Below are 57,671 nucleotides of genomic sequence, written 5' to 3'. Positions count from 1 at the left end.
GACCGGTTCCGCGCTGCGGTCCGCCGATGGGCGGAGATCGTCACCGAGGCACCGATTCCGGATGACGAGCCGTTCGAGGTGACCCGCCGCAAGGCGGGCATTTGACGGGTGTACCGGGTCCAGCTGGTCGATGAGGTCGTCGCCGCCCTCGAGGCGATGCCACCGCCGCTGCTCACGGCGTTCGCGGAACTGCGTGTCGCCCTCGAGCTCTCACCCTCGGACCTCGGGAGGCCGTACTCGCCGACAACGCTCACCGGGCTCCGCGTCGCCGTGATCGGGGACGAGAGCACGGCCTTCGTCGTCTTCGGTGTCATCGAACGCGACCGCGTCGTGACCGTCGTCGAGGTGACCTACCTCTGACTCGGTCCGCCCGTCGCGAAGGTGACATCAGGCATGCCCGAGCGGTGCCGAACCTGCGTGTTGCCACTCTCGCGGACGGACTCGCGCGCCGGCCGACCGACGATGTGACGTTCCTGGCGCCCGGTGACAGCAGTGACACTTTCCTGCCAGGGGCACCAGGTGCTCACGCCGCCGAGGCCGCCACCCCCGGGTGCTCGACCCGGTCCGCCATCCACGGCAGGACCAGCTGGAACGCCGTCGTCGCGAACTGCCACGAGTGCCGGCCCGGCTGGGTCGCCACCGTGCACGCGATCGCCCGCGTCTGCGCCTGGGCGCACAGCTGCCGCGCCGCGGGCAGTTCCTGGCCGGTCGCTCCCCCGCCGCCGCGACCGCCGATCCCGGAGGTTCCCGACGGCGGGTGGTAGGACCCGGGCGGGCGGGCGCCGGGCGGGCGTTGCCCGGTCCCGCCGCGGTAGCCGCCGTACCCGCCGCCGCCGCTGTCGGAGCTGTCGTCGAACCACCCGGCGGTGTCGGCGTAGGGCGCGTGCGCGGCGAGGACGGTCGCCGGGTCGTACGCGGCCCAGGCTGCGGCGTTCCCACCGTAGAGCCGGTCGATCGTCTGCTGCTTCGTGCCGACCTCGGGCCCGGCGTCGCCGGCGATGTCGTCGAAGGAGTCGAACAGCTCGGGGTGCATCACCGCGAGGTCGACCGCGCAGGTCCCGCCCATCGACCAGCCGACCACGCCCCAGGCGCGGGGGTCGGACGAGACGCCGAAGCTCTGCTCGACGTAGGGCACCACGTCCTTCGTGAGGTGGGAGGCCGCGTTGCCGCGCGGCCCGTCGACGCACTCGGTGTCGTTGTTGAACGTCCCGCCGGCGTCGGCGAACACGAGGACGGGCGCGAGGCCGCCGTGGGCGGCGGCGTAGGCGTCGGCGCTCTGCACGGCGTTCCCGACCCGGATCCAGTCGGCCGGGGTGTTGAACTCCCCGCCGATCATCATGATCGCGCCGAGCGCCGGGCGGGGTCCGGCCGCGAAGTACGCGGGCGGCAGCCACACGTCCTCGTCGCGGTGGGCGAAGCCGCTCGCGGTCGACGGGATCGACACCGTGACGACGGCACCCGTCGGCCGCGGGTGTCCGATCATCCCGGGCAGCGCGTCGGCGTCCACCTGGTCGGGCAACGGCCCGGCGTCGAGCTCGGACCACCCCTCCTGCACGGTGGTCACGTAGCCGACCCACTGGTTGCCGACGACCGCCACGCACACCAGCGACAGCGGGACCACGAGCACCGACAGGCCGCGCCGCCACCACGGCGCGCGACCCCAGGTGACGATGACGGCCACCACGGCCGCGACCGCCAGCCCGACCCACACCCACAGCAGCGCCGGCGCCGGGTCGGACGCGAGGCCGCTCCCGGCGAACGCCCACAGCACGGCGAACGCCCCGACGACCCCGAGCACCACCACCGCGAGCAGCCGCACCCAGCGGCCCCGGACCTGTCGTCGGGCCAGGACCAACGGCGCGAGGACGGCGAGCAGCGCGACGAGCACCACCGCCTGGACGGTCCACGGCAGCCAGCCGTCGAGCAGGGACAGGCCACGCTGATATCCCACGCTGCCAGGGTGCGGTCCGAGCGCATGATCACGACCAGCGCCGGCTGTGCGTGGGCTGTGAGTCAGCCCGGATCGAGCTCGTCGACCTCCTCCTCGACCTGGCTGAGCACCACGGTCCCCACGACGATCGCGGCGACGCCGCCGACCACGCCGATCAGGCGCAGGTCGAACGGCACCCGCTCGCCGAAGACCGTGAGCCCCCACAGCACCGCGACGAGCGGGTTGGCGAGCGTGATCCCGGGCTGGGCCCAGATGAGGTCGTGGGCCTGCAGCGCCTGCTGGAGGAGGACGAACGACACGGTCCCGCCGACGAGGACGCCGTAGAACTGCCAGGACGCGAGGACCCCGCGGACGCCCTCGGCATAGGCCGGGCCGAGCCCCGCGAGGAGCGCGGCGTTGAACCCGTACGTCACGCCGGTCGCGGTCCCGAACCACAGCGCCCGCTCACGGCCCCGGCCCGCCCGGCCGAGCACCACCAGCACGGCGAGCACGATCACGACGACGGTGGTCCCCACCAGCCAGCCCGTCGTCGTGGCGGCCTGCGGTCCGCCGCCGCGCGGGTCGAGGCTCGCGAGGAACGACCCGACGCCGAGGGCCATCGCCCCGACGGCCAGCCACGCCCGCCGGCCGAGCGGCGCCCCGATCAGCCGGGCGGCCAGCACCAGGGTGAAGGGCAGCTCGGCGACGAGCACCGGCTGGACGACGGTGATCAGGGTCAGCGACAGCGCGACCGCCTGGAGGGCGAACCCGAGCACGTGCGCGGCGATCCCCGCCGTCCACGCGGGCCGACGGAGCAGCCCGACGACGGTCCCGCGCCATCCCGACGACGGGTCGTGGTGGCGCGAGGCCGACCGCTGCAGCACCGAGCCGACCGCGTTGCTCGCGGCCGCCGCCACGGCCACCAGCACCCCGGCGAGCAGCATTCCCGCAGTGTGCCCAGGGCGGGTGCGCACTAAAGGCCGTGGGGACGACCTTTTCTGCTCACCGGCGTGCCGCGCACTCCGCGCCCCACACGCCGCGCCGCGCCTGCTCCGCGCGGTCCTGCGCGGCGCGGACGGCCGGCATCCGTTCCGGTGGCGCGTCGGCGGCGTAGGCCTTCACCGTGCCGGCCTCCGCCGCGAGCACGGCGTAGTCGTCCTGCGGCAGCGAGACCCAGGCCAGGGCGCGGGAGAAGCGGTCCGAGCGCCCGTCGCCGACGAGGGTCACCGCCTGCCCGGCCAGCGTCTTCCGGGCGAACTGCTGCGCCTGCTCGGCGTAGCAGCGCTCCGGCGGCTGGACGCCGAGCGCCCGCACCCGCAGGGTCCGCCCGTCCTCGAGGCGGACGTCGACCGTCACCGGGTCGGCCACCGCCAGCACCGTGGCGCGCGCCCCGGTGGGAGCGGCCGCGAGCAGTTCGGGTGCCGCGGCCGGCGAGACGGTCGGCGGCGCGGGGGCCGCGGCCGGCAGGGGCGGGACCGGGACCGCCCCGGAGAGCACCGCGACCCCGCCGAGCAGCGCGGCCAGACACGCCATCGCGAGGAGCACGCGCGGTGCGGTCCCGGTCGTCACGCGCGACAGTGTGACGCACCGTGAAAATCTGCCCGCAACCGGTCACCTTCAGTAGCTTCGGACACCTTTCACCGGCAGCTGCCGCACCCCGAGCACCCCTCGCGGGTAGGGCTGGAGTGCCTCCGTCGAGACCGTCGCCGGCGACAGCGCGTGGTATCGGGCGGTCAGCTCCTCCAGGGCGACCCGCCCCTCCACCCGGGCCAACGGCGCCCCCAGACAGAAGTGCACGCCGTGACCGAAGGCGGTCTGCGCACCACCTCCGATCCCCCGGTCCAGGACGAACGCCTCCGGCTCGGCGAAGGCCTCCTCGTCGTGGTTGGCCGACAGCAGCCAGGGCATCACGAACCGGTCGGCCGGGATCGTGACCCCGGCGATCCCGACCGGCTCCGTGGTGACCCGCGCCGTCATGACGAACGGGCTGCGCAGCCGCAGGACCTCCTCGAGCGCCGCCGGGATCGTGGTCGGGTCCGCGCGCAGGCCCTCCCACACCCCGGGGTGCTCGGCGAAGGTGCGCACGGCATTGCCCAGCAGGACCGTGGTCGTGATGTGTCCGGCGAGCAGGAGCAGCAGCGAGAAGTTGGCCGCCTCCTCGTCGTCGAGCCCGGCCGCGACCAGCGCCGAGACCAGGTCGTCGGTCGGGGTCGTCCGCCGCTCCTGCACGCGCGCGGTGAGGTAGGCACGAATGTCGGCCATGGCCTCGGCGACGCGGCTGCCCAACGTGGGGTCGGTGGGGTCGTCGACCTGCATGGAGAACAACCGGTCCGCCCACGTTCGGAAGAGCGGGTGGTCGGCCTCGGGCAGGCCCAGCATCTCCGCGATCACGGTGACGGGCAGCGGGAACGCGAGGGCGTCGACCAGGTCGAACGACCCGGCGTCGGGAAGGGAGTCGAGCAGGCCCCGCGTGATCTCGCGGATGCGCGGCTCGAGGTCGGCGACGCGGCGCGGCGTGAAGGCCGTGGAGACGATGGAGCGCAGCCGGCGGTGCTCGGGCGGGTCGATCTGGGTGAGCATGCCGCGCGACACGGCGGCGGTGGCGGGCGCGAGCCGGCTGCGGTCCGACGAGAAGCGGGCGGGGTCGCGCAGGACGGCGAGGACGTCGGCGTGGCGGAACAGGTGGTACATCCCGTAGCGGTCGCGCCAGACGGGATGCTCGGCACGCATGCGGGCGAGCCAGGCCAGGAGGGCCGGTTCGTCGGTGGTGTCGGGGGCGACGGTGTCCGCAGGGGCCGGTTCGATGGTGGTCATGGCTGCCTCCTGCCGACCACGCTAGGACCGCCTCCCCCGCCCGGGAAGAGGGTGCGGGAGCCCGCCACGCCGGGCACGATCACCGGTCATGACGAGGGCGGTGCGGTTCTCCGAGCTGGGCGACCCGTCGGTGCTGCGGATCGAGGAGGTGCCCGATCCCGAGCCCGCGTCCGGCGAGCTCGTCGTCGACGTCGCGGCGATCGGCCTCAACCGCGCCGAGTCGATGTTCCGGCGCGGCACCTACATCGAGCAGGCGCGGTTGCCCGCGGGGCTGGGCTACGAGGCCAGCGGCACGGTGTCGGCGGTCGGCACGCCCGGGCGGTTCGCCGTCGGGGACCGCGTCAGCGTGGTGCCGGGCTTCTCCATGAACGACTACTCGGTGTACGCCGAGCAGGCCCTGGTCCCGGCGCGGGCGGTCGTCCCGCTGCCGGAGGGCACCTCCTGGATCGACGGCGCCGCCGTCTGGATGCCGTTCCTCGTGGGCTACGGCGGGCTCGTCGAGACCGGCGGGCTGAAGGCCGGCGACCACGTCCTGATCACGGCCGCCACCTCGAGCGTGGGGCTCGCGGCGATGGCGGTGGCCCGCCGGGTCGGGGCGATCCCGATCGCGACGTCGCGGTCCTCGTCGAAGGCGCAGCAGCTCCTCGACGCCGGCGCGGCGCACGTCGTCGCGACGGGAGAGGAGGACCTGGTGGACCGGGTCCTCGCCATCACCGACGGCCGCGGGGTGGAGCACGTCTTCGACGCCGTCGCGGGGCCCGGGGTGGCCGACCTGTGCCGTGCGACCGCGGCCGGCGGCATCGTCATGATCCACGGCCTGCTCTCGGGGCAGCCGACGATCTTCCCCGCCGAGACGTTGCCGGATCTGTGGATGCGCAGCTATACGCTCTTCGCGATGACGCACGACGAGGAGCGGCTGCGCCGCGCGGGCGAGTTCGTGGGCGCCGGGCTGCGCTCCGGGGACTTCGCGCCGCAGGTCGACCGGGTGTTCACCGGGCTGGACTCGATCGTGGAGGCGCACGAGTACCTGGAGTCGAACGCCCAGGTCGGGAAGATCGTGGTGACCCTTGAGCCGTAGCGGAGACAGCGGAGTTCCCGACGAGGCCGTGGCCTGGTTCCTCGACCACGTCCCGGACGTGTCCGGCGAGCCCGTGTTCCGGCGCATCACGGGCGGGCGCTCCAACCTGACCTACCGGGTGTCGGACGACGCCGGGCGCACCTGGGCGCTGCGGCGTCCGCCGCTCGGGGGCGTGCTGGAGACCGCGCACGACATGGGCCGCGAGTGGCGCTTCCTCTCCGCCCTGGCCCCCACCGACGTGCCGGTGCCCCCACCCGTGGCGTTCTGCGACGACCGCGACGTCGCCGGGGTCGACTTCTACGTCATGGACTTCGCGCCCGGCCGCGTGCTCAACAGTGTCGAGGACGCGGACTGGGTGACCTCCACCGACGTCAAGCGCCGCATCGGCGAGTCGACGATGGACGTGCTCGCCGCCCTGCACGCCGTCGAGCCCGCGGAGGTCGGGCTCGACGACCTCGCGCGCCCCGGCAACTTCGTCGAGCGCCAGCTCAAGCGCTGGCACCGGCAGGCGCACCAGTCCGCCGTCGAGGACCTCACCGCGATCGACCGCGCCCACCAGGCACTCGCCGAGCGCGTCCCCGAGCCGCCCGCCAACCGGATCGCCCACGGCGACTTCCGCACGGGGAACATCTCCTATCTCGACGACGGGTCCGCGGCGGCGGTCTTCGACTGGGAGCTCGCCACCATCGGCGACCCCTACTGCGACCTCGGGCACATCCTCGTCTCGTGGTCGCAGCCCGGGGACGAGGTCCCGGCCGCGTTGCCGAACCCGACGCAGCTCGGCGGCTTCCCCACCCGCGAGGACCTCATCGCCCGCTACGAGCAGGCGACGGGCGCGAAGCTGCCCGACATCGACTTCTACATCGCGTTCGCCCGCTGGCGCGCCGCCTGCATCCACGCCGGGGTGTGGACCCGCTACCAGGCGGGCGACATGGGCGAGGCCGCGGACGCCGACGAGGTCACCGGGCCCGACGCGATCGTGGCGCAGGCCGAGTCCGCCCTGGCGCAGCTGGGGCTCTGAGCGGCGGGCGTCCGCGGTCCACCCCCGAGTCGGAGGCACCCCATGAGGATCGTCGTCGACGATCTCCGCGGACCGCGGATCGCCCGCTTCCTGCAGGACCACCTCGACCACATGCGCGAGATCACGCCCGAGGGCAGCGTGCACGCGCTCGACCTTGACGCCCTGCGGGCCCCGGGGGTGACCTTCTGGACGGTGCTCGACGGCGACGAGGTGGTCGGGTGCGGCGCGCTGAAGCGCCTCGACGACACCGAGGGCGAGATCAAGTCGATGCGCAGCCACCCCGACCGGCGGCGCACGGGCATCGGGGCCCTGGTGCTCGAGCACATCCTCGCGGAGGCGCGGAACGCGGGCCTGTCCCGGCTCAGCCTCGAGACCGGCGCGACCGAGTTCTTCGTCGCCGCGCGGTCCCTGTACGCCAGATACGGGTTCGAGCCGTGCGGTCCGTTCGGCGACTACGGCGACGACCCGCACAGCGCCTACCTGACCCGGGCGCTCTGACCGACCGTCGAGCGGGTGCCGGCCCGGTCAGAACCGGCGCGCCCGCCGGAGCCGGGCCGGGCGCTCGACGAGGCTCAGCAGCCAGTCGCCGACGCTGTAGTCGATCCCGGCGGCCAGGGCGGGCAGGCGCAGCCAGGGCCCCCTCCCCCGGCTCGCGCGGGCGAGCTGGACGCGGTGCCACCCGGCGCCGACCGCCGCACCGAGCAGGGCCCGCACCGGCGCCGGTCCGCCGAGGCGCGGGGCCGGCCGGTCGAGGGTGTCGACCTCCCCGCGCACGAACCGACCGGCGAGCTCGGGTCGGACGGCGAGCGGCCGGCCCACCCCGACCGCGGCGCAGACGCCGGTCCGCAGCGCCTCGTCGACCTCCGTCCGCGACCGGAACCCGCCCGTCAGGACCACCGGCACGTCCACCTCGGCCGACAGCGCGGCCGCGGAGTTCCAGAACGGCGACTCGTGCTCCCCGGCCAGGTCCGCGCCCGACGCGTCCAGCCCCACCATCGCGGGCTTCTCGTAGTTGCCGCCCGAGACCTCCAGGAGGTCGACGCCCTCGTCGTCGAGCCACCCGCCCAGCTCCACGAGCTCGTCGTCGTCCCGCGCGTCGAGCTTCACCGCGACGACGGCCGTCGCCGGCAGCGCCCGCCGCACCCCCGCGACGACGCCGAGCAGGAACCGGGCGCGGTTCTCGAGGGAGCCGCCGTACGGGTCGGTGCGCCGGTTCGTCGTCGGGTCGAGGAAGCTCGAGAGCAGGTAGCCGTGCGCGGCGTGCACCTCGACGCCAGCGAACCCGGCGTCGACCACCCGGCGGGCGACCTCGACGAACCGCTCCTGCAGGTCGGCGATCTCCACGACCGACAGCGCCCGCGGCCGCGCGTACGCCCCGCCGAGCGCCACCGCCGGTCCCGACGACGGCCCCACCGGGTGCGGGTTGACGAAACGGGTCGTCTGCCGACCCGGGTGCGAGAGCTGCACGATCGTCGGCACCCCCGACGCGGCTTCCGCCCACCGTCGCAGCGCGGCATCGTCGGTCCAGGAGTCGACGACGACGTTGCGGGCCCGCTCCAGGTGCGCCCGGTCCACCATGACGTTGCCCGTGATCACCAGTCCGGGCCCGCCGGCCGCGGCGTCGCGGTACAGCCGCACGTGGCGCGGCGACGCGTCGCCGTGGCGGCCGGCGATGCTCTCGGTCATCGCCGCGCGCACGAGGCGGTTCGGCAGCACCGCACCGCACGGCAGCACGAGGGGCTCGGAGAGGCTCACACCACGCCTAACCGCCCACCGACGGAAAACGGTGCGCCCTCCTGCCGCGCCGGCGCGACCGGCTCGCGGCCGACGTCGCAACCGTGGGGCCGCTCACGCCGTGCGTGCCGTCACGATCCGGCAGCGAGCGGGGCCGTCGCGGGCACCATCCCGTGTCAGCCGGGTTCGACGAGGAAGCCCGGGACGCCCCGCAGTCGTCGTCCACCACCGACGGCCCGATTGCCGGAGGTGGCCGATGTTCGGCACCTGCTCGTTCTGTTCCGCCACCCGCCCCGGGCGGCTCGCCCCCGTCCCGCACGAGGCGCACTGCCCCACGGGTTCGCGCCCGCCCCGACGGCTCGACCGCGACGACGCGGTGTTCTGGCGGCACCCCGACCTGGTCGACCTCGACCTGGCGTGCGCCTTCTGGTGGCCGTCCACGTCCTGATGCGCCGCGCCGGCTGATCCCTGTGCGTGGCGCACACAGTCCGCGGCACACCCGCCGTATCGCGGCGGCATCTAACGCGTGACGCGCACAATCCGGCGGGGAGCACGTCCGGTTGGGGCGACCCCTGTGCGTGGCGCGCACAGTTCCGCGGCTGGGCCGCCTTGGTAGGGCGACACCTGCGCACGACGTACACACTTCGGCGGAGGAACGCAGTGGCTGCGGCGATCCCGCACGAGCCCACTTTGGTGGGGGAACGCATCGGCCGCGGGAACACCGGCGTAGGGCGCACCGTTCGGTCGAGGGTTCGCCCCAATTCCGAGCGTGATCACGACTTCGGGTACGACACGCGCAAGCGTCGATGCGACTCGCCTCCGAAGTTCGCATATTTGATCACGCGGGCCGGACCTCCACCCGAGGTCCGTGCGTGACGCGCATAGGTCCTCGCGGTCGATCACGGGTGCGGCCGAGATGTGCGCGTGGCGCGCAGGGGTCACCAGGGTCGACCGCGGATGCGGCCGAAGTGTGTGCGCCCCGCGCAGGGGTCGCCAGGGTCGATCGCGGCCCGCACCTCTCCCACGAACGGCACCGGACACACCGTGGCCATCGGACACGGCGGCGACGCAAGAACGTCCGGGCACCCGCAGGTCCCCGGACCTCGGGCCCCGTTCAGGCCTGCGCGCCGACGACCTCCGACAGTCGTGCCGCCGCGAGTTCGCGCACGAGGAACCGCTGCACCTTGCCCGTCGCGGTGCGCGGCACGGCGTCGATCTCCAGGACGTGCCGCGGCTTCTTGAACGACGCCAGGCCCTCCCGGCACCACGCGATGAGTGCCTCCGGGTCCACGACGGCGCCCTCCGCGGCGACGACGCAGGCCACCGTGCGGTCGAGCCCGTCGTCGTCGGGAACACCCACGACGACCACCTCGGCGACCGACGGGTGCAGCACCAGCCGCTCCTCGACCTCCATCGGCGTCACCCAGATGCCGCCGACCTTGAGGACGTCGTCGGTGCGCCCGAGGCACTGGTAGGTGCCGTCGGGGTTGCGGACGTAGGTGTCGCCGGTGCGCATCCACTCGCCCTCGAACACCCGGCGGTTGACGTCGGTGCGGCACCAGTAGCCGGTGCACAGCGAGTCGGCGCGCAGGTAGAGCGTGCCCTTCTCGCCGTCGGCGACCACCGACCCGTCCTCGGCCCGGATCTCCACCTCGTAGCCCGGGACCGGTACGCCCGACGTGCCCGGGGCGACCTCGCCGGGGCGGTTCGACAGGTAGATGTGCAGCGCCTCGGTGGAGCCGATGCCGTCGAGCACCTCCACGCCGAAGCGGTCGCGCATCCCGAGGACCATGCGGGCGGGCAGTGCCTCCCCCGCGCTGACGCCCTGCCGGACCCGGCGGAACGTGTCGTCGGGCAGGTCCGACGCGAGCAGCGGGCCGTACACGCTGGGGCTGCCGTAGAACAGGGTGACGGGGTGCTCGGTGACCACCGCCGCGATCGCGGCCGGCGACGGCCGCCCCGGGGAGAGCACCGAGGAGGCGCCGACCGACAGCGGGAAGAACATCGAGTTCCCGATGCCGTAGGCGAAGAACAGCTTGGCCACCGAGAAGCACACGTCGTCGGCCCGGATGCCGAGCACCTGAGCGCCGTAGGTCTCGCACACCGTGCGGAGGTCGGCGTGCCGGTGCATCGCGGCCTTCGGCGTGCCCGTCGTCCCCGACGTGTAGAGCCACAGCGCGGGCGACTCGTCCCAGGTGGCGTAGAGCCCGTCGTCGAACCCGTAGCCGGTCGCCGCGAGGTCGGTCCAGTCCCGGGTGCGGACCGGGTAGCCGTCCATCGGAGCCGCGTCGTCGCAGGGCACGCCGGCCGGGGTGACGACCACGTCGGCGAGGTCGGGCGCACCGTTCTCGACGGCGAGCTGCACGGCCGCCCGCGTGACCTCACCGAACTCCGGCGAGCAGAGCAGGACCGGCGCGCGGGAGTCGATCACCAGCTTCGCGAGCTCCGGGCCCCGCAGCATCGTCGAGACCGGGACCGCGACCGCCCCGATGCGCATCGCGGCGAGGATCGCGGTGAACAGCTCGACGCCGTCCGAGCAACACATCAGCACCCGCTGCTCGGGCCGCACGCCGAGCCCCCGCAGCCCGGCCGCGACCGTGCGGACCTCGGCCGCGACCTCGGCGTACGTCAGCTCCCGCACACCGTCGGGCGTCAGCGCCCGGACGGCGACCCGCGACCCGCCGTCGGGAAGGTGTCGATCGAGCAGGTAGTGCGACGCGTTGAACCGCTGGTGGTGGGACAGCACGGGGAGCTCCCTCCGGTCGCCTGTGAGCACTATCCCGTGCCCGGACACGGAAAAGTACTCACAGGGCGAAGCCACCTAGTGGAAGTGCACGTACTCGAAGTCGACGGGCTTGTCGTTGATCCCGGTGGACGGCGGAGCGATCCAGCTCGCGATCTTCCCGGGCTCCAGCACGGGGTGCATGAGGCTCCGGACGTGGGTCTTGTCGAGCTCGGTGGGCAGCCACGAGTCCTTGCGGGCGTTCCAGTCGGACTCGCTGACGACCTTGCCGTCGGGCGTGATGTGGGCGCCCGCGAAGGCGCCGACCTGCCGGTTGAACCCGACGTGGGGCAGATAGAGCTCGGCGTCGATCCCGGCCTTCTGCAGGATGCGGTTCCAGCGCTTGAGCCCGGTCCTGCAGTCGTTGATGTACTCGTGGCGCAGGTCCTGGTTCAGCGCGAGCAGCGCCGGGACCTCGTTGCGGCTGATCTGCCCGTCGCGGAAGGCATCGACGTGGCCGGCGTCGTCGGTCAGCCGGTGGTCGTCCTCGCGGCGCTCCTCCTGCCAGCGGCCCTTGATGCCGGCGGTGAAGTAGTTCGCGGCGTTGGTCGAGGACTCGTTGCCGAAGAGGTCCAGCGACACCGTGTAGTGGAAGTTGATGTACTTCTGGATCATCGTCAGCGGGATGCCGCCGGCGCCGGCGACCTCCTCGGTGTCGTGGGTCTGCATGAGCTCCGCGGTGCGGCGGACCACGCGGTCGATGCCGGTGGTGCCCACGAACATGTGGTGGGCCTCCTCCTTGAGCATGAACTCGCAGGTGCGCGACAGCGGGTCGAAGCCCGACTCCTTCAGCGTGCCGAGCTGGTACTTGCCGTCCCGGTCGGTGAAGTAGGTGAACATGTAGAACGACAGCCAGTCCGGGGTCTCCTCGTTGAAGGCCCCGAGGATGCGCGGCGAGTCGTCCGAGCCGGAGTTGCGCGCCAGCAACTGGTCGGCCTCCTCGCGCCCGGCCCGCCCGAAGTAGGCGTGCAGCAGGTAGACCATCGCCCAGAGGTGACGGCCCTCCTCGACGTTGACCTGGAACAGGTTCCGCATGTCGTAGAGCGACGGCGCGGTCGCGCCCAGGAAGCGCTGCTGCTCGACGGACGCGGGCTCGGTGTCACCCTGGATGACGATGAGGCGCTGCAGGTCGGCCCGGTACTCGCCGGGCACCTCCTGCCAGACCGGCTCGCCCTTGTGCTCGCCGAAGGCGATGGTGCGGTCCGGGTCGTGCTCGGAGAGGAAGACGCCCCAGCGGTACTCGTTCATCGGGACGTGGTCGAAGTGCGCCCAGCCGTCGCGGCCGACGTCGACCGCGGTGCGCAGATAGACGTCCTTGGTGTCGACGGCGGGGCCCATGTCGCCCCACCAGTCGAGGAAGTTCGGCTGCCACCGCTCGAGGGCGCGCTGCAGCTTGCGGTCGCCGGCGAGGTCGACGTTGTTCGGGATCTTGGCGTCGAAGTCGATCTTCGGTCGCGCACTGGTCATCGCTGCTACACCCGCTTCTGGTCGAAGTCGGCCTTGCGGCCGGTGCCGTACTTGCGCAGCGCGCCCTCGGGGCCGCTCGCGTTGGGCCGGACGAAGATCCAGTTCTGCCACGCCGTGAGGCGGCCGAAGATCCGGGTCTCCATGGTCTCGGGGCCGACGAACCGGTAGTTCGCCTCCATGCCGGTCAGGGCGTCGGGGGACAGCGAGGCCCGCTCCTCGAGCAGGATGCGGATCTCGTCGGTCCAGTCGATGTCGTCGGGGGCGTCGGTGACCAGGCCCGCGTCGTCGGCGTCGGCGCCCGTCAGCGGCGTGTCGAGCGGGATCGCGTCCAGCGACTCGCCGTAGAACCGGGACTCCAGCCGGGACAGCCCGTTGCCCATCGGGAACGTCCCGAACTGCGCCGTTGTGACGACGAGCGTGGCCGGCTCGGTCGCCTCGGCGCCGCTGGGCAGCGTGGCGTCCTCGGCCTCCTCGAAGGTGCCCTCGAGCATGTACTGGCGGTCGCACGCGAGGGCCAGCTCCAGGAACGGCCCCGCGAAGCAGCTGCCCGGCTCGATGAGCGCGATGAGGCTGCGGCTCGTGACGTCGAGGCGCTTGAAGGTCCGCTTGAGGTACCGCGTGGTCTCGGCGACGAGCCAGTCGTCCTGGTGCCCGGCGATGAGCCGGTCGGCCGCGAGGGCGTTCCCGACGGCGCCCTCCGTGAGGATCAGCCAGGTGCCGATCTCGAGCTCGTTGGTGCGCAGCCGCAGGATGGCGTCGTCGAGCTCGCGGACGATCGCGAGGAGCGGGTGCTGCACGCCCTGCTCGTGGAGCTGGGCCGGGTCGTCGCTCATCTCTGGCACCGCGACCACGAGCGTGGCGGTCCGGGCGTCGCGGTCGATCGTGACGCGGACGTGGTCGTAGGTGATCGCGTCGTCGGTGACGGTGCGCTGCAGCGGGGTGAGGGTGACGCCCTGCGCGTCGGCCGGCCGGTCGCCCTTGAGCTCCTCGCGGCGCTCGGCGACGACGCGGTCCCACTCCCGGCGCGCGACCGCCTCGTCGACGAGCTTCCACTCCACGGCCTTGCGCCCGCCGAAGCCCTCGGACTTCGTCGCGAACACGTCGGCGCGGTCCTTGCGCACCTTGCGCTTGTCGATCACGCGGGTCAGGCCGCCGGTGCCGGGGAGCACGCCGAGCAGCGGGACCTCGGGGAGGCTGACGGCGCTCGACCGGTCGTCCACCAGCAGGATGCGCTCGCACGCCAGGGCCATCTCGTAGCCGCCGCCCGCCGCGGTGCCGTTGAGCGCGGCGATCCACGTCTGCCCGGCCGCGGACATGTCCTCGATGCCGTTGCGCGTCTCGTTGGTGAACTTGCAGAAGTTCACCTTCCACGGGTGGCTCGACGCGGCCAGCATGCGGATGTTCGCGCCGGCGCAGAAGTTCGAGTCCTTGCCGCTGGTCAACACGATGCTGCGGACCTGCGGGTACTCGAAGCGCAGCCGCTGCGTGAGGTCGTAGAGCTCGATGTCGACCCCGAGGTCGTACGAGTTCAGCTTCAGTTCGTAGCCCGGGACCAGGCCGCCGGCCTCGTCGACGTCGAGGTACACCGTCGCGGTGTCGCCCTCGACCGTGAACCGCCAGTGCCGGTAGCGGTCCGGGCTCGTGTCGAAGTCGACCTGCGGGACCCGCTCGGGGGCCACCGTCTCGTTGACCGGCTCGTCCAACACCGTCACCGTGGGACCTCCCCTTGTCGTCCGGCCCACATTCTACGACGCTGTGACGCAGTGGGGAAGACCCGTAGACATTCATGGAGGTGGTCGAGGGTGACCGACTGGACGTGGACCGCGGAGCCGACGCCGGTGTGGGACGCCGCGAAGGCCGACGCCTTCTCCCCCGCCGGCCCGGGCCTGCACGGGCTCGGATCGCCGGCGGACGGCGACGCCCTGGGCGACGCGTGGTGGCGGGTCTCGACGGCTGACGGCGAGACCACCGCGTTCGGCCGGCTCGACGACACGTGGGGCGACGCCGAGGTGCTCGTCGCCGTGGTCCCGGCGTTCCGCGGGCACGGCGTGGGGTCCTGGGCGATGAACCGGCTCGCCGACGAGGCGGCCGCCCGCTCGCTGAACTACGTCTACAACGTCGTGCCCGAGAACCACCCCGACCGCGAGGGCGTGCAGGCCTGGCTCGCCGCGCAGGGCTTCGACTCCCGCGAGACCGGGGAGCTCCGCCGTCGGGTGCGGGTGACCGACCGGGCTGTCACCCCGTCGTCCTGATCCTGACGAACGAGTCGTTCGTGGCACCTGTGTGCACGAACGACCCGTTCGTCAGGTTCACATCGTCCGCGCCCCGTCGATCGCCTCGCGCAGGAAGTCGGCGTGCCCGGCGTGCTGCGCGGTCTCGGCGACGACGTGCATCGCCACCCGGCGCACCGACCGCGTGGCGCCCGGCGTGAACCACGGCGCCTCCGGGAGCGGCCACGAGACGTCGAGGTCGGCCGTCGCGACGTAGGCGTCGGTCTCGTCCGCGACCTTCGCGTAGTACGCCAGCATCCCGTCGAGCGTCTCGTCGCCGAGCAGGTTGAACTCGTCGTGGCGCATGTCGCCGGACGCGATCCGCTCCTGGATCACCGGGTCGGTCATGTCGACGTCCGGCCACTCCATCGGCATCGCCGACGGGCCGCGCTTCGCGAACTCCAGCCAGCCCGCCTCGGTCTGCGCGACGTGCTTCACCAGCCCGGCGAGGTTGAGCAGCGAGAACGTCGTCCGGGTCCTCGCCTGCTCCTCGGTGAGCCCCTCCAGCGTCCGCAGGAAGAGCGCACGGTGCATCTGCAGGGTCTCGACGAGGTCGCGCCGCTCGCCGGTCAGGGTGCTCGGGTCGGTGCTCATGGCCGGTTCCTCCCGGATCGTTGCTGGGTGGGAGAACCGTAGCGAGGGAGGCGGTCAGCTCCGGTCCTCGTCAGGAGAACGTCCGACGACGGATCACGGGGCCAGCCGGACCGCCGACACGCCCCGCGAGGTCGGCAGGAACAGCGCGTTGCCGCTCACGGCCGGCGTCGCGAACCGGGTCGCGTCCCCGACCGACAGCGTCGCGCGCTGCGTCCCCGTCGCCGCGTCGAGCCCGATCAGCGCGCCGTCCTGCTGGAGCGACCACACCGTGCTGCCGACGATCACCGGGGAGCCGGTCACCTGGGCGGGCGCCCGCCACCCGGCGGCCATCGCCCCGTCGGGACCGACCCGCACCTGCAGCAGGCCCGAGCTGCACGGCAGGTAGGCGACCGCTCCCCCGCCCTGCACGGGCGCGGCGGCCCCGCCGCCGTAGGACTCGCAGCCCTGCAGCGCGGCCTTCTGCCCACCGACGCCGCCGAGCCCCGACAGGTCGACAAGGAACACCCCGCCGCCCTTCCCGGCGGTGACCGCGAGGTGGGTGCCGGGCAGGAGCACCGGGCCGGTCGAGCCGAGGTCGGCGTCGACCGAGTTCTCCTGCGCCCAGTCGACGGGCGCGAACCCGTCGACGAGCGCCAGGGACGACGAGAGCCGCAGCAGCGAGTCGCTGTGGTCCCAGTCCCCGGACGTCGCCTCCCCGTTGCCCGTCGTCACGACGACGTCGCCGTTGGGCAGGCCCGCCGGACCGGAGGCCGACCAGATGCCGGCCTCGCGCCCGGTCGGGACGACAAAGGTCGTGGCCGCTCCGCCGCCCGCCGTCGGGAGCCCGACGACGCTCCCGCGGTACTGCCCGCAGTCGCCGTAGTTGCCGCCGTACGGGACGTAGACGGTGCCGCGCGACACGAGGAGGGCGCCGCGCTGGAGGTGGGTGGCCGGGTCGACGCCGGGCACGTCGGCGTCCCGGCGGCTCCGGACGGCGCCGTTCGCGGGGTCGACGGCGTAGAGCTCGTGGCGCACGCCGGCCTCGGTGGTCGCGACGAAGACCTGGGCGGTGGCCGGGTCGAACACGGGCGAGCCGGTGATGCCGATCGGGTCGATGTCCCCGCAGGGCAGCGCGGACTGGGGCAGCGGATCGGCCAGGTGGGTCCGCCACCGCACCGCCCCGCTCACCGCGTCGAGGCCGTAGACCGAGCCGCCCTCGGTCGCGGCGACGACCTCGCCACCCACGACGACCGGGCTCCCGTAGACCTTCCCGTCCAGCGGGGTCTGCCAGGCCAGGGCCGGCGACGACGGGTCGGGACCGGCCGCGACGTAGCCGTCGCGCGCGGCGTCCCCGTGGTAGGTCGTCCAGTCCGCTCCCGGGCGCACCCCGCCGGACGGCGCCGCGGTGGCGGGCGCCGCGCCGGCGACGGGCGGCAGGACCAGTCCGGCCCCGGAGGCCGGCACCTCCGGCGCGGGGTAGGGCGCCACGGTCGCGGGCGCCGAGGCCGGCGCGGGCGGCGAGCCGGTCGAGCACCCCGCCACCACCGACACCGCTGCGAGGGCGACACCCAACCGCCGTCCGAGGCTCGTCACGAACCGAGATCGTGCTCCGGTCGCACGCGATCCGCCGTCCGGGGCCCGCTCATCTCGGCTGACAGGGTGCTCGAGTGCGGCGAAGTGCGTCGCCGGTGACGCATTCCGCCGCACTCCGCCCCGAGCTGGAGATCCCATGGATCCGCGGGCGCCCGGGCACCGTCAGAACCCGTGTGAGCCTCGACGAGAAGCGTCTCCACCGGACCGTGCGCGACCAGGACGGCGCCATCAGGCTGGACCAGGCCCTCGCGTGCGGCTACAGCCACACGACCGTGCGCCGCAAGGTGGCCGCCGGCGAGTGGACCCGGCTCGCGCACCGGGTCTACCTGGTCGGATCGCACCGGCGGACGCCGACGGTCCTCGTCCGGGCCGCCCTGCTCTCCCTGGGCGGGGACGCCGTCCTCGTCGGTCCGGCCGCCGCCTGGTGGCACGGACTGACCGACCGGTGCCCGGACGTCGTCGACGTCGCGGTCCCGCCCCGTCGTCAGCACCGGACGCGACCCGGCATCCGCATCGTGCGGCGCGTGGTGCCGCGGGCGGCGAGCGACACGAAGCGCGGTGTCCGGGTGACCACGCTCCCGCACACCGTGCTCGACACGGCCGCCGCGCTGGGTCTGGTCGAGGGCGCGCGCGTCATGGACACGGCGCTGCAGCGCGGGGCGGTCGCGCTCCCGATCCTCGAGCGACTGCACGAGGGCCGCGCTCGACGACGAGGGAACCCGGTGGTCACGCGACTCCTGACCCTCGCCGCGGGGGGAGCGGTCTCGGAGGCCGAACGGCGCGCGCACCGCTGCATGACGGCCGACGGCATCACGGGCTAGACCGCGAACCTCGACCTGGACCTCCCCGGGTTCGGGCGGGTGGTGGCCGACGTGGTGTTCCGGCGCGAGAAGGTCATCGTCGAGATCGACGGCTGGGCCTACCACCGCGACCTGCGCGCCTTCCTCCGCGACGCCCGGCGGCAGAACGCCCTCATGGCCGCCGGGTGGATCGTCGTCCGCACCAACTGGCACGAATTGACCGGCTCGCCCGAGGTGTTCGTCGACGGCCTACGCCGGGTCCTCGCCGCGCGCGTCTGATCGGCGAGTGCGGCGCAGTGCGTCAGTGGTGACGCAGATTGCCGCACTCCGTCGTCAACCCGAGAGCACCGCGAGCTGGACCGCTGCGACCTGCTGCCCCAGGGCCCGCGGAGTCAGCGGACCGTCGGCGTGGAACCACTTGTAGGCCCAGTTCGCGGCGCCGAGGCAGGTGTTGACGTAGACCTTGGGCGACATCGCGAGCTCGGCGCCGCTCGCCGCCAGGTGCGCCTCGACGGCCTCGAGCACCACGGCCTCGAAGGCGCGGCGCCGCTCGAGGATCGGGCGCGCGAGCTCGGGCGGGAGCTCCGACTCCTCCTCGAAACAGATCTTCAGCAGGTCCCGGTGCTCGCAGGTGTAGGCGACCCGCTCCACGATGAGGGCGCGCACCGCGTCGAGGGGGGTCGGCGCCGACGCGACGATCGCGCGCGCCGACGCGAGGCTCTCGTCGAGGACCTGCTCGTAGATCTGCACGAGCAGGTCCTGCTTGGTGGCGACGTAGTGGTAGAGCGTCGGCTTGGACAGCCCGACCCCGGCGGCCACGTCGTTCATCGAGGTCGCCCGGTAGCCGCGACGGCTGAACACGCCGACGGCCGCCGCGAGGATGCGCTGCCGCTGCTCCTCCGCGCGGCTGCCGTTCGCTCGCGGTGTCACGTCCGACGACCCTAGACGGTTGACCTCCGGCTGTGACCCGGCCTACTTTCGCCCGACCGGTCGGTCGAGACCGATCGGGCAACGGGAGGAGCAGCGTGGCGTTCGAGCTCGACGAGGTGCACGAGGACTTCCGGGCGACGGTCCGTCGCTTCACCGACGAGCGGGTGCGCCCCGTCGTCGCGGAGTCCGAGCGCGAGGGCCACCCGCCGGAGCGGCTGTGGAAGGAGATGGGCGCGGCCGGTCTCCTCGGCCTGCTGACCCCGGCCGAGTTCGGCGGGTCGGCGGGCGACGGCGGCGAGAACACCGCCGTGACCGTCCTCGCCGAGGAGCTCTCCCGCGCCTGCGGCGGCATCGCCGTCGGCGCGCTCGTCAGCGCCTACATGGCGGGCCCCCACCTGGTCCGCTACGGCACCCCGGCCCAGCAGCAGGACTGGGTGGAGCGGATCGCCGCCGGGACCGCGATCGCGTCGATCGCCGTCACCGAGCCCGGCGCCGGCTCCGACGTCGCGGGCATCACGACGAAGGCCACCCGCACCGAGACGGGCTGGCGGCTCGACGGCCGCAAGATGTACATCACGAACGCCGGCATCGCGGACGTCCTGGTGATCGGCGCCCGCACCGACGCCACCGGCCACCGCGGCATCACCACGTTCGTCGTGCCCGCCGACACCCCGGGCCTGTCGGTGGGGCAGCCGCTGCGCAAGCTCGGCTGGCACTCCTCGGACACCCGCGAGGTGGTCCTCGACGGCGTCGAGCTCCCGGCGGACGCCGTCCTCGGCACCGAGAACCGCGGCTTCTACCAGATCATGGCGGCCTTCCAGCTCGAGCGCGTCGTGCTCGCGGCGATGGGGCTGGGCCACGCGAGCGAGGCGCTCACCATGGTCATCGAGTACGTGAAGGGCCGGGAGGTCGCGGGCGCCCCGCTCACCAACCTCCAGACCGTCCGGCACCGGATCGCCGCCGCGGAGATCGAGCTCGAGGCCGCCCGGGCGCTGACCTACCAGGCCGCTGACCGCCTCGACCGCGACCACCCCGAGGCCGGCCGCTCGGTCGCGGCGGCCAAGTACTTCGCCGCGAAGGTCGCCGACCACGTCGTCGACGAGGCGCTGCAGCTCTTCGGCGGCGCCGGCTACCTCGAGGAGACGCCGATCGTGCGCCACGAGCGCGACGTCCGGATCCTGCGCATCGGCGGCGGCACCGACGAGATCCAGCTGGAGATCCTCTCGAAGCGGCTCATCCCGTGACGGGGACGGCGAACGGACTCCGTCCGGGGAGGGAGGTGTCGGCGCCCGTCCCCCCTGGGGCGCCGGCACCTCCCTCGGCGGACGACATCCTCGCGGCCGCCGAGCGGGCACGCCGGGGTGGCGACACCAGCCGCTACCCGGGCACCCTCACCGCCCGGGAACGCCTCGCGGTGCTGCTCGACGAGGACTCCTTCGTCGAGGACGGCCTGCTCGCGGGCCCGCTGCCCGCCGACGGCGTGGTGACCGGCGTCGGCACGGTGGACGGCCGGCCGGTCGCGGTGATCGCCCACGACTTCGGGGTGAAGGCCGGCTCGTGGGGGCAGCAGACCTGCGAGAAGCAGATCCGCATCCTCGAGCGGGCCGACCGGGACCTGCTGCCGGTCTTCTACCTCGTCGACTCCGCGGGCGGCCGGCTCACCGAGCAGATGGGGTTCTTCCCCGGACGCCGGGGTGCGAGCGCCATCTTCCGGCTGCAGGTCGCGCTCTCGGGGCGGGTCCCCCAGATCTGCTGCCTGCACGGGCCGTCGGCGGCGGGCGGCGCCTACATGCCGGCGTTCACCGACTGGGTCGGGATGGTCGAGGGCCGCGCGTCGATGTTCCTCGCGAGCCCCCGGGTGGCCGAGAAGGTGACCGGGGAGCGCACCACCGAGGAGGAGATGGGCGGCGCGCGCATGCACGCCGAGGTCTCCGGGTGCGGCGACTCGGTGTTCGACGAGGACTGGCAGGCCGTCGCGGCGGCCCGGCTGCTGTTCTCCTACCTCCCGTCGGACTGGACCGCGCGACCCGCCGTCGTCGAGGCCCGGGCCCCGGAGAAGGACGACTGGGAGGGCGTCATCCCCGCCGACCCGGTGACCGGGTACGACGTGATCGAGGTGATCGACCGCGTCGTCGACGCCGGCTCGTTCTTCGAGATCAAGCCGGACTGGGCGCCCGAGATCGTGGTGGGGCTCGCGCGGCTCGAGGGCCGCGTCGTGGGGTTGATCGCCAACCAGCCGAGCGTGCGTTCGGGTGCGATCCACGTCGACTCCGCCGACAAGGCCGCCCGCTTCATCTCCTGGTGCGACGCCTTCAACGTCCCGCTGGTGTTCCTGCAGGACGTCCCCGGCTTCATGGTGGGCGTGGCGGTCGAGCGGCAGGGCATCATCCGGCACGGCGCGAAGCTGATCGCCGCGATGAGCTCCGCCGAGGTGCCGAAGTTCTCGGTGATCCTGCGCAAGGCCTACGCGGCGGGGTTCTACGCGATGTGCGCGCCCGGCTTCGAACCGCGCGCCACGATCGCCCTTCCCAGCGCGTTCATCGGCGCGATGGGCCCGGAGGCGTCGGTCAACGCCGTCTACGCCCGCAAGATCGCCGACATCACCGACGAGACCGAGCGCGAGGCGTTCGTCGCGGCCCGGGTCGAGGAGCACCGCGCCGAGATCAACCTCCTGCGCATGGGCTCCGACCTCGTCGTCGACTCGGTGGTGCCCGGCGAGGGACTCCGCACCGAGCTCGCCGTCCGGATGCGCCACGCCGACGGCTGGACCCGTTCGGCCCCGCGCCGCCACCACCTCGTCAGCCCCGTCTGATCCCGCCCCTGAGGAGGAGCCGATCATGGACGATTCGCTCGGTGCCCTGATCTCCGCCCCGCTGCTCCCGCTGCGCCCCGAGCAGCGCTCGGAGCGGTACACGGCGGAGATCGCGCACGCCCGCGCGCTGCACGACGCCGACCCCGACGACTACTGGGCCTGGGTGGCCGAGCAGCACCGCTGGCTGCAGCCCTACGACACGGTGCGCACGGGCGAGCTCGGCGACTTCACCTACTTCGACGGCGGCCGGATCAACGTCGCCGACAACTGCGTCGACCGGTGGGCCGAGTCCACCCCGGACCGGCCCGCCGTGGTGTGGGAGGGCGAGCCCGGGGACTCCCGCACGCTGACCTACGCCCAGCTGGCCGACGAGGTGTCGCGGCTCGGCGCCGGGCTCACCGCCCTCGGGGTGGGCCGCGGCGACGTCGTCGCGATCTACATGCCGAACCTCGTCGAGGCGTTCACCGCCATCCACGCCTGCAACCGCATCGGCGCGATCTACACCGTGCTGTTCTCCGGCTTCGGGCGCGACGCGGTGGCGTCCCGGCTGGCCTCGGCCCGCGCCAAGGTGGTCGTCGTCGCGGACGCGATCTACCGCCGCGGCAAGCCGGTACCCCTGCTCGACACGCTCCGCGCGGCCCGCCCGGACGCCCCGACGCTCGAGCACGTCGTGGTGGTCGACCGCACCGGCAACGGCGTCCCGCTGCAGGACGGCGAGACCGGGTACGCGGCGCTGGTCGAGGCGCACCCCGAGGGCAGCGAGCTGGTCCCCCTCGACCCGAACGAGCCGGCGTTCCTCATCTTCACCTCGGGCACCGAGTCGAAGCCCAAGGGCGTGGTGCACTCGGTCGGCGGGTTCCTCCTGGGCACCTGGGCGAACGCGCACTGGCAGACCGCGATCACCGACGACGACGTGTACTGGGTGGCCGCGGACGTCGGCTGGCTGACGTTCCCGATCCAGGCGGTGATCGGCGGCCTCGCCAACGGCGCCACGATCGCCTGCTACGAGGGCGCGCTGGACACCCCGACGACGGCGCGCTTCTACGAGGTCTGCGAGAAGCACGGGGTGACCAAGGTGCTGTGCGCCCCGACGGTGCTGCGGATGCTGCGCAAGTTCGGCGACACGCTCGCCCACGACCACCCGCTCCCCCGGCTCTCCCTCATCACGGTGCAGGGCGAACCCCTCGACGGCGAGACCTTCACCTGGACCACCGAGACCCTCGGCGTCCCCGTGGTCAACGCCTACGGCCAGACCGAGACCGGGTCGACCTGGACCTACCCCGTGGCCGGCGTGGACGACCTGAAGGCGGGCTCCACGGGCACCACGCTGCCCGGCCACGCCTGCGAGGTCGTCGACGACGACGGGCGTCCGGTCCCGGCGGGCACCAAGGGCAACCTCGTCATGACGAGGCCCTTCCCGACGCTGGCCCGCACGGTCTGGGACGACCACGACCGCTACCTCTCGACCTACTTCGCGCGCTTCCCCGGCCGCTACGCCACGAACGACGAGGCCGTGGTCGACCACGACGGGCACCTCTGGGTGCTCGGGCGCGCCGACGACGTCATCAACGTCGCCGCGCACCGCCTCTCGACGATGGAGATCGAGGCCGTGGTGGGGTCGCACCCGCGGGTCGTCGAGGCCGCCGTCGTCGGGGTCCCGGACGACACCAAGGGCACGGTGCCGGTCGCCTTCGTGACGACGACGGGCGGGGCCGACGACATCGCCCGCGAGGTCACCCAGCTCGTCGGCGACACCATCGGCGGGCTGGCCCGACCCGACCGGGTCGTCGTCACCGGCGCGATGCCCAAGACGCGCACCGGGAAGATCATGCGGCGGCTCATGCGCGAGGTGCTGCTGTACGGCGAGGCGCGCAGCGACACGTCCGCGCTGGAGGACCCGTCGTCGCTCGACGTGCTGCGGGAGGCTGTGCGGTCATGAACGCGACACGTGGCGAAGCGGAGCTGGCGCCGGCATGAGTGGACTCTGGTTCGAGGACCTGAAGCCCGGGCTCGTCGTCGAGCACGCGACCCGGCGCACGATCACCGAGACCGACAACGTCCTGTTCACGACGATGACGATGAACCCGGCGCCGCTGCACCTCGACCACGACTACGCGTCGCGGACGGAGTTCGGCCGCCCGCTGGTCAACAGCATGTTCACGCTGGCGCTGGTCGTCGGGCTGAGCGTGCCGGAGCTGACCCTGGGCACGATCGTCGCGCAGCTCGGGCTCACCGACGCGGTGTTCCCGAAGCCGGTGTTCCCCGGCGACACCGTCCGGGTGTCGACGGAGGTGGTGGAGGCGCGCGAGTCGCGGTCGCGGTCCGACGCGGGCATCGTGATCTTCGCCCACCGCGCCGAGAACCAGCGCGACGAGACCGTCTGCACCGTGCGACGGACGGGCCTGATGCACCGGAGGCCCTCGTCGTGACCGTGCCGCGATCGCTGCTCTTCGTCCCCGGCGGTCGCGCCGACATGATCGCGAAGGCGCCGCGGTCCTCCCCCGACGCCATCGCGGTCGACCTCGAGGACGCCGTCGCCGCCGACGACAAGGTCGCGGCCCGTCGCACCGCCACGGAGAATCTTCCTGACGCCGGGTCGCTCGTCCTGGTCCGCGTCAACCCGCCCGCGACGCCGTGGCACGACGACGACGTCGAGGCGGTCGCCGCGACGGCGGCCGGGGTCGTGCTCCCGAAGTACGAGGACCCGGCGCAGCTGCGGGACCTGCGCGCTCGCATCGGCGACCGCCCCGTCGTCGTCGGGATCGAGACCGCGCGCGGCGTCGCGCGTGCGCGGGACCTGCTCGACGGCGCGGACGTGACCGCGGCGTACTTCGGCGCCGAGGACTACATCGCCTCGATCGGCGGGCGCCGGACGCCGTCGAGCCACGAGGTGCTGTTCGCCCGCTCCGAGGTCCTGCTCGCGGCCCGGCTGGCGGGCGTGGGCGCGCTGGACCAGGCGGTGGTGAACGTCCGCGACACCGACTTCTTCCGCCGCGACGCCGGCGAGGGCCGCGACCTCGGGTACGACGGCAAGATCTGCATCCACCCGACGCAGGTGACGCTCGCGCACGAGGTGTTCACGCCCTCCGAGGAGGAGGTGGCGCACGCGCGCGACGTGGTCGAGGCGGGCCGGGCCGGGGTGGGCGTGGTGAACGGCGAGATGGTCGACGACGTGCATCTCCGAATGGCCGCGGCGACCCTCCAGCGGGCAGGAGACGCAGCGGAGCGGAGCTCGACCCGGGTGGACGGCGCGGAGGCGTGAAACTCGGGCTCATGCTGGCGACCGACACCGAGGACGTCCCCGCCGCCGCACGGTGGGCCGAGGACGTCGGGTTCGACCTCGTCGCGAGCGGCGAGCACATCCTGTTCGGCAGCCCCACGTCGAACGCGTTCGTCTCCCTCGCCGCCGCCGCCGCGGTGACCTCGCGGGTGCGGCTGCTCTCGGCGGTGACCCTGCTGCCGCTCTACCCGGCGGCCCTCGCGGCGAAGCTCGCGGTGTCGGTCGACCGGGTCTCGGGCGGGCGGTTCGAGCTCGGCGTCGGGGTCGGCGGGGAGTTCCCGGCGGAGTTCGAGGCGGTCGGGGTCCCGGTGAGCTCGCGGGGCCGGCGGACCGACGAGGCGCTGCCGACGGTGCGGGCCTACCTGCGCGGCGATGCCGTGGCGGGTCACGCGATGGACCCGCCGCCGGTGCGCCCGGTGCCGATCTGGATCGGCGGCCGTTCCGAGGCGTCGATGCGCCGCGCCGGGCGCGCGGGCGACGTGTGGATGCCCTACCTGTGCTCGCCGGACCGGGTCGCCCGCGGCCTGCGCGTGGTCCACGACGTCGCCGCCGAGCAAGGCCGGGGACCGGTCGCGGGCGGCGTGCTCGCGTGGTCGGCGGTGGCGGGCTCGCGCGCGGCGGCGCGCGAGCTCGCCGTCCGACGGCTCCGCGAGATCTACGGGCAGGACATGGACCGCATCGTCGACGCGTGCGTGCCCTACGGGACGCCGGACGACGTCGCCGCGCGGCTCCGGGAGTACGCCGACGCCGGCGCGGAGCACGTGCTCTACGGGCCGTTGAACCCGGACCGGGAGCTGGGCGCGGAGCTGAGCGCGGCGGTGGCCGCGCTTCGATAGGTCACCGCGCCCGGCGAGACGTCACCCACGGGGCTCCGGAACAGCGGCCGGGCCGCATGAGTGACGTCTCGACGCCCGCCGATCGCTACCAGCGGTCCCCGCCGCGGTCGTCGTCGCCCTGCTGGTCGTAGCCGCGCTGGTCGTAGCCGCCCTGCTGGTCGTCGTCGCTCGCGCCGTAGCCCTGCTGCTCGCCGTACCCGCGCTGCTCGCCGTAGCCCTGCTCGTCACCGAAGCCACGCTGCTCGCCGAAGCCGCCGCGCCCGCCGTAGCCCTGCTGCTCGCCGAACCGGTCCTGCTGGTCGTAGCCACCCTGCTGCTGGCCGTACCCGCGCTGCTCGCCGTAGCCGCCGCGCTCGCCGTAGCCCTGCTGCTCGCCGAACCGGTCCTGCTGGTCGTAGCCCCGCTGCTCGCCGTAGCCGCCGCACTCGCCGTAGCCCTGCTGCTCGTAGCCACCCTGCTGGCGCCCGAACTGGTCCTGCTGCTGGCCGAAGCCCTGCTGCTGGCCGTCACCACGCTGCTCGTAGCCGCCGCGCTCGCCGTAGCCCTGCTGGTCGTCACCAGTCTGCTGGCGCCCGAACTGGTCCTGCTGCTGGCCGAAGCCCTGCTGCTGGCCGTAACCCTGCTGCTGGCCGTAGCCCTGCTGCTGGCCGAACTGGTCCTGCTGGCCGTAGCCACCCTGCTGCTCGGGCCCGCGCCCGCCGTCGGGCTGCCGGTCGAGGTGGTCCTGGTAGCCGCCGTTGTCGAGGTGGTTCGGGTCGATGCCGAGGCTCTGCAGCAGTCCGCCGTGCTGCTCGGTGTCGACGTGGCCGCCCTGACCGAGCAGCCCGCCGAGCATCTCGCCCGCACGTCCCTGGTCCCCGCCGAGCTGTCCGACGAGGTTCATGATCCGCTGCGGATCGAACAATCCCATGACCGACTCCGTGTCCTTTCGTTCAGGCGTGTTCGAGGGCGTCGCCGAAGGCCGCGAGGCTGCGCCACCGGTGGACGTGGGAGAGGACCCGTCCGACCCCGAGTACCGCCACCAGCGGCCACTCGAGCGCACCGACCACCCCGAGGGCCACGAGCCCGCCGACGAAGGCCAGCTCGTCGGCCGACGGCAGCGGCACCTCCCCGATCCCCGGCACCTCGACGCGCAGCGTGTGCACCTCCTGGGCGGCCCGCACCGCCGCCGACACGGCGGTCGGCGCCGAGCCGGACGACGCGGTGGTGGTGGGGCCGGGGGTCGCTGCGGAGGTCACGGGCCGGACCGTAGCGCCGTCGGGCGCGGGGCGGCAGGGTCGGAGTGCGGTCACAGGGAGGTCACAGGAACCGGGTGTGACCGGACGCACCCGCGTACCAGATAGTAGGACTTCCGAGTAACCACGGGGCCGGGTGACCGTGGAGAGGACGACCTCCCCCGACCGTCTCGCGAGGCATCCTCTTGGGCTCGATCAGCACCGGTCACCACGCCGCTCTCCTCGGGCTGGGCGCCTACCGCCCCCGCCGCGTGGTCACCAACGACGAGGTGTGCGAGCACCTCGAGGTCGACGCCGCCTGGGTCCACGCCCGCTCCGGCATCTCGACCCGGCGCATGGCCGAGCCCGACGAGACCGTCGTGACGATGGCCGCCGCCGCGGCCCGGGATGCGCTCGCCGCCGCGGGGATCGCCCCGGGTGACGTCGCGGTGACGCTCGTGGCGACGATGTCGGCGGACACCGGGTGCCCGCAGGTCGGCACGCGGGTCGCCGCCGAGATCGGGGCGGTGAACGGCGCGGCGATGGACGTCGGCGCGGCGTGCGCGGGGTTCTGCTACGCCCTCGAGGTGGCGGCCTCCCTGGTCGACGCGGGTCACGGGGCGGTCCTGGTGATCGGCGTCGAGCGGATGACCGACATCGTCGAACCGACCGACCGCTCGACGGCCTTCCTCTTCGGGGACGGGGCGGGAGCGGCGGTGGTGGGGGCGTCGGTCGAGCCCGGGATCGGGCCGGCCGCATGGGGCGCGGACGGCAGCCAGGCCGATCTCATCGCGCAGTCGGTCCCCTGGGCGGAGGCGTACGCGAGCGGCGAGCGGCCCGCACTGCGGATGCAGGGGCCGGCGGTGTTCCGCTGGGCCACGTCGCGGATGGTCCCGCTCGTGTTCGAGGCCCTCGACAAGGCCGGCTGCAAGCCCGAGCAGCTCGAGGCCTTCGTCCCCCATCAGGCCAACGCCCGGATCACCGACGGACTGGTCAAGGCCCTCGCCCTGCCCGACCACGTCGCCGTGGCGCGCGACGTCGCGGTCTCCGGCAACACCTCGGCGGCCTCGGTGCCGCTCGCGATGCACGAGGTCCTGACGACGGGTCGGGCCCGCCCCGGCGACCTCGCCCTGCTGTGCGGGTTCGGGGCGGGCCTGACGTTCGCCGCGCAGGTGTGTGCGCTGCCGCGCACGTGAGCACTTTCCGTGCCTATGACCACGGAAAGTGCTCACGAGGCGGAGCCACCTACCGGTGTCCGGCGATCCCGCGCGGCTCGTAGGTCTCCGACAGCTCGGTGAGCTCGTGCTCGTCGAGCTGCAGGTCCACCGCGGCGATGCCCTCCTCGAGGTGCTTCAGCTTCGTCGCCCCGATGATGGGTGCGTCGACGACCGGCTGGGCCAGCACCCACGCCAGCGCCACCTGCGCCCGGCTGACGCCACGCTTGTCGGCGATCTCGGCGACCTTCTCGACGATGTGCCGGTCGGAGTCGCGGTAGAGCGTCTTGCCGAACTCGTCGGTGTCGCCGCGGGTGGTGGTCTCGTCCCAGTCGCGGGTCAGCTTGCCGCGCGCGAGCGGGCTCCACGGGATGGTGCCGACGCCCTCGTCGAGGCAGAGCGGGTTCATCTCCCGCTCCTCCTCGCGGTAGAGCAGGTTGTAGTGGTTCTGCATCGTCACGAACCGCGCCCAGCCGTTGGCGTCCTGCAGGTGCAGGGCCTTCGCGAACTGCCACGCGAACATCGACGAGGCGCCGATGTAGCGGGCCTTGCCCGACTTCACGACGTCGTGGAGCGCCTCGAGGGTCTCCTCCAGCGGCGTCTCGGGGTCGAACCGGTGGATCTGGTAGAGGTCGACGTAGTCCATGTTCAGCCGACGCAGCGAGTGGTCGATCCCGGTCATGATCGCCTTGCGCGAGAGGCCGGCCCCGTTGGGCCCGGACCGCATCCGGTTGAACACCTTGGTCGCGACGACGATCTCGTCGCGGTCGGCCATCTCGTTCAGCCAGCGACCGGTGATCTCCTCCGACGTCCCCTGCGAGTAGACGTCGGCGGTGTCGAAGAAGTTGATGCCGGCCTCGAGCGCGGCGGAGAAGAACGGCTTGGCCTCGTCCTGCGGCAGGGCCCACGGCCAGCGGTCGTTCGGCTCGCCGTAGCTCATGGTGCCCAGGCAGATGCGCGAGACGTCCAGGCCGGTCGACCCGAGCTTCGTGTACTCCATGCCTCTCGTCTACCCGCGCTCCCGAGCCGCCGCACCCGTCGTCTCCGAAAGCGCCGGATAACGCACGAACGGCACTTTCGCGCACGGAGATGCCGCGAAAGTGCCGTTCGTGCCGTATCGAACTACTCCTTGTGGTGCGACGGCGCCAGCCTGTAGACGGGCGTGTCGATCCCCTCCTGGCGGGCCTTGAGCTGCAGCGCCAGGTAGAGCGAGTAGTGCCGCGACTGGTGGAGGTTCCCGCCGTGGAACCACAGGTTCCGCTGCTGGGTGGGCTTCCACATGTTGCGCTGCTCGCCCTCCCACGGGCCCGGGTCCTTCGTGGTGTCGGAGCCGAGGCCCCACACCTTCCCGACCCGCTCGGCCATCTCCTCGCCGATGATGTCGGCGACCGAGGTGATCATCGAGCGGTACCCGGTGGCGAGGACGACGAGGTCGGCCTCGAGCTCGGTGCCGTCGGCCAGCTTCACGCCGGTCGCGGTGAACTCCTGGACCTGCCCGTTGACCAGCTTGACCTTGCCGTCGGCCACGAGCTGGGCGGCGCCCACGTCGATGTAGTAGCCCGACCCGCGGCGCAGGTACTTCATGAACAACCCGGAGTCGTCGTCGCCGAAGTCGAGGTCGAAGCCGGCGGCGCGGAGCTGGTCGTAGAACTCCTTGTCGCGGACCTTCGCCTCGTCATAGGCGGGCCGCTGGAAGTCGGCCATGATCCGGTAGGGCAGCGAGGCGAACGTGAGGTCGGCGGTCCGGGTCGTGACGCCGTTGCGCACCGCCTCCTCGGAGTACAGCCCGCCCAGGGCGAGCTCCATCAGCGTGTCCGACTTGATGATGTGCGTGGAGCTGCGCTGCACCATCGTGATGTCGGCACCGGCCTCCCAGGCCGCCCCGCAGATGTCGAACGCGGAGTTGTTCGACCCGATGACGACGATCTTCTTGTCCTCGTAGCCCTGCGGCCCGGGGTGCTCCGAGGAGTGCTGGATGACGCCGCGGAAGCGCTCCATGCCGGGGAACTCGGGCTTGTTCGGCTTGCCGGAGACGCCCATCGCGAACACGAGCTGGGCCGGCCGGAGCACGACCTCCTCGGGCCCGTTCCCGCGGTCGCGGTTCACCGTCACCGTCCAGCGACCCTCGGCCTCGTCGAACGTGGCGGACTCCGCCGTCGTCGAGCCCCAGTAGTTGACCTCCATGACCCGCGTGTACATCTCGAGCCAGTCGCCGATCTTGTCCTTCGGCGCGAAGACCGGCCAGTTGTCCGGGAACGGGATGTAGGGCAGGTGGTCGTACCAGACCGGGTCGTGCAGGGCGAGGCTCTTGTAGCGCTTGCGCCAGGAGTCGCCGGGACGCTCGTTCCGCTCGACGACGATCGTCGGCACGCCGAGCTGGCGCAGCCGCGCCGCGAGGGCGATGCCACCCTGCCCGCCGCCGATGATCACGACCTCGGGCTGCCGGGTGTAGCCGAGCTCCTCGGCCTCGGCCTCCCGCGACTCCTTCCACGTCACGCGGTCGGGGTTCGCGCCGTGCTCGGTGCCGAAGGGACGGCGGTCGCCCTGGCCCTCCTCGTGGCCCTTGAGCTCGTCGAGGGAGGTCAGCAGCGTCCAGGCCTTGCCGTCGCGGAGCCGGACGTGCCCGGTCCCGCGGCCGACCGCGGTCTCGAAGGTCAGCCACGCCTCGTCGACGCCGTCGGTCGAGGTCGGTTCGCCGTCGACGGCGAAGTTCGTGGGGTCGATCCGGTCGAGGACGCTGGTCAGCAGGTCGGCGACCTCGTCGGTCCCCTCGACCGTCGTGATGTTCCAGGTGAAGGACACCAGGTCGCGCCAGTAGCACTCGTCGGCGAACAGCGACGTCGCGGCGCTGACGTCGCGCGCGGTCAGGGCGTCCTGGAACGCCGACACCCATGCCTCGACGCGGTCGGCGACCTCGCTCCCGGGGCGGTCCAGGGTCTGCGTCACGCGGCACCTCTTCTCTGTGGCCAGTGGTGAGGTGACCACGGTCACGCCTGGGGGCCGGTACGGGCAAGGGTTGCAGCGTTGTTGCGCGCACTGTGACGCGCGCAACCCCATCTCACGCCGGGAAGAGTCTGGACCTGGAGCGCACTCCAGGTCCTAGCGTCGGGACCATGACCGACGCCCCGCTCCGCCGCTGGTGGATCCTCGCCGTCATCGGCGTCGCCCAGCTCATGGTCATCCTCGACAACTCGATCGTGAACATCGCGCTGCCCTCCGCGCAGGCCGACCTCGGGTTCTCCGACGCGCAGCGCCAGTGGGTCGTCACGGCCTACGCACTCGCGTTCGGCAGCCTGCTGCTGCTCGGCGGCCGCCTCTCCGACCTGTTCGGGCGCAAGGCGGCCTTCGTCGTCGGCCTGATCGGCTTCGCGGTCGCCTCCGTGCTCGGCGGGCTCGCGCCGGGCTTCGGCCTCCTCGTCGCGGCCCGCGCGCTCCAGGGCATGTTCGGCGCGGTGCTGGCCCCGGCTGCACTGTCCCTGCTGACCACGACGTTCCCCGCCGGCCGCGACCGCGCCCGCGCCTTCGGCGTGTTCTCCGCCCTCGCGGGTTCCGGCGCCGCGATCGGGCTGCTGCTCGGCGGGACGCTCACCGAGTACGCCGACTGGCGCTGGTGCATGTACGTCAACGTGGTGTTCGCGGTCGTCGCGCTGATCGGCGCGCTGCTGCTCATGCCAGCGCACCCGGCGGGCGAGCGCCCGCCCCTGGACCTGGTCGGCACCGTGCTCGCCTCGGCCGGCCTGTTCGGCGTCGTGTTCGGGTTCGCAACCGCCGAGACCGACGGCTGGCGCTCGTGGCCGGTCTACGCCTTCCTGGCGGGGGGCGTCGTCCTGCTGGCGGTCTTCGTCGCCGTCCAGCGGGTCCGCACCGCCCCGCTGCTGCCGTTGCGGGTGCTGCGGGACCGCTACCGCGGCGGCTCGTACCTGACGATCCTCGTCCTCACGACGGGCATGTTCGGCCTCTCGCTCTTCCTCGCCTACGTGATGCAGACCGAGCTGGGCCTCTCGCCCGTGCTCACCGGCGTGGCGTTCCTGCCGATGGTCGCGTCGATCGTCAGTGCCTCGACGACCGTGCCCGGCCTCGTCCTGCCCCGCCTGGGCCCGAAGCCGCTCATCTTCGTCGGCCTGCTGCTGGGGGCCGGCGCGCTGTTCTGGTTCTCGCACCTCACGCCGGGCTCGACGTACGCGAGCGGCGTGCTCGGCCCGATGATCCTCATGGGCCTCGGCATGGGTACGGCGATGTCGACCTCGATCAACACCGCGACGCTCGGCGTCGAGCGGCAGGACGCCGGGGTGGCCTCGGCGACGGTCAACACGATGCAGCAGGTCGGCGGCTCCGTGGGGACGGCGCTGCTGTCCTCGATCGCCGGCACCGCCACGGCCGCCGCGCTGGGCGTCGGCCTCGCGCCCCGGGCCGCGGCCCTCGCGGGCTACGACCGGGCCTTCCTCGTCGCCGCCGTGATCTTCCTGGTCGCGGCCGTGGTGTGCGGGCTGCTCGTCCCGGCCGGACGGCCCCACGCGGTGGTGGCCGACTCCGGCCCGGCGCCGCGCGAGCTGCCGGCGGGCGAGTCGTGGGGTGGCCCGGAGACCGTCGAGGAGGTGACCGTCCCCGGACTGTCGGGGCGGGTGCTCGACGGCGAGGTGCCGGTCGACGGCACCGTGACCCTGATCGACGCGCTCACCGGCGCGCAGGTCGGGAACACCCGCACCGACGCCGGCCACTACCGGCTCGAGGTGCCCCGGGCCGGTGACTACCTGCTCGTCGTCTCCGCCGCCGGCCGACGTCCCCTCGCCGAGCGGGTCCGCGTCGCCGCGCCGGAGCTCGCGATGGCCCGGGACGTCCGGGCCTGAGCACCTGCCGGTGCTTGCAATGCGTCACTGCTTGCACGGAGCGCCAGGAGAAGCGGCACCGTCGACGTCCGGCCTGACGGTGCCGTCTTTCCTGCCACTGGGTGCAAGCAGTGACGCATTGCTTGCACCCAGCCCTACTCCGGGTCGTTCGGCGTGTCCGGGCCGGCGCGGTACGGGGTGGTGACCCCCTCGTACATCAGGTGCGCGACGAGGCCCTGCTTCGGGTGGGCCAGGTTGTGGCAGTGGTCCATCCACACGCCGGGGTTGTCGGCGACGAACGCGACGTCGTAGGTCGTGCCGTCGGGGACGTCGAGCGAGTCGACCCACCACGGGCTGCCGGTCGAGGGCACCCCGTTGCGGGCGAGCACCACCGCGTGGTGGCCGTGCAGGTGCATCGGGTGGACCTCGCCGGAGGTGTTGCTGATCCGCATCCGCACCACGTCGCCCTCGCGCACCATGAACATGGGCACGTCGGGGTACATCCCGCCGTTGATCGTCCAGTACAGCCCCGGGACGCCGGCCACGAAGCCGGGTCGGCGGCCGATCGCGTAGTCGAACACCCGGTTCGGGGTGGTCGGGTCGAACCCGAGCGGGGCGGGCGCGCCGTAGGAGAGCAGGTCGACCGCCGGGCCCGGCACGGGCGCGGGCGCCCCGCCGCCTCCCACGACGACGGCCGCTCCCCCGAGCTCGATCCGGGCCGGCGCCGTGACCTCGAGGTCGGCGCGACCGCCGGCGGTGATCGCGACGGCCGCGCCCGTCACGGGGGTCGGGGCGTGCACGTCCGTACCGTCGACCGCGAGCAGGCGGACCGGTGCCGCGGACCAGGCACGCATCGGCCCGTCGTCGGTGTTGGTGACGCGGACCCGCACGGTGCTGCCGGGTGCGGCGGGCACGGCGACGTCGCCGGGGGTGCCGTTCACGGTGCGCCGACCGTCGAACAGGTGCACGAGCGCGGTCGCCTCGGCGCCCACTCCCCCGGGCGGCACGACGACGAACGACCCGAACAGCCCGCCCTTCACCTGCTCGTCGGCGACCTGGTGCGAGTGGTACCAGTACGTCCCGACCTGCCCCGCCCGGAACCGGTACGTGAACTCCCCGCCCGGCAGGACGGCGTCCTGGGTCACGCCCGCCACGCCGTCCTCGCCGTTCGGCACGTCCACCCCGTGCCAGTGCAGCGTGACGCCGCGCGCGACGTCGGCGTTGACCAACCGCACGGCGACGACCTGGCCCGCGACCGCCCGGATCTCCGGCCCGGGCGACTGCCCGTTGAGCGTGTAGCGGGCGCCCTCGGCCCGGGCGACGAGCGTGACCGTCACGTCCGCGGGGACGGAGTCCGGCAGCCGCAGCGTGTCCACCGAGCGCCCGGCCGTCCCGTCGTGGCCCGCGGCCATGAGCGGCGGGCCACCCCCGTCGTCGGGAACGCCAATCGTGGCGACCGACCAGCTGCCCGCGGGCAGGCTCGCCGCCCAGAACCAGGCGACGGGCGCGAGGACGGCGAGCGTCGCGAGGATCGCGACGGCGGTACGACGGCGGGTGCGGCGGTCACGCGGGGCGGCCGCCGCAGGACGGGCCTCGGTGAGCACCTCAGGCGACGGGCGCGTGGTGGCTGCCCGTGGGGACGGGCTCGCGCGTCGGGTCGGCCGCGCTGCTGCGGCGGGCCGCGACGAGGCAGACCACGAGCAGGCCGAGGGCGACGGCGCCGTGCAGCATCCCGAGGGCCGGGACCGAGTGGGCGAGGATGCCGAGCGCGACCTGCACGACGACGAGGCCGAGCGCCGCACCCGCCCACGAGATCGCGCCGCGGAACCGGGCGAAGAACGAGGAGACGAGGAAGAGCAGGGCGAGCGCCGGCACGATCACGGTGCCGTTCATCCCGTGCACGGCGAAGCCCGCGACGCCGTCGAAGGCGACGGTGTCGCTCTCCATCCCGGCCTTGTCCAGCACCCCGCCGTTCTCGATCCAGGTCGACAGGCCGAACACGGCCCAGGCGATCGCGGCCGCCTGCACGACGACCTCGAGCGCGAGCAGATAAGCCAGGACACGGTAGACGGCGCGCATCACGTACCCCCGGGGTTCGTTCACGTGTGGTGGTGGTCGCGTCCGCATCCGGGGGCCACGTCAAGCTCCACGCGGTTTCATCGCGATAACGGCTACCCTACGTCAACGATGTGACCGGGCTCCTACTCTGAACGCGTGAATCCGCCGTCGAGCCGTCAGGGACACGCCCCGGGGGCCCGCCGACACGACGCGTCACCGGTCGGTACCGTTGGGGTATGGCCGACAGCCTCACCGACACGACCACGGTCCCCGAGCTCGTCGGGCTCGCCGCGGCCGACGCCCACGACGCGGCCCTCGACGCGCGTCTGCTGGCCGTTCCGCAGAACGCCCGGCACACCGGCGCGGGACGCAGCATCATCACCAACCAGCGCCCGAAGGCGGGTGCGGCGGCGACGCCCGGCGACACCATCATGATCTGGGTGGACGACCCGGCCGCGGGCCCGACCACCGACGAGGGGCCCGACGACGACGGGTCCGGCGGGGGCGGCGGCGGGTCCCGCCTGCCCTCCGGCCCGAAGACCACCCCGACCGCGGGCGCCAAGTAGCCCCGACGACCCCGGAGCCCGGCCACGACGTCGTCGTGCGCCGGGCTCTCGTGCGTCCCGGCTGTGGTGGGACCTCAGTGCTCGAACTGCACCGCGGAGCGGGCGGCGACGAGCGGGGCGATCTGCTCGGCGATGATCTTCTTGTGCTCCGGGTGGTCGCGGTAGCGCAGGTAGGCCTCCCGGTCGGTGAAGGTCGCCGACACCGCGAAGGACGCGTTGCCCTCGTTCACCCCGAGGTCCGGGCCCGCCTGCCAGGAGACGAGGCCCTCGAGCCCCTCCTTGCGGTCGATCCAGGACTGCAGGTTCTCCAGGATGTCCTCGACGGTCGCGGCCGAGGTGCCCTCGGCCCAGCTGAACGTGACGACGTGCGTGACGGCCATGCCGCCCACCCTGCCATCCCGTTCCCGACGACGGGTGGCTCCGGCCCGCGTGATCATCGAGTGCTGCCGGTGGTCCACCGGCCGGCCCGACCACCGCACGGGCTCGGCGATCATGGTCCGGCTCAGTCGCGCGACCTCGCCGCGAGCGGGACGACCCGGCCCGGGCCGTCGGACCCGTCGCCCGGAGCGTCCGGCCCGTGGGACGGGCCCTCGGCCGCCGTCGACTCGACCTCGGCGTCGCGACCCGGCTCCACGTCCGACCCGGCCGACTCGTCCGACCCGGCCGGCCCGGCCGGCTCGTCCGGCTCGTTCCACGAAGCGGCGTTCCGCCCACTGGACGACAGCAACGACGCTTCGCTGCCACGGCGGGTGGGAGCCGCCTCGCCCTCGTCGCGGATCGGCAGCGCCGCGAGACCCGTCCGGGCCCGGGCGACCACGGCCGGGTCGGCCGCCCCGAGGGCGACCGTGAACGCCTCGCGCGCCGCGTCGGGGTTGCCGGTGGCGGACTCGAGGGTGCCGAGCTGGCACGACGCCTCGGCGGCGAGTGCGGGGTCCCGCGACCGGCGGAGCACGCTCAGCAGGGTGCGGGCGTCGGCGATCCGGCCCTGGCGCAGCGCGATGTCGGCGAGCACCACCTGCACGCCGAGCTGGTCGGCGGCGCGGTCGAGGTGACGACGGGCCCGGTCGAGCCGGTCGTAGCGGTAGAACACGAGGCCGAGGCCCCGGTGGGCGGCGCGGGCCTGGTCCTCGTCCCCCACCGCGATGACGAACGCGAACCACTGCGCGGCCTCGCGGTCGCGTTCCAGGCCCGCGTAGCCCCGGGCGATGCGCAGAGCGACGGCGGGGCCGAGCGGGTCGGGCTCGAGGTCGGCCACCATGGCGGCGGCGAGGCTGTCGAGGCCGGCGGCGAGCATGGTGCGCGCGGCGGTGTAGCGGGCGTGGTGGTCGAGGCGCGCCGCGATGCACCCGACGAGCTCCTCGGAGGGCAGCCGGGCCAGGTCGACCAGGACGCGGGCGGGCGCGAGGTGCCGCTCCCCCGCCCGGGTGGTGCGCCGCAGCCACCCGGCGTCGACCAGTCCCGTGACGATCTCCTCGAGGTCGCCGCCGGCGTCGTCGGGGCGCAGGGCGGCCAGGGTGTCGAGGTCGAGGGCGGCCGGGACGCCGAGGCGGTGCCAGACCGCGGTCAGGCGCACCACGTCCCCCGACGGCCCGGCGAACGCCTCGCGGGCAGCGGTCTCCGACGAGACGAGGGCGCCCACCCGGCGACCCACCGTGCGCGGGACACCGAGGGCGGCGACGAGACCGTGGGACTCGCGCCCGACGACCTCCGCCGGCGTCAGCGGCGCGACGACGACCGGCGCGAACCGCGACGCCGCCAGCTCCCCACGCGACAGCGACGCCAGCCCCCAGCGCACCGTGAACACCAGCCGGACCACGGTGGTCCGGTCCTGCCGGCAGGCGGCGAGCACGTCACCACGGACCTGGTCGAGCAGCGGCAGCGGGGCGTCGTCGCACCACACCAGCACCGGCCGCGACGGCGAGGCGCGCCGCCGGGCGCGGTCGACGACCTCCTCGAGCCGGGCCCGGTACGGGTCGTCGATCTCGACGAACAGATCGTCCGGCCGGGCCTGTCGGACCGCGTGCGCGGCGGTGCGGGTGACCCCGGCCGACGGCGGTCCGGTCACCACGACGACGGGGTGCGTCCCGGACGCCAGCAGCTCGGCCAGCCGCTCGTCGACGGCGCGTGGCAGGTAGTCGGCGTCGAGCTCCCCGCGGCCGGTGTCGGGCAGCGCGGTGGCCGTCCCGACGCGGGCGCCGACGAGTCGTTCCGCGACCCGGCCGAGGGACGCGGTCAGCGCAGGTCGTCGGGCGGTGACCGCCGGGAGTGCTCCCACATACGCAGTGTGACCTATGTGTCGTTTTCGGTCACGTTAAGTCACGCGTCTGCCCACCAACGAGAACCCCGGGCACGAGCGGGGACACCGCAGGTCGACGGCGCGTGCACCGTTGTCGTCGGGCGTGGGTGACGGGGACCGTAACCCGGATCGCCTCCGTCACGGTCCGTGTACGACGCCCGCCAGGGTCCGCGTCAACGACGCCCGCGAGAAGTGCCGGTCCAGCACGGCGCGGCCGCCCGTCCGGAGCCCGTCGGCCGTCCCGGGCTCGTCGAGCACGCGGCGGACCGCGTCGGCCCACGCGTCCACCGCGTCGTCGTCGGGCAGCAGCGCGGCCCCCTCGGCGGCGAACACGCCCGCGAGCTCGCTGGAGGCGGCCGCGACCACGGGCAGGTCCGCCGCGAAGGCCTCGATCATCGACATCCCGAACGGCTCCCGCGGGGCCGGGTGCAGCAGCACGTCACAGCGCGCCATCCAGGCGTCGACCTCGTCGCGGTCGAGCCCGCCGTGGAAGGTGACCGGGAGCCCGGCGTCGCGCACCCGCTCCTGCGCGGCCGCGAGCGCGCCCTCGTCCGGTCCGACCACGTGCCCCTCGAGCCCGGGGTGCAGGGGGGCGAGCCGCTCGACGACGTCGAGGAACCGGGTCAGCCCCTTCCGCGGGTGGAGCCGGGCGCAGAACAGCAGCCGGGGCCCGCCGGTGCGGACCGTGGCGGACGGGACGCGGGCCGCGGGCGTGCGGACCGCGTTGTGCACGACGACCACGTTGGCCGTGGGCACGGCGGCGAGGATCTGGTCGCGCTCGGCGGCGCCGAGGACGAACACGGCGTGGGCGTGCCGCAGGGCGGGCCGGGTGAAGACCCGGTCGACCAGGGCGAGGGGCCCGCGCCAGGGCCGGCACATTCCGTGGGTCTGCAGCACGTAGGGCACCCCGGCAAGGCGGGCGAGCAGCGGCACCCAGACCATCACGAGGCCGCGGTTGTAGTGCACGTGCACCAGCTCGAACCGACGCAGCCGGCGGACGAGCCAGGCGAGCAGGCCGGGCGACACCGAGAGCACGTGCGGGGCCACCGGTGGCGCGAACGCCCGGCGCGAGACGGTGTCGTGGCGGCTCCAGCCGGCGCCGGCGGGGCCGCAGCCGATCGTCGTCAGGCTGACGCCGTCGACGCCCTCGTAGGACTCCGAGACGCCGAGCGCCGCGGACACCGGGCCGCCGAAGGCCGGGTCGTAGGTGGGGAGGACCTGCAGCAGGGCCGTCACGCGCTCAGCCCGCCCAGCTCTGCAGCAGCGCGACGTCGGCCCCGCCGGGGCCGCTGCGGTAGAAGCCCCAGCTCGGGGCGGTGGCGACCGTGGAGGCGATGCGCGGGTCGTCGACGGTGGCCGACGCCCCGGGCAGCCGCAGGGTCGCGACGCGGCCCGCGAGGGTCACGTCCACCGTCACCGGGGTGTCCGGCAGCACGGGGGTCGGGAAGGTGTCCTGGGCGATCACGCGCAACGCCTCCTGGTTCTCGATGACGCCGTAGAGCCACTGCCGCGGGGTGAGGACGAGGTGGCAGGAGGCGTGCACGGCGGGGACGCCGGTCCACGCGGCGAGCACGAACGCACCCGCCTCCGTGCCCGGCCCGAACGCGACGGTCGCGCCGAGCCGACGGACCGGGGACCGCATCTCCTGGGTGAGCGAGGACGACGAGGTCCGGTCCGGCATCGCCGCCCGCAGGGCATTCCCGACGACGGCGGGCGGCGGGGCCCCGCCCTCCTGCGCGAGCCGGAAGGCGAGGCCGTCGTCCCCGAGGACGGGGACGGTGCCGGCGGGCCGGCGGGTCCAGTCGGTGTGCAGCCGGACGCCGGGGACCGGGGCGGCCGTGGCGTCCGAGCAGGCGGCGGCCAGCAGCAGGGCCGGGACGCCGAGGCCGAGACCGGCGAGCACCCGTCGTCGGGACGGGGTCCGGGCGGCGGGACGCGTCATCTCAGCCCGCGAGCGGCCGGTCGGGGCGACCGGCCGGGACCAGGGGCAGCGGGGCGACGTCCGCCGCGGGCCCACGGAGCGCGGACAGCTCGGCGTCGACCATGATGCGGGCGAGCTCCGGCGCCAGGGTCCGGGCGCGCCACCCGAGCTCGCGCTCGGCCTTCGAGGAGTCGCCGACGAGCGCGTCCACCTCGGTCGGCCGCAGGTAGCGCTCGTCGAAGCGCACGTGCCGGGTCCAGTCGAGGCCCACGTGGTCGAAGCACAGGCGCGCGAAGTCCTCGACGGTGTACGCGGTGCCGGTCGCGAGGACGTAGTCGTCGGGCTCGTCGGCCTGCAGCATCCGCCACATGCCCTCGACGTACTCCGGGGCGAAGCCCCAGTCGCGGACCGCGTCGAGGTTGCCGAGGTGGACCAGCGCCTCGTGGCCGAGGGCGATGCGGGCGGCGGCGCGGGCGATCTTGCGGGTCACGAAGGTCTCGCCGCGGCGCGGGGACTCGTGGTTGAACAGGATGCCGTTGACCGCGAAGAGGTCGTACGCCTCGCGGTAGTTGCGGGTGGTCCAGTAGCCGAGGACCTTCGACACCCCGTAGGGCGAGCGGGGGTGGAACGGGGTGTCCTCGTGCTGCGGGGGCGGGGTCGCGCCGAACATCTCCGAGCTCGACGCCTGGTAGAAGCGGACGTCGAGCCCGATCATCCGGATGGCCTCGAGCAGCCGGATCGTCCCGATGCCGGTGGTGTTCGCGGTGAACTCCGGCTCGTCGAAGCTGACGCGCACGTGCGACTGCGCCGCCAGGTGGTAGACCTCGTCGGGCGCGATCTCCGCGAGCAGCGACACCAGCCGCGAGGAGTCGGTCAGCTCGCCGTGGTGCAGGTGCAACCGGGACCCCGCGTCGTGCGGGTCGCGGTAGAGGTGGTCGATCCGGTGCGTGTTGAACGTCGAGGCGCGGCGGATGAGCCCGTGCACCTCGTAGCCCTTGGCGAGCAGCAGTTCCGCGAGATACGACCCGTCCTGACCGGTGATGCCGGTGATGAATGCGGTCCTGGCGGCAGTCGGGCTCACGTACTCGTCCTTCCGGGAATGGTGTCTCTCACGTGCGTCGGAGCGGGCGGGGAAAAGACCCTGGGAATGCGACGGAGGCACGCGGCGGGAATGTCGCGGATTCGTTCCGATTCACCCGGTCGGGTTCACCGGAGGCCGAGGGCCGACAACGCGTCGGCGGTCCGGTCGGCCATGAGCCGGTGCCCCGCGTCGGTGGGGTGCAGGCCGTCCGCGCCGATCGTCGCCCGCGCCGCCGGGTCGGCGAACCACTGCTCGCTCATCGGGTCGATCCAGGCGGCACCGGCCGCGCGGGCCGCCTCGCCGACCGCGTCGCGGACCGCCAGCGTCGTGGCGGGCGGGGTGTCCCCGGGCCAGGCCGGCCCGATCACCACGAGCCGGGCCAGCGGGGCGCGGACGTGGATCGCGGCGTAGAGCTCCGCGGCCGCGGCGCCCACCCGCTCCGGCGGCAGACCGCCGTCGTTCAGCGAGCCCTGTACGACGACGAGGTCCGGCTCCAGGGCGACGGCGGGGTCGAGCTGCGCCGCGGCGTAGTCCGGCGCACCGGGCCGGGAGGCGAGGTAGCCCGTGCCCGGGATCGCGAGGTCGTGCATCCGCCAGCCGCGGTCCCGGGCGAGCCGGGCCGTCCAGTTCGCGGCGCCGAGGCCACCGAGGGCGGTCCCGGCCGAGTAGCTGTCGCCGATGACGGCCACGGTGGCGCCGGGCCCGACGGCGGGTCGGGGCGCGAACGCCGTCGCGACGAGCGTGCACGCGACGGCCAGCACCGCACCCGCCGTCAGGATGACGACGACCGCGCGGGGCACCCGCCGCCGGACCGGCGGCGGAAGGGGACCCGCCGGCGCCGGGCGTGCCGTGCGGGTCCCTGCGGTCACGACCGCGGCCCGCTGGTCGCCGACGCCTGCTGCTCCGCGCGGCGGGCCAGGGCCCGGTCGGTCGCGTGCTCGACGTCGCCCTCGAGGTGCGCCCCGGCCGCCGTGGGCCCCGGGGTCGGCGTGGCCTCGCGCTCCGGGGTCGGGGCGAGGGCCGTGCGCTGCGGCTCCGCGTAGTAGTAGCCCGCGTAGTAGCCGTCGGTGCGGTCCGTGGTGCGGTTGAACACCACGCCCACGTGGTCGACACCCGCGGTCCGCAGCATGTCGTGCGCCCGGTGCACCAGCGCGGCCCGGGTGAAGCCGGCCCGCACGGTGAAGACGACGCCGTCGGCCAGGCGGGCGAGCGCGAGCCCGTCCGCCACCGGCAGCAACGGCGGGGCGTCGACGAGCACGAGGTCGTAGCGCTCACGCAGGGACCCGAGCAGGTCGGCCATCTGCGTCGACTCGATCATCTCGCAGGGGTTCGGCGGCCGGGGGCCGCTCGCGAGCAGGTCGAGACCCGCCACGGGTCCCCGCTGCAGCACGTCGTCGACCTCCGCGCGGCCGGTGAGCACCTGCGTGAGGCCGACGTCCTCGCTGAGGCCGAGGTACTGGGCGGCGCGCGGCTTGCGCAGGTCGCCCTCGACCACGAGCACGCGGCGCCCGGCCACGGCCTGGGCGAGCGCCAGGTTGACCAGCAGCGTCGACTTGCCCTCGTCCTCGACCGCACTGGTGACGGCCATGACGGTGGTGGCGTGGTCGAAGTCGAACATGTCGAAGTTCGTCCGGACCGCGCGCATGCTCTCGGCGATCGGCGAGGTCGGTCGGTCGCGGAGGAACAACGGGTGGGTCTCGACGGTCCGGTCCTCGGCGAGGGTCCCGAGGAGCGGCTTCGGGAAGACCTCGGCCAGCTGCTCCACCGTGCGCACCGAGCGGTCGAGGGTGCGGCGCAGGACCGCGATCGCGATCCCGAGGAGCAGGCCGGCGGCGAGCCCGATGCCGAGGTCGATCACCGGCCGCGGCGACACCGCGTCCGGGGTGAGCAGCGGGCCCTGCACCACCGTGGCGCTGACCGAGGGCGGCAGCGTCGACGCGGCGGGCTTCTCGAGCTGGGCGATCAGGGCCGGGAACCGGCGCCCGATCGCGCCCGCGATGGCCTCCGCCCGCTGCGGGGAGGTGTCGGTGACCTCCGCCGTGAGCAGCACGGTGTTCGGGGTGACGCTGGCGGACACCTCGTCGGCGATGTCCTGCGGGTCCATCGCCAGGTTCAGGTCGGTCGCGACCTCCTGGCCGAGGCGGTAGCTGGAGAGCAGCTCCGTGTAGGACTTCACCCGGTCCTGCGAGAGCAGGCTGCCCTGGTAGGCGTCCGTGGAGCTGGAGTTGGTCTGCTGGGTGGAGATGTAGAGGGTCACCGACGCCGCGTACTTCACGGGGGCGAGCAGGACGAGGATCCCGGCCACGGCGATCCCGACGAGGGCGGACGCGACGATCGTGCGCCAGTGCTGGCCGAGCAGGGAGAAGTAGTCGCGGGCGGTCACCGAACGGTCCTTCCGGGGTGGGCGTGCAGAGCGGGGAGGTGGGCGCCGGCGGTCATCGGGCACCCGCCGTCCGGCGGGGCGCGGCGGCCCGGTTCTCGGCGAGATCGGCCTCGACCATGATCCGGGCGAGCTGCTCGGGCATGGTCTGCGCGGCCCAGCCCAGCCGGCGGCGGGCCTTCGAGGCGTCGCCGATCAGGGCGTCGACCTCGGTGGGGCGCAGGTAGGTGGGGTCGAACCGGACGTGGTCGGTCCAGTTCAGGTTGACGTGGTCGAAGCAGTACTCGACCCACTGCGCGACGGTGGTGGCGGTCCCGGTCGCCAGCACGTAGTCGTCCCCGTGATCGGCCTGCAGCATCCGCCACATCCCCTCCACGTACTCCGGGGCGTAGCCCCAGTCGCGGACCGCGTCGAGGTTGCCCAGGTAGACGTGCTGCTCGAGACCGAGCGCGATCCGGGCGGCGGCGCGGGCGATCTTGCGGGTCACGAACGTCTCGCCGCGGCGCGGGGACTCGTGGTTGAACAGGATCCCGTTGACCGCGAACATGCCGTGCGCCTCGCGGTAGTTCCGGGCCATCCAGTACCCGTAGACCTTCGCCGCGCCGTACGGGCTGCGCGGGTAGAACGGGGTCTGTTCGTTCTGCGGGGGCGGGGTCGCGCCGAACATCTCCGAGGACGACGCCTGGTAGTAGCGGGTCTCGATCCCGACCATCCGGATGGCCTCGAGCAAGCGGGCGGTGCCCACGCCGGTGGTGTTGCCGGTGTACTCGGGCTCGTCGAACGAGACGCGGACGTGGGACTGGGCGGCGAGGTGGTACACCTCGTCCGGGCGGACCTTCTCGATCAGCGTGACCAGCCGGCTGGAGTCGGTCAGGTCGCCGTAGTGCAGCACCAACCGCGGGTCCTGCTCGTGCGGGTCCTGGTAGAGATGCTCGATCCGGCCGGTGTTGAACGTCGAGGAACGCCGGATGATCCCGTGCACCTCGTACCCCTTCTCGATCAGCAGTTCCGCCAGGTACGACCCGTCCTGACCGGTGATCCCGGTGATCAGTGCACGCTTCATGGCCCATCCCCCAACAGTGTTTCGCACCCGGTTCGTCTCCCGGGATATCGTGTCCGACATCGGTGTTGATAGTCGCCGTCGACCATTTCCACCCGATCAGGTGGAATATCATTCCCGCCGAATCCCGACCATTTCCGTCGGTGATGCGTCCACCCTCGTGGCGGCCACCACGGTGGCGTCCGGGGCGGTTCGGGGCGCCGGGATCGTCACCTCGGGCGGCCGGCCCGCACGGCGTGCGGCCAACCCCTCGACCCAGGCGACGTAGGCGGCGCGGGCGGCGTCCTCGGACAGCGCGTCCCGGGCGAACAGCCGGCCGCGCAGACCTGCCGCGGCGGCCTCCTCGCGGTCGAGCCCGGCGCGCAGGACCGCGCGGAGCAGGTCCTCGGGCACGCCCGCGGCGACGCGCACGCCCCCGCCCGACGCCCGGATCTCCGCGGCGGCCGCCGACCGTTCGGCGGTGGCCGCGACCACCGGGCGGCCGGCGGCGAAGTACGACGTCAGCTTGGAGGGCACGCACATCTCCTCGACGCCGGGCTTCTCGTTGAGCACCAGCACGTCGGCGGCGGCCATCGCGAGCTCGAAGTCGCCCGCGGGCAGCGGGTCGAGGAACTGCAGCGCCCCGACGCCGGCCCCGTGCCGTTCGAGCCGGGCCCGCTGGTTGCCGGTCCCGAGCAGGACGAAGCGCACGGCGGCCCCGGTCGCGTCGGCCAGCCGGGCGGCCTCGACGACGTTCTCCAGGCCCTGCTTCGCGCCCATGTTCCCCGCGTGCAGGGCGACGATCTCGTCGTCGGCCCAGCCCAACGCGTGGCGCAGGGCGCGGACCCGGTCCGGGGCCGCGTCGACGGGCGTGACGTGGCTCCAGTTCCGGATCGTGGTGATGCGGTGCGGGTCGACGCCGAGGTCGGCGAGCGAGCGGGCGAAGCTCGCGTGGATGGCCACGACCCCGTCGGCGCGGCGCAGCAGGGCACGCTCCAGGCGCGCCGCCACCCCCGCCGCGTGCCCGCCGAGGGCCTGGGCCTCCGCGATGGCGTAGCTGTAGAGGTCCTGCGGGATCACGCCGAGCGCCGCCCCGCCGAGGCGGCGGCGCAGGGCCGCCCCCACGGTGAGCAGTGCGGGGCTGACCGCGAGGACGACGTCGGGCCGGGGGGTGGCGACGAGCGCGGCCCGCGCGGCGAACGCGGCCTCCATCCGGATCCGTCCGGTCCCGGTCGGGTCGGTCGGCACCGGATGGGCCACGCGGGTCACCCGGACGTCGCCGTCGCGCTCGTGCAGGACCGGGCCCCGCGACCGGTACTCCGGCGCGATCTCCCAGTGCGGGTAGTGCGGGAACCCGGTGACGACGTGGACGTGGTGGCCCGCGTCGGCGAGGAAGCGGGCGGTCCCGGTGGTGTAGGGCGCGATGCCCGTGGGCTCGGGTGCGTAGTTCAGGCCCAGGACGAGGATGTCGAGCGGCTTCACGGGAGGTCTCTTCTCAGTACGCGCCGCGGCCGGTGACGACGGCGGAGACGGTGCGGGCGAGGATGTGCACGTCGAGGCCGGGCGACCAGTTCTCGACGTAGCGCAGGTCGAGGCGCACGGACTCGTCCCAGGACAGGTCGGACCGTCCCGAGACCTGCCACAGGCCGGTCATGCCGGGGCGGACGAGGAGGCGTCGGCGGGCGTCGTCGGCGTACTGCGCGACCTCCGCGGGCAGCGGCGGGCGGGGACCCACCAGGGACATCGAGCCGCCGAGGACGTTGAACAGCTGCGGGAGCTCGTCGAGGGAATAGCGCCGCAGGATGCGTCCGATGCGCGTGACCCGGGGGTCGGCGCGGACCTTGAACAGCGGTCCGCTCCCCTCGTTCACGCTGCGGAGCCCCGCGCGGACGGTCTCGGCGTCGGCGACCATCGACCGGAACTTGAGCATCCGGAAGGTCTCTCCGCCGCGCCCCACCCGCTCCTGGCGGAAGAACACCCGGCCGCCGTCCTCGCGCTTCACCAGCACCGCCAGGGTGATCAGCACCGGGGCGAGCAGGAGGATCGCGCTCGCCGCGAGGAACCGGTCGACGATCGCCTTGGACACCCGGCCCCAGCCGCGGAAGGTCGGCTGGGTCAGCCGGATCATCGGCAGACCGTCGACCGGGGTCATGTGCAGCCGCGGCCCGGCGATCTCCATGAGCCCGGGGTCGACGACGAGGTCGAGGTCGGTGCCCTCGAGCCGCCACGCGAGGCGGTGCAGGCGTTGCCCCGACCAGCCCGGGGCCGGGGCGACGGCCACGATCTCGGCGCCGACGCGCCGGACCTGCTCGGCCGCGTCGTCGAGGTCCCCGACGACGGGGACGCCGAGGCAGTCGCCCTGCCCCCGCGGGGTGCAGGCGGCGACGACCGTCCACCCGAACTCCGGGGCCCGTCGGGTGCGCTCGACGAGGTCGGTCACCGACTCGGACGAGCCGACCGCGAGGACGTTGGTGAGCCCGATCCCCTGCCGCCGGCGCCGGTGCAGGACCGACCGGGCGATGCCCCGGCCGACCAGCACCGCGACCACGGCGGCCGGGAGCACGAACAGCGTGTAGGGCTGCAGCCGGTAGTCCCGCAGCGCGACCTCGGTGAGGGCGAGCACCAGGAGCGCCCCGGTCCCCGACTGCACGATCCGCGTGCACTCCAGCCCGCCCGAGGACACCTGGACCGGGTGCCAGCACCGGCCGAGCGCGAACGCGACGCCGAGCAGGACCACCAGCCCGACGACGAGCGCGGCGGTGATCCCCGGGTGCGTCGCGACGATGGAGGGGACGAAGCAGGCCGCCACGAGGCCGACCGCCGCGACGACCGCGAGGTCGAGCACCATCAGCCGGCGCGCCCAGCTCATCCGCGTGCGGCGCACCGCGTCCACCCCCGCCAGGCCGGTCGCCGCGGTCAGCGGGTCCCCGATCACCCCGACGACGGGTCCCTGCGGGTCGGACGTCCGCACCCCGTCCCGGGCGTCCGCTCCGGTCCGCATGCTGGTCACCGACGATCACCTCGCCTCTCGCTGCCGGTCGTGTTCACCGGCAGGCATCGGCGGGTGGAGCGCGAGTGCTACTCCGAACGGAGCAGCTGGCCGCAGCCCGACAGACGATCACGGAGCGTGAGACGTATCGTTCCGTGATCGCGACGTGATCTCGACGCGGGATCCGACAGTCCGGACCCGGACCGACGCCGCGACCGGGCGATCGTGTCGCAGGAACCCCGCACGTTCACCCGGTCAGGCGACGTGACGATCAGGTTACCTGACGTCGGGATCGCTTCAGTTGTGCGCGATCTTCTCGCGCGAACAACCCGTTGGGGTGAGCGCGGATCAGGGTGTGGTCGGGGCCGCCGGGGGCGCCGGCACCTTCCCGCTGGAGGACACCAGGGCGATCGTCTGCCCCTCGATCCCCTGTCCCCCGCCCCCACCCGGGGTCTGGCCGACCACGGTGCCGGCGGGCGAGCGGTTGTCGACCTGCGAGGTCGTGACCACGAAGCCCGCGGCCCGCAGCGCCGCGGCCGCCTGGTCGACGGGTCGCCCGATCTCCTGCGGCACCGCGATCCGGTTCCCGCCGGCGATGAAGCGCGGGTCGGTGGCGGGCAGCGGCTGCACCGGCTGACCGGCGAGCACCTGCGTCATCGCCTGGTAGTAGGTCGCGGCCGGCGTCTCGCCACCGAACAGGTTCCCGGTCGCGCACGAGGTCGGCGGGGTGCCGTAGCAGATCGGGCGGGGCGAGGCGGAGTCGTCGAACACGATCGACGCGCCCGACATCTGCGGGGTCGCCCCCACGAACGCCCCGGACTCCGAGACCTCGGTGGTCCCGGTCTTGGCCGCCGTCGGCCGGTTCCAGCCCGCCGCGACGGCGGAGGCCGCGGACGTGCCGCCGGGCTGGTCGTCCTTCGACATCCCGGTCATCAGGGTGTCCGCGAGCTGCGGCGGCAGGGCCTGGTGGCACGTCGTCGTCGGCAGCGTCACGGGCGCCCCGGAGGCGTCGGTCACCGCCATGACCGGGTCGGGCGGGCACCAGGTGCCGTGGGAGGCGAGGGTCGCGCCCACGCTCGCGAGCTCCAGGGGGGACGTCGGCGTCGGTCCGAGGGTGAACGACGCCTGGTTCTGCGCCTTCACGGTGTCGGCGATCGACGGTCCACCGTTGGCGGTGGGCTTGGCCAGCGAGGTCATGCCCATGTTCACGGCCATGTCGACCACCGGCGCCACTCCCGTCGTCTCCTCGAGCTTGACGAAGGCGGTGTTGGGCGACTGCGCGAGCGCGTCCTGCAGGGTCAGCTGGCCCGGGTAGTTGCCGTCGTTCGCCACGACGAAGCCGGGCGAGAGCGGCGAGGCGTACCCCGACGGCGGCACCGGGATGACATTGGAGATGCCGCCGCCGCCCAGGAGGTAGGTCGCCGAGGTGAAGATCTTGTAGACCGAGCCCGCGCCGAGGTTCTCCGGCTCGACGGGCAGGTCGTAGGTGGTCTGCCCCGCGGCGGCGTCCAGCCCGTAGCCGCGGTTGGCCGCCAGCGCCCGGACCGGGTGCGAGGTGGCGCCGGGCTCCACGATCGCGAGCGTGTCGGCCACGTGCGGCTGGGTCGGCGGCACCTTCGCGTCGACGGCCTGCTTGGCGGCGGCCATCGCCGCCGGGTCGAGCGTGGTCCGCACCGTGTAGCCGCCGGAGCGCAGCTGCTCGGGGGTGATGCCGGCCTGGTCGAGGTAGTCGAGGACGTAGCTGCAGAAGAAGCCGTCGTCGCCCGCCCCGACGCAGCCGTTGGCCAGCCCGGTCAGCGTGGTGGGCACGCCGAGCGGGGCCGCCGTGGCGGCGGCCGCCTGCTCCGGGGTGAGCTCACCCTGCTGGCGCATCTGGTCGATGACGATGTTGCGGCGCCCCGTCGCGGCCTGCGGGTGGTTGACCGGGTCGTAGGCCGTCGGGCTCTGCACCATCCCGGCCAGCAGGGCCGCCTGCGGGACGGTCAGCTTGTCGGGCGTGGTGTTGAAGTAGGTGCGCGCGGCGGCCGCGACCCCGTACGACTGGTTCCCCAGGTACACCACGTTGAGGTACCGGGTGAGGATCTCGTCCTTCGACAGCGAGTGGTCGAGCTGCTCGGCGACCCGGGCCTCGCGCAGCTTACGCCCGAAGGTGGCCTCGGTGGCCTTGAGCTGCTCGGCCGGGGTCCGCGCGGCGACGTACTCGTCGTAGTTCTTGACGTACTGCTCGGTCAGGGTCGACGCCCCCTGGGTGGAGCCGCCCGAGCCGTTGTTCACCACCGCGCGGGCGATCGAGCGGGGGTCGAGCCCGGACTCGGAGAAGAACCGCCGGTCCTCGATGGCGACGATCGCCGCCTTCATCGTCACCGCGATCTGGTCGGACCGGACGATCTGGCGATTCTGGTCGTAGAGGTACGCGATGGGCGCACCGTTCATGTCGGTGACCGTGGTGATCGAGGGCATGTCCCCCGCGATCACGCCCGGACTGGTGTCCTGCGCCCCCACGATCGCCTGGCTGGACAGCAGTCCCACGCCTCCCACCAGCGGGAACACGAGCCCCGCCACGAGAATCCCGGCAATCACCGTCACGGCCAGCAGCCGCACCTTCGCCGTCATCGACCCCAGACCCACTCATTCCGGACAATTCCCGACGGCGGGTGGGACCCGCCGTCGGGACGACATTCTCCCCGGTACCCGGAAAGAACCGGTGAGGGACTCACCATCAGGGTCGAGCTCCGCTGCGCTCCGTCTCCCACCATCACGGTCGAGCTCCGCTGCGCTCCGTCTCCCACCATCACGGTCGAGCTCCGCTGCGCTCCGTCTCCCACCATCACGGTCGGCGTCGCGTCTCACCACCGGACGGGGAGCTCGTGCACCCCGTAGACGACCATCGCGTCGCGGAAGGCGATCTCGTCGAGCGGCGTGTCCACCTGCAGGCCCGGGAAGCGCCGCAGCAGGGCCGGGTAGGCGACCTGGAGCTCCACGCGCGCGAGCTGCTGGCCGAGGCACTGGTGCACGCCGTGGCCGAACGCGACGTGGTGGTTCGGCGTGCGGTCGACGTCGAGGGTGTCGGGGTCGGCGAAGACCTCCGGGTCGCGGTTCGCGATCTCGCCCGCCGCGACCACGCCCTCCCCCGCCCGGATGGTCACCCCGCCGATCTCGACGTCCTCGGTGGCGACCCGGCGCCGGCCGAAGTGGGTCACGGTCAGCAGGCGCAGGAGCTCCTCCACCGCACCCTCGACCGCTTCGCCGTCGCGCACCTTCGCGGTCTGCTCCGGGTCCTGCAGCAGCAGGAGGGTGCCCAGCGCGATCATGTTCGCGGTGGTCTCGTGGCCGGCGACGAGCAGCAGCAGCCCCATCGAGGCCGCCTGGTGGCGGGTCAGCTCGCCGGTGCGGACGTGCCGGACCGCGAGCCGCCCCAGCAGGTCGTCCTCGGAGCCCGACGTCTCCCGCTCGGCGACGAGGCCCTCGAGGTAGGCCAGCAGCTCGTCGGAGGCGGCCACCGAGTCCTCGACCGACGACCGGGTGTCGACCAGCGTGTGCGAGCGGGCCTGGAAGAACGGGTGGTCGGCGTAGGGCACGCCGAGCATCCGGCAGATCACCAGGCTCGGCAGCGGCAGCGCGAACGCCTGGACCAGGTCGACCGGCTGCTCCGTGGCGGCCATGCCGTCGAGCAGGTCGTCCACGGCCTCGGTGATCATCGGCTGCAGCCGGCGGATCGCCTTCACGCTGAACTCGCTGATGAGCATCCGGCGGAAGAAGGCGTGCTGCGGGTCGTCCATGGCGATGAAGCTCGGCGCGTTCTTGCGGCGCGCCGTCACCCCCGCCGAGGTCGCGGGGTACCCGGGGGTGAACACGTCGGCGGAGAAGCGCTGGTCGGCGAGCACCGCGCGGACGTCGGCGTGCCGGGTGACGAGCCACGGGTGGCTGCCGTCCCACAGCGTGACCCGGCGGACCGGCTCCTGCGCCTGGATCTCGGTCAGCTCCCGCGGCGGGTCGAACGGGCACTGCCGGGCCATCGGGTAGTGCGGGTCCCCGGACTCCGGCGTGCCTGCCCCTGTGGTCTCCACGGTCACCGTCATGGCTCAGCCTCCACGTCTTGATTGCTGAGGCTAACGATATACTCGCCGTCACACCTTCGGGCGACACGACGCCGGGCGGCGGCGGCCCACGGCCCATGCTGTTGACCATGGCATCCGCCGATCGGCGCAGTGTCCTCGCCGGCGGTCTCGCCCTCGGGGCCCTCGCCCTCGGCGCGTCCCTGCCGCCCCCGCCGCCGGGATTCGTCGCGAGCCGTCCCACCACGACGGCGGCGGCCCGCGCCGCCGGCTGGGCGGTGGTGACCGACTTCGGCGCGGTCGGCGACGGGGTGTCCCGGCCGCTCTCGACCCGGTTCGCGACGCTCGACGACGCCCGCCGCGTCTACCCGGCCGCCACCGCCCTCACCGACGAGCTCGACGGTGCCGCCATCCAGGCCGCCGCCGACCGCGGCGTCCCCGGGGTCTTCTATCCCGCCGGCACCTACCGCCACTCGACCGCGATCGTCGTGCACTCCGGCCAGCACCACCTCGGGGCGGGGGCGGACGGCGCGGTCCCGACGACGCGGCTGGTCAACCCGCGCTCCCGGGCGACGAACCTGGACTGGGCCCTCGCCCACAGCTTCCGGATCGGCGACATCCACCCGGTCGCCATGCAGGCCGACCGGGCCGGGGTCGGCTGGGCGGTGCGCACCCTGGCCCCGATCACGGCGGGGACCCGCACGGTCCGTCTCACCCAGCCCCTCGGCGACGCGGCGCTGCGGGTCGGCGACGTCGTCAACGTGCGCTGCGACAACGACCCCTTCGTGGACTTCGAGGGGCTGACCTACGACGCCGAGCAGTGGAACCGGGTCGTGGCGATCTCCGGAGCCACGCTCACCCTCGAGCTGCCGGTGCCGTGGACGATCGTCGCGGCGAGCTCCGACCCCACCGTGCTCGCCGGCCCCCGGCTGTGCGTGAACGCCGGCGTGGACTACTTCCTCGGCATCCCGTGGGAGATCGTCCAGAACGTCGAGGTGGGGCGCTTCGCGCTCGACTCGGCGGGCTTCACCGCCCGCAACGGCGTCTGGCGCGGCTGGTTCCACGACCTGACGCTGCGCTGCGAGAACATGATCGGGATCAACGCGCTGGTGCTCTCGACGATCGAGCGGGTGTCCGGCACGTGGAGCTCGCGCATGATCGAGCTGAAGCACGCCGGGCACTCCTCGATCCTGCGCTCGATCAGCGGCACGGCCACCGCCCTCGCCGCGGGTACCGTCGCCACGGCGAGCACCGCGATCGACATCGGCGAGCAGTGCTACGACATCACGCTGACCGACGTCACGGTCTCGATCCCCGCGACCGACACCGCCGACCGGCGGGCCCTCGCCGTGAACTGCTCGAACGTCTCGGTGCAGGCGCACCTGACCCACCTCGGGACCGGCGCGCAGCAGACGGTGTGGGCGGTGGCCAACTCCAACGCCCCGGCCCACCCCACCAGCCACGTCTCCCTCGACCTCGTCGTCCGCGCCCGGGGCGGCCTCGCCCGCTACGGCATCCTCGGCTACCCGACGCCCCAGCGCCCCTCCGACCCCGTGGGCGTCACGCTCGCGCTCGACCAGCGGGCGGCCTCCGGGGCCCCCGCGGCGTCGGCCTTCTGGGTCGACACCGCCCGCGACGTCGAGGTCACCTCCCTCACCGGCGACCAGACGGTGGCCGTGTGGTCACCGCCCGGCGAGGCACCGGTGGGCTGCACCTCCCGCCGGGTGTGACCGGCACCACCCGTCCGCGCCGCGACACACCCCACCCGGGCGGTGTCGGTCCGGACACGCGCGGGTGACCTTCTGAATCGATGGCGCTTCTGGCGTAACAGGCTAGGCCGAATGGGCGCTATCACCGTGTGCGCCGGTCCAGCCACGGGCCGCATCCGGGGAGGTTTCGTGTCAGCAGTACCGACGTCCCGTCGAGCGGCCCTCGGGGTCGCCGACCAGGTGCTCAGTTCCGGGACCAACTACCTCACCGCGTTCATCGCCTCGGTGGTCCTCGCTCCGGAGGCCTTCGGCTCCTTCGTCGTCGCCTACGCGGTGGTCACGATCTACTCCGCCGCGGTGCGCGCCTTCGTCGGCGAACCCATGCTCGCGCACCTGCCCACCGTCGACGACGAGCACGAGGCCCGCCGCCTCGTCGGCTCGGCCCTCGGCGCCGCCGCCGTCCTCGGACTCGCGGGCGGCCTGGTCGCGTTCCTCGTCGGCGCGGTCGTCGGCGGCCCGCTGGTCTGGCTCACGGTGTTCGCCCTCTGGCTGCCCGGGGCCCTCGTCGCCGACGCCGGCCGGTACGTCTTCTTCGCCCGCTCCGACACCGCGCGGGCCCTCGCGATCGACGGCGCCTGGGCCCTGACGCAGGCCGTCGCGCTCGTCGGGACGGCCGCGACCGGTGCCTGGACCGTCGGCGGGCTCGCCGCCGCGTGGGGGGTGGGCGCGCTCGCGGGCGTCGCCGTCCTGCCCCTGCTCGGCCCCGGTCGTCCGACCGACCCGCGGCCGTGGCTGCGGGCCACCCGGTACCTCTCGGGGTGGTTCACCGGCGTCAGCATCATCGGGCAGAGCCAGATCTACGTGGTCCTCCTGGGCGCCGGCCTGCTCCTCGCCCCCGTCGACGCCGCCGGGCTCCGTGCGGTCCAGCTCCTCGTCTACCAGCCGCCGATGACGTTCATGGCGGCCGTCCTGGTCCTGCTCACCCCGGTGTTCGCGCGACGGGCGGCCGCCGGGGACGACGCGGGCGTGGACCGGGCGCGGACGGTCTCCGTCGGGGCCATGGCCGTGCTCGGGCTCGTCGTCCTCGCCGCCATCCCGCTGCGCCACGACCTGCTCGACCTGCTCTTCCCCCGGTACACCGCGTTCGCCGACCTCGTGATCCCGGTGGCGATCCAGTGCGCGCTCGCCGGGCTGACCGTCGCCTTCCACGCCCGCCTGCGCGGCACCCGCCGAGCCCGCGCGCTGTTCGGCGTGCAGCTCGTCATCACCACCGGCGTCCTCGGCGGGGCCCTGCTCGGGATGCTCGTCGCCGGGGTCCACGGGCTCGCCTGGGGCATGGCGCTCGCCGGCGCCGTCTCGCTGACCGTCATGGCCGTCGTCGCCGAACGCGCGCCGCTCCCCCGCACCCCCGTCACCCCGGAGGTCCCCGTCCCGTGAAGCGTCGTGCCTTCCTCCTGTCCGGGCTCGCCACGGCGAGCCTGCTCCCGCTCGCGGCGTGCGCCGCCCCGGGCGGCCCCGTCCAGCCGCTCGCGCAGAGCGGGCCGGACCTGCGCACGGTCTGGTCCCGCCGGCCCGCCGGACCACTCCCGGCCACCGGCGACGAGGGGGTCCCGCTCCTCGTCACCAACCTCGGCGTGCCTGCCGTGCCCTCCATCGCGGGAGGAGCCGCCGTCGGGAACCTCACCGGGAAGGGCGCGGTGTACCTGAGCCAGGAGCTCGGACGCCCGGTGCGCACGCTCGGCGCCCGCTTCGCCTTCGGACCCGGCGACCCCCTGACCGGCTCGCTGTGCCTCGCGACGTGGACGCGGCGGCCGATCTCCGACACCCAGTGCCACTTCGTCATCGGCCCGCACCGCTGGATCTACTCGGTGGCGAGCGGGACGACGCTGACCGCGCTGCGCGACGGCCCGGTCTCCCTGCCGCAGGACGGCACGCGGTTCACGGTCTCGATCGACCTGGACGGCGGCCCGACCGCGGCGATCACCCTCCCCGACGGCTCGGTGGAGACCGTGACCGACCCGTCCATCGCCGACGTCCGCGGCAGCGTGCCGGGCTGGGAGTTCTTCTCCCTGGGCCCGGGCGCCGCCACCGTCCTCCTCGACGAGAGCTGGGCCTCATGAGCACCCGACGGTCCCGCCTGCGGGACGCCTTCGACGCACCGAGCTTCCCGCCGGTGCCCCTCACCGGGGTCCAGTTCCTGGTGCCCCTGCTCTGCTTCGCGGCGCTGATCGGGGTCCCGACGGCGCTGTTCTTCGTCCCCGTCCTCGACGGGCAGCCCGCCCTCGGGCTCCCGGCCCTGCTCTTCGCGGTCGCGACGGTCTACAGCGCCGTACGGCTGCTGGGCCTGATGTGGCAGGCCCGGCCGCAGTGGCTGACGATCGGGTTCTGGATCTTCACCTACTGCTGGATCGCGGTGGCCGGGCTGACCCAGGCCCTCGCGGACACCAACCCCCTCGGGGTCTCGCTGACCCCCGACGAGCAGCTGCGCCAGGGCCTCGTCGTGGTGCTCGGGATGCTCTGCTTCGACGTGGCCTCGCGGCTGCGGCCGACCGGGGTGCCCGCCGCGCCCCGCCGGCTGCTCGACCGCCGGCGGGTCCTGCAGCTCGGCTGGCTCTCGGTGCTCCTCTCGCCGCTGTTCGTCACGGTCCTCGGCGGCCCGTCGGCGCTGCTGTCCAGCCGGCAGGCGGTGTTCGACACGCTGACCGAGCAGGGGCTCTACACCGCCACCAGCAACGCGACCGGCGGGCTGCTCGCGGTGTTCGCGAACGTGATGCCCTACATCGCACTGCTGACGCTGGGCAAGCTCATGGTCGACGACCGCGCCGTGCGGCGCACCGTGTCGAACCAGCTGCTGTTCGCGCTGCTGCTCGGGATCAACGCGTTGGTCAACAACCCGATCTCGAACTCCCGCTTCTGGGCGTTCACCGTGATCCTCGGCGTCGTCTACCTCTACCGGCGCACGTCCCGGCCCCTGGTCCTCGCCGCCTTCGTCACCCTCTTCGCGATGAGCTCGCTCGTCGTCTTCCCCTACCTCGACGCGACGCGGGTCAGCGACGCCACCGCCAAGCAGTACAACCTGCGCGGCAACGACTACTCCCGCCCGATCGACTACGTCCTCGCCAAGACCGACTACGGCTCGGTGACCGACGTCGGCATCGCACTGCGCGTCACCGACGTGAACGGCTTCTCCGCGGGCGAGCAGCTCGCGGGCGACCTGCTCTTCTGGTTCCCGCGCTCGGTGTGGCCCGACAAGCCCGACAACACCGCGGTGCTCATCGCCCACCAGATCGGGTTCCGGTTCACCAACCTCGACTCGCCGCTCTGGGCCGAGGGCTGGGTGGACTTCGGCTGGGTCGGCGTCATCGCCTTCCTCGGCGGCGCCGGTCTCGCCGCCCGCCGCCTCGACGACTCCCTCGTCCGGGCCCGCCTCTGGGCGGGGGGCGGCACGCCACTGGCCGCCGTCCTCGTCCCCGCCGTCGCCGGCTACGAGTTCATCCTGCTGCGCGGCTCGCTGCTGCAGGCGATGGCCCGGGTCGTCGTGATGGTCGGGGTGCTCTGGCTCGTCTCGACCCGTACCGCCGTTCCCGCCGCCACCCCCGCTTCCACCCCCACCGCCGAGCCGGCCCCGGCTCCCGCCCTCACCGGAGACCCACGATGACCACCCTCGAGCCGCGCCCCACCGCCCCGACGGCAGCCGTGTCGCCGCCGCCGACCCCGTCCGTCGTCGGGACCACCCCCGTCGCGCAGGTCTTCCCCGAGTTCGGGGCGGGCGGGTACACCCGCCTGGACGGCACCGTCGAGTTCTACTTCCGGGTGGGCTCGCTGCTGCGCCCCACCGACGTCGTCGTGGACCTCGGCGCCGGCCGCGGCAAGTTCCTCGAGGACCCGGTGCCCGCCCGGCGGGAGCTGCAGCGGCTCCGGCCGCGCTGCGCCGAGCTGATCGGCCTCGACGTCGACCCGGCCGTCCGGGAGAACCCGGCGCTCACCCGCGCCGAGGTCTACGACCCGGCCGGTGCGTTCCCGCTGGCCGACGCCTCGGTGGACATGATCGTCTCCAACTGGACCTTCGAGCACGTGGCGAACCCCGAGGTGCTCGCCGCCGAGGTCGACCGGGTCCTGCGGCCCGGCGGGTGGCTGTGCGCCCGCACCCCGCGCAAATGGGGCGTCGTCGGGATGAGCGCACGCCTCGTGCCGAACGGGCTGCACCACGCCTTCCTGCACCGCCTGCAGCCGGCGAAGCAGGAGCGCGACACGTTCCCGGTGGCCTACGAGCTGAACTCCCGCGAGGCCCTGCGGCGCTGGTTCCCGGAGCACCGCTTCGACCACCACGTGTACGCGACGAGCGCGGAGCCGGCCTACGTCGGGGGCTCCACGCTCGCGATGCGCGCACTGCTCGGGGTGAA

The 57,671-nt window shown here is 73.6% G+C and carries 52 protein-coding genes (2 of these 52 cut by a window edge); 23 read left to right on the top strand and 29 right to left on the bottom strand.

Features of this window, described 5'->3' with window-relative positions; all coding sequences use genetic code 11:
* Both A3CO_RS0105490 and A3CO_RS0105485 read left to right on the top strand, forming a co-directional pair.
* A protein-coding gene (locus A3CO_RS0105490) for a DUF6247 family protein (protein WP_026204306.1) crosses the window boundary here: on the top strand, positions 1-105 show its 3' portion. Its footprint begins 210 nt before the window's first position; only the last 105 of its 315 coding nucleotides appear in the window; its start codon lies off the left edge, out of view; it ends in the stop codon at positions 103-105.
* 3 nt (positions 106-108) lie between these two features.
* The gene (locus tag A3CO_RS0105485; protein WP_018331230.1) at positions 109-360 is read left to right on the top strand and encodes a hypothetical protein; all 252 of its coding nucleotides are present in this window, start codon (positions 109-111) and stop codon (positions 358-360) included.
* A 163-nt stretch (positions 361-523) separates the two neighbouring features.
* Here A3CO_RS0105485 and A3CO_RS30255 read toward each other — a convergent pair whose 3' ends face one another.
* The 4 genes from A3CO_RS30255 to A3CO_RS0105465 form a co-directional block, all read right to left on the bottom strand.
* Positions 524-1,951: an alpha/beta hydrolase gene (locus tag A3CO_RS30255; protein WP_018331229.1), complete on the bottom strand. Its 1,428-nt coding sequence runs from the start codon at positions 1,949-1,951 to the stop codon at positions 524-526.
* Positions 1,952-2,013: 62 nt separating this feature from the next.
* Positions 2,014-2,874, bottom strand: a complete 861-nt coding sequence (locus A3CO_RS34905) for a DMT family transporter (RefSeq protein ID WP_018331228.1) — start codon at positions 2,872-2,874, stop codon at positions 2,014-2,016.
* A gap of 58 nt (positions 2,875-2,932) precedes the next feature.
* Positions 2,933-3,499 (bottom strand): thermonuclease family protein, encoded by a 567-nt coding sequence (locus tag A3CO_RS35345; RefSeq protein ID WP_211214399.1) that lies wholly within the window; start codon positions 3,497-3,499, stop codon positions 2,933-2,935.
* 48 nt (positions 3,500-3,547) lie between these two features.
* Positions 3,548-4,744 carry a cytochrome P450 gene (locus A3CO_RS0105465; RefSeq protein WP_018331226.1) on the bottom strand — a complete coding sequence of 399 codons (1,197 nt, stop codon included), beginning with the start codon at positions 4,742-4,744 and terminating at the stop codon, positions 3,548-3,550.
* Positions 4,745-4,832: 88 nt separating this feature from the next.
* Between A3CO_RS0105465 and A3CO_RS0105460 the strand changes: the two genes are divergently transcribed.
* From A3CO_RS0105460 to A3CO_RS0105450, 3 genes are read left to right on the top strand one after another with little or no spacing between them, the layout of a single operon-like run.
* Complete coding sequence (locus A3CO_RS0105460; protein ID WP_026204304.1) at positions 4,833-5,822, top strand: zinc-dependent alcohol dehydrogenase family protein; 990 nt, start codon at positions 4,833-4,835, stop codon at positions 5,820-5,822.
* On the top strand, positions 5,812-6,843 hold the full coding sequence (locus A3CO_RS0105455; protein WP_033413716.1) for a phosphotransferase family protein: 1,032 nt from the start codon (positions 5,812-5,814) through the stop codon (positions 6,841-6,843). The genes A3CO_RS0105460 and A3CO_RS0105455 overlap by 11 nt, the downstream gene beginning before the upstream one ends.
* 42 nt (positions 6,844-6,885) lie before the next feature.
* The gene (locus A3CO_RS0105450; RefSeq protein ID WP_018331223.1) at positions 6,886-7,341 is read left to right on the top strand and encodes a GNAT family N-acetyltransferase; all 456 of its coding nucleotides are present in this window, start codon (positions 6,886-6,888) and stop codon (positions 7,339-7,341) included.
* A 27-nt stretch (positions 7,342-7,368) separates the two neighbouring features.
* Here A3CO_RS0105450 and A3CO_RS30240 read toward each other — a convergent pair whose 3' ends face one another.
* Positions 7,369-8,598 (bottom strand): oxidoreductase, encoded by a 1,230-nt coding sequence (locus A3CO_RS30240; protein ID WP_018331222.1) that lies wholly within the window; start codon positions 8,596-8,598, stop codon positions 7,369-7,371.
* Positions 8,599-8,833: 235 nt separating this feature from the next.
* On the opposite strand from A3CO_RS30240, the gene A3CO_RS0105440 reads away from it, so the two are divergent.
* Positions 8,834-9,025, top strand: coding sequence for a hypothetical protein (locus tag A3CO_RS0105440; protein WP_018331221.1), 192 nt, complete (start codon positions 8,834-8,836; stop codon positions 9,023-9,025).
* Positions 9,026-9,691: 666 nt separating this feature from the next.
* On the opposite strand, the gene A3CO_RS0105435 is transcribed toward A3CO_RS0105440, so the two are convergent.
* The 3 genes from A3CO_RS0105435 to boxC form a co-directional block, all read right to left on the bottom strand.
* Positions 9,692-11,323 (bottom strand): benzoate-CoA ligase family protein, encoded by a 1,632-nt coding sequence (locus A3CO_RS0105435; RefSeq protein WP_018331220.1) that lies wholly within the window; start codon positions 11,321-11,323, stop codon positions 9,692-9,694.
* 75 nt (positions 11,324-11,398) lie between these two features.
* Entirely contained in the window at positions 11,399-12,826 is a 1,428-nt protein-coding gene (gene boxB / locus A3CO_RS0105430) for a benzoyl-CoA 2,3-epoxidase subunit BoxB (protein ID WP_018331219.1), read from the bottom strand.
* A gap of 5 nt (positions 12,827-12,831) precedes the next feature.
* Positions 12,832-14,538 carry a 2,3-epoxybenzoyl-CoA dihydrolase gene (gene boxC, locus A3CO_RS0105425; RefSeq protein WP_018331218.1) on the bottom strand — a complete coding sequence of 569 codons (1,707 nt, stop codon included), beginning with the start codon at positions 14,536-14,538 and terminating at the stop codon, positions 12,832-12,834.
* 90 nt (positions 14,539-14,628) lie between these two features.
* Between boxC and A3CO_RS0105420 the strand changes: the two genes are divergently transcribed.
* On the top strand, positions 14,629-15,078 hold the full coding sequence (locus A3CO_RS0105420) for a GNAT family N-acetyltransferase (RefSeq protein ID WP_018331217.1): 450 nt from the start codon (positions 14,629-14,631) through the stop codon (positions 15,076-15,078).
* 57 nt (positions 15,079-15,135) lie between these two features.
* Here A3CO_RS0105420 and A3CO_RS0105415 read toward each other — a convergent pair whose 3' ends face one another.
* Together A3CO_RS0105415 and A3CO_RS0105410 are read right to left on the bottom strand one after the other, a co-directional pair.
* Positions 15,136-15,690, bottom strand: coding sequence for a DinB family protein (locus tag A3CO_RS0105415; protein ID WP_018331216.1), 555 nt, complete (start codon positions 15,688-15,690; stop codon positions 15,136-15,138).
* Between the two features lie 93 nt (positions 15,691-15,783).
* Entirely contained in the window at positions 15,784-17,262 is a 1,479-nt protein-coding gene (locus A3CO_RS0105410; RefSeq protein ID WP_084681579.1) for an outer membrane protein assembly factor BamB family protein, read from the bottom strand.
* A 173-nt stretch (positions 17,263-17,435) separates the two neighbouring features.
* Here A3CO_RS0105410 and A3CO_RS34900 point away from each other — a divergent pair, with 173 nt between their 5' ends.
* Together A3CO_RS34900 and A3CO_RS35340 are read left to right on the top strand one after the other, a co-directional pair.
* Complete coding sequence (locus tag A3CO_RS34900; protein ID WP_018331214.1) at positions 17,436-18,083, top strand: type IV toxin-antitoxin system AbiEi family antitoxin domain-containing protein; 648 nt, start codon at positions 17,436-17,438, stop codon at positions 18,081-18,083.
* Between the two features lie 39 nt (positions 18,084-18,122).
* Positions 18,123-18,341: an endonuclease domain-containing protein gene (locus A3CO_RS35340; RefSeq protein WP_018331213.1), complete on the top strand. Its 219-nt coding sequence runs from the start codon at positions 18,123-18,125 to the stop codon at positions 18,339-18,341.
* Positions 18,342-18,395: 54 nt separating this feature from the next.
* Here the strand turns inward: A3CO_RS35340 and A3CO_RS0105395 are convergent, their stop codons facing one another.
* The gene (locus tag A3CO_RS0105395) at positions 18,396-18,992 is read right to left on the bottom strand and encodes a TetR/AcrR family transcriptional regulator (protein WP_018331212.1); all 597 of its coding nucleotides are present in this window, start codon (positions 18,990-18,992) and stop codon (positions 18,396-18,398) included.
* A gap of 95 nt (positions 18,993-19,087) precedes the next feature.
* Here A3CO_RS0105395 and A3CO_RS0105390 point away from each other — a divergent pair, with 95 nt between their 5' ends.
* From A3CO_RS0105390 to A3CO_RS30230, 6 genes are read left to right on the top strand one after another with little or no spacing between them, the layout of a single operon-like run.
* Positions 19,088-20,236, top strand: a complete 1,149-nt coding sequence (locus A3CO_RS0105390) for an acyl-CoA dehydrogenase family protein (protein ID WP_018331211.1) — start codon at positions 19,088-19,090, stop codon at positions 20,234-20,236.
* A gap of 35 nt (positions 20,237-20,271) precedes the next feature.
* The gene (locus A3CO_RS0105385; RefSeq protein ID WP_018331210.1) at positions 20,272-21,804 is read left to right on the top strand and encodes an acyl-CoA carboxylase subunit beta; all 1,533 of its coding nucleotides are present in this window, start codon (positions 20,272-20,274) and stop codon (positions 21,802-21,804) included.
* A 25-nt stretch (positions 21,805-21,829) separates the two neighbouring features.
* Complete coding sequence (locus tag A3CO_RS0105380; protein ID WP_018331209.1) at positions 21,830-23,743, top strand: AMP-binding protein; 1,914 nt, start codon at positions 21,830-21,832, stop codon at positions 23,741-23,743.
* 34 nt (positions 23,744-23,777) lie between these two features.
* A complete protein-coding gene (locus A3CO_RS0105375) occupies positions 23,778-24,233 on the top strand; it encodes a MaoC family dehydratase (RefSeq protein ID WP_018331208.1) in 456 nt (151 codons plus the stop codon).
* Positions 24,230-25,066: an HpcH/HpaI aldolase/citrate lyase family protein gene (locus tag A3CO_RS0105370; RefSeq protein WP_018331207.1), complete on the top strand. Its 837-nt coding sequence runs from the start codon at positions 24,230-24,232 to the stop codon at positions 25,064-25,066. Before A3CO_RS0105375 ends, A3CO_RS0105370 begins: the two co-directional genes overlap by 4 nt.
* 11 nt (positions 25,067-25,077) lie before the next feature.
* Complete coding sequence (locus A3CO_RS30230; protein WP_157647087.1) at positions 25,078-25,920, top strand: LLM class flavin-dependent oxidoreductase; 843 nt, start codon at positions 25,078-25,080, stop codon at positions 25,918-25,920.
* An 85-nt stretch (positions 25,921-26,005) separates the two neighbouring features.
* Here the strand turns inward: A3CO_RS30230 and A3CO_RS34895 are convergent, their stop codons facing one another.
* Positions 26,006-26,830, bottom strand: a complete 825-nt coding sequence (locus tag A3CO_RS34895; protein WP_051085851.1) for a hypothetical protein — start codon at positions 26,828-26,830, stop codon at positions 26,006-26,008.
* A gap of 22 nt (positions 26,831-26,852) precedes the next feature.
* Positions 26,853-27,158, bottom strand: a complete 306-nt coding sequence (locus A3CO_RS30220) for a hypothetical protein (protein WP_018331205.1) — start codon at positions 27,156-27,158, stop codon at positions 26,853-26,855.
* Positions 27,159-27,340: 182 nt separating this feature from the next.
* On the opposite strand from A3CO_RS30220, the gene A3CO_RS0105350 reads away from it, so the two are divergent.
* Positions 27,341-28,330, top strand: coding sequence for a beta-ketoacyl-ACP synthase 3 (locus tag A3CO_RS0105350; RefSeq protein WP_018331204.1), 990 nt, complete (start codon positions 27,341-27,343; stop codon positions 28,328-28,330).
* A gap of 49 nt (positions 28,331-28,379) precedes the next feature.
* On the opposite strand, the gene A3CO_RS0105345 is transcribed toward A3CO_RS0105350, so the two are convergent.
* Entirely contained in the window at positions 28,380-29,348 is a 969-nt protein-coding gene (locus A3CO_RS0105345) for an aldo/keto reductase (protein ID WP_018331203.1), read from the bottom strand.
* 122 nt (positions 29,349-29,470) lie between these two features.
* Positions 29,471-31,294: an NAD(P)/FAD-dependent oxidoreductase gene (locus A3CO_RS0105340; protein WP_018331202.1), complete on the bottom strand. Its 1,824-nt coding sequence runs from the start codon at positions 31,292-31,294 to the stop codon at positions 29,471-29,473.
* A 167-nt stretch (positions 31,295-31,461) separates the two neighbouring features.
* On the opposite strand from A3CO_RS0105340, the gene A3CO_RS30215 reads away from it, so the two are divergent.
* Positions 31,462-33,195: an MFS transporter gene (locus A3CO_RS30215; RefSeq protein WP_018331201.1), complete on the top strand. Its 1,734-nt coding sequence runs from the start codon at positions 31,462-31,464 to the stop codon at positions 33,193-33,195.
* Positions 33,196-33,329: 134 nt separating this feature from the next.
* On the opposite strand, the gene A3CO_RS0105330 is transcribed toward A3CO_RS30215, so the two are convergent.
* Both A3CO_RS0105330 and A3CO_RS0105325 read right to left on the bottom strand, forming a co-directional pair.
* Complete coding sequence (locus A3CO_RS0105330; RefSeq protein ID WP_018331200.1) at positions 33,330-34,778, bottom strand: multicopper oxidase family protein; 1,449 nt, start codon at positions 34,776-34,778, stop codon at positions 33,330-33,332.
* A gap of 1 nt (position 34,779) precedes the next feature.
* Complete coding sequence (locus A3CO_RS0105325; protein WP_018331199.1) at positions 34,780-35,277, bottom strand: COX15/CtaA family protein; 498 nt, start codon at positions 35,275-35,277, stop codon at positions 34,780-34,782.
* Between the two features lie 191 nt (positions 35,278-35,468).
* Between A3CO_RS0105325 and A3CO_RS0105320 the strand changes: the two genes are divergently transcribed.
* Entirely contained in the window at positions 35,469-35,798 is a 330-nt protein-coding gene (locus tag A3CO_RS0105320; RefSeq protein WP_018331198.1) for a PASTA domain-containing protein, read from the top strand.
* A 74-nt stretch (positions 35,799-35,872) separates the two neighbouring features.
* Here the strand turns inward: A3CO_RS0105320 and A3CO_RS0105315 are convergent, their stop codons facing one another.
* The 12 genes from A3CO_RS0105315 to A3CO_RS0105260 all read right to left on the bottom strand — a co-directional run bounded on the left by A3CO_RS0105315 (position 35,873) and on the right by A3CO_RS0105260 (position 51,583).
* Complete coding sequence (locus A3CO_RS0105315; RefSeq protein ID WP_026204379.1) at positions 35,873-36,178, bottom strand: Dabb family protein; 306 nt, start codon at positions 36,176-36,178, stop codon at positions 35,873-35,875.
* Between the two features lie 122 nt (positions 36,179-36,300).
* Complete coding sequence (locus A3CO_RS30210) at positions 36,301-38,073, bottom strand: tetratricopeptide repeat protein (protein WP_018331196.1); 1,773 nt, start codon at positions 38,071-38,073, stop codon at positions 36,301-36,303.
* Positions 38,074-38,232: 159 nt separating this feature from the next.
* Positions 38,233-39,330, bottom strand: coding sequence for a glycosyltransferase (locus tag A3CO_RS0105305; protein WP_018331195.1), 1,098 nt, complete (start codon positions 39,328-39,330; stop codon positions 38,233-38,235).
* Between the two features lie 4 nt (positions 39,331-39,334).
* A complete protein-coding gene (locus A3CO_RS0105300) occupies positions 39,335-40,036 on the bottom strand; it encodes a hypothetical protein (protein WP_157647085.1) in 702 nt (233 codons plus the stop codon).
* Position 40,037: 1 nt separating this feature from the next.
* On the bottom strand, positions 40,038-41,096 hold the full coding sequence (gene gmd / locus A3CO_RS0105295; protein ID WP_018331193.1) for a GDP-mannose 4,6-dehydratase: 1,059 nt from the start codon (positions 41,094-41,096) through the stop codon (positions 40,038-40,040).
* A gap of 125 nt (positions 41,097-41,221) precedes the next feature.
* Positions 41,222-41,896, bottom strand: coding sequence for an SGNH/GDSL hydrolase family protein (locus tag A3CO_RS30205; RefSeq protein ID WP_018331192.1), 675 nt, complete (start codon positions 41,894-41,896; stop codon positions 41,222-41,224).
* A 65-nt stretch (positions 41,897-41,961) separates the two neighbouring features.
* Positions 41,962-43,479 carry a tyrosine-protein kinase domain-containing protein gene (locus A3CO_RS30200; RefSeq protein WP_018331191.1) on the bottom strand — a complete coding sequence of 506 codons (1,518 nt, stop codon included), beginning with the start codon at positions 43,477-43,479 and terminating at the stop codon, positions 41,962-41,964.
* Between the two features lie 52 nt (positions 43,480-43,531).
* Entirely contained in the window at positions 43,532-44,539 is a 1,008-nt protein-coding gene (gene gmd / locus A3CO_RS30195; RefSeq protein ID WP_018331190.1) for a GDP-mannose 4,6-dehydratase, read from the bottom strand.
* Positions 44,540-44,647: 108 nt separating this feature from the next.
* A complete protein-coding gene (locus A3CO_RS30190) occupies positions 44,648-45,997 on the bottom strand; it encodes a glycosyltransferase (RefSeq protein WP_018331189.1) in 1,350 nt (449 codons plus the stop codon).
* Positions 45,998-46,010: 13 nt separating this feature from the next.
* Positions 46,011-47,516, bottom strand: coding sequence for a sugar transferase (locus A3CO_RS0105270; protein WP_245561449.1), 1,506 nt, complete (start codon positions 47,514-47,516; stop codon positions 46,011-46,013).
* A 336-nt stretch (positions 47,517-47,852) separates the two neighbouring features.
* The gene (locus A3CO_RS0105265; RefSeq protein WP_018331187.1) at positions 47,853-50,117 is read right to left on the bottom strand and encodes a transglycosylase domain-containing protein; all 2,265 of its coding nucleotides are present in this window, start codon (positions 50,115-50,117) and stop codon (positions 47,853-47,855) included.
* Positions 50,118-50,350: 233 nt separating this feature from the next.
* Entirely contained in the window at positions 50,351-51,583 is a 1,233-nt protein-coding gene (locus A3CO_RS0105260) for a cytochrome P450 (protein ID WP_018331186.1), read from the bottom strand.
* 107 nt (positions 51,584-51,690) lie between these two features.
* Between A3CO_RS0105260 and A3CO_RS0105255 the strand changes: the two genes are divergently transcribed.
* The 5 genes from A3CO_RS0105255 to A3CO_RS0105235 all read left to right on the top strand — a co-directional run.
* Positions 51,691-53,289 (top strand): pectate lyase family protein, encoded by a 1,599-nt coding sequence (locus A3CO_RS0105255; RefSeq protein WP_026204301.1) that lies wholly within the window; start codon positions 51,691-51,693, stop codon positions 53,287-53,289.
* 168 nt (positions 53,290-53,457) lie between these two features.
* Positions 53,458-54,705, top strand: a complete 1,248-nt coding sequence (locus A3CO_RS0105250; protein WP_157647083.1) for an MATE family efflux transporter — start codon at positions 53,458-53,460, stop codon at positions 54,703-54,705.
* Positions 54,702-55,388 (top strand): hypothetical protein, encoded by a 687-nt coding sequence (locus A3CO_RS0105245; RefSeq protein ID WP_018331183.1) that lies wholly within the window; start codon positions 54,702-54,704, stop codon positions 55,386-55,388. The genes A3CO_RS0105250 and A3CO_RS0105245 overlap by 4 nt, the downstream gene beginning before the upstream one ends.
* A complete protein-coding gene (locus tag A3CO_RS0105240; RefSeq protein ID WP_018331182.1) occupies positions 55,385-56,926 on the top strand; it encodes a hypothetical protein in 1,542 nt (513 codons plus the stop codon). The genes A3CO_RS0105245 and A3CO_RS0105240 overlap by 4 nt, the downstream gene beginning before the upstream one ends.
* Positions 56,923-57,671, top strand: the 5' portion of a protein-coding gene (locus tag A3CO_RS0105235; protein WP_018331181.1) for a class I SAM-dependent methyltransferase. The gene runs 58 nt beyond the window's last position; only the first 749 of its 807 coding nucleotides appear in the window; the start codon lies at positions 56,923-56,925; its stop codon lies off the right edge, out of view. The genes A3CO_RS0105240 and A3CO_RS0105235 overlap by 4 nt, the downstream gene beginning before the upstream one ends.

It is taken from the genome of Actinomycetospora chiangmaiensis DSM 45062, from assembly GCF_000379625.1.
Classification (GTDB): domain Bacteria; phylum Actinomycetota; class Actinomycetes; order Mycobacteriales; family Pseudonocardiaceae; genus Actinomycetospora; species Actinomycetospora chiangmaiensis.
This window is presented reverse-complemented; position numbering and strand designations above follow the sequence as displayed.

Coding starts and splice junctions, on each gene's coding strand:
- A3CO_RS34905 (WP_018331228.1), bottom strand. CDS start 2,874: ATGCTGCTCGCCGGGGTGCTGGTGGCCGTGGCGGCGGCCGCGAGCAAC.
- A3CO_RS0105465 (WP_018331226.1), bottom strand. CDS start 4,744: ATGACCACCATCGAACCGGCCCCTGCGGACACCGTCGCCCCCGACACC.
- A3CO_RS0105460 (WP_026204304.1), top strand. CDS start 4,833: ATGACGAGGGCGGTGCGGTTCTCCGAGCTGGGCGACCCGTCGGTGCTG.
- A3CO_RS0105450 (WP_018331223.1), top strand. CDS start 6,886: ATGAGGATCGTCGTCGACGATCTCCGCGGACCGCGGATCGCCCGCTTC.
- A3CO_RS0105440 (WP_018331221.1), top strand. CDS start 8,834: ATGTTCGGCACCTGCTCGTTCTGTTCCGCCACCCGCCCCGGGCGGCTC.
- boxB (WP_018331219.1), bottom strand. CDS start 12,826: ATGACCAGTGCGCGACCGAAGATCGACTTCGACGCCAAGATCCCGAAC.
- A3CO_RS0105415 (WP_018331216.1), bottom strand. CDS start 15,690: ATGAGCACCGACCCGAGCACCCTGACCGGCGAGCGGCGCGACCTCGTC.
- A3CO_RS0105380 (WP_018331209.1), top strand. CDS start 21,830: ATGGACGATTCGCTCGGTGCCCTGATCTCCGCCCCGCTGCTCCCGCTG.
- A3CO_RS0105375 (WP_018331208.1), top strand. CDS start 23,778: ATGAGTGGACTCTGGTTCGAGGACCTGAAGCCCGGGCTCGTCGTCGAG.
- A3CO_RS30230 (WP_157647087.1), top strand. CDS start 25,078: ATGCTGGCGACCGACACCGAGGACGTCCCCGCCGCCGCACGGTGGGCC.
- A3CO_RS34895 (WP_051085851.1), bottom strand. CDS start 26,830: ATGGGATTGTTCGATCCGCAGCGGATCATGAACCTCGTCGGACAGCTC.
- A3CO_RS0105345 (WP_018331203.1), bottom strand. CDS start 29,348: ATGGAGTACACGAAGCTCGGGTCGACCGGCCTGGACGTCTCGCGCATC.
- A3CO_RS30215 (WP_018331201.1), top strand. CDS start 31,462: ATGACCGACGCCCCGCTCCGCCGCTGGTGGATCCTCGCCGTCATCGGC.
- A3CO_RS0105320 (WP_018331198.1), top strand. CDS start 35,469: ATGGCCGACAGCCTCACCGACACGACCACGGTCCCCGAGCTCGTCGGG.
- A3CO_RS0105315 (WP_026204379.1), bottom strand. CDS start 36,178: ATGGCCGTCACGCACGTCGTCACGTTCAGCTGGGCCGAGGGCACCTCG.
- A3CO_RS0105300 (WP_157647085.1), bottom strand. CDS start 40,036: ATGACGCGTCCCGCCGCCCGGACCCCGTCCCGACGACGGGTGCTCGCC.
- gmd (WP_018331190.1), bottom strand. CDS start 44,539: ATGAAGCGTGCACTGATCACCGGGATCACCGGTCAGGACGGGTCGTAC.
- A3CO_RS0105270 (WP_245561449.1), bottom strand. CDS start 47,516: ATGCGGACCGGAGCGGACGCCCGGGACGGGGTGCGGACGTCCGACCCG.
- A3CO_RS0105265 (WP_018331187.1), bottom strand. CDS start 50,117: ATGACGGCGAAGGTGCGGCTGCTGGCCGTGACGGTGATTGCCGGGATT.
- A3CO_RS0105260 (WP_018331186.1), bottom strand. CDS start 51,583: ATGACGGTGACCGTGGAGACCACAGGGGCAGGCACGCCGGAGTCCGGG.
- A3CO_RS0105255 (WP_026204301.1), top strand. CDS start 51,691: ATGGCATCCGCCGATCGGCGCAGTGTCCTCGCCGGCGGTCTCGCCCTC.
- A3CO_RS0105240 (WP_018331182.1), top strand. CDS start 55,385: ATGAGCACCCGACGGTCCCGCCTGCGGGACGCCTTCGACGCACCGAGC.